Source organism: Alcaligenes sp. CHO6 (assembly GCF_037120595.1).
GTDB lineage: Bacteria > Pseudomonadota > Gammaproteobacteria > Burkholderiales > Burkholderiaceae_B > Alcaligenes > Alcaligenes ammonioxydans.
In genome coordinates this window covers 342335-400005 of record NZ_JBANCI010000002.1, presented here as the reverse complement: position 1 = coordinate 400005, position 57671 = coordinate 342335, and the positions used below count along the sequence as shown (strand labels likewise).

The 57671-nt window shown below is 58.1% G+C and carries 48 protein-coding genes, 1 tRNA gene and 1 other RNA gene (2 of these 50 running past the window's edge); 34 read left to right on the top strand and 16 right to left on the bottom strand.

Going from position 1 to position 57671, the window contains the following annotated elements:
• Positions 1–654, top strand: partial view of a class Ia ribonucleoside-diphosphate reductase subunit beta gene (gene nrdB, locus V6936_RS09790; protein WP_219235703.1) — the 3' portion only. It extends 483 nt beyond the left edge of the window; the window shows 654 of its 1137 coding nt (coding positions 484–1137); its start codon lies beyond the left edge, outside the window; the stop codon is at positions 652–654.
• Positions 651–959: a class I ribonucleotide reductase maintenance protein YfaE gene (gene yfaE, locus V6936_RS09785; protein ID WP_003803568.1), complete on the top strand. Its 309-nt coding sequence runs from the start codon at positions 651–653 to the stop codon at positions 957–959. The genes nrdB and yfaE overlap by 4 nt, the downstream gene beginning before the upstream one ends.
• Before the next feature lie 15 nt (positions 960–974).
• Here yfaE and V6936_RS09780 read toward each other — a convergent pair whose 3' ends face one another.
• Positions 975–2789 carry an ATP-binding cassette domain-containing protein gene (locus V6936_RS09780; protein ID WP_131071318.1) on the bottom strand — a complete coding sequence of 605 codons (1815 nt, stop codon included), beginning with the start codon at positions 2787–2789 and terminating at the stop codon, positions 975–977.
• A 65-nt stretch (positions 2790–2854) separates the two neighbouring features.
• Here V6936_RS09780 and rnpB point away from each other — a divergent pair.
• From rnpB to lpxC, 16 genes are all read left to right on the top strand, one after another.
• Positions 2855–3261: RNase P RNA component class A (gene rnpB / locus V6936_RS09775), an RNA gene on the top strand.
• Between the two features lie 288 nt (positions 3262–3549).
• Positions 3550–3978 (top strand): division/cell wall cluster transcriptional repressor MraZ, encoded by a 429-nt coding sequence (gene mraZ / locus V6936_RS09770; RefSeq protein WP_003803565.1) that lies wholly within the window; start codon positions 3550–3552, stop codon positions 3976–3978.
• A gap of 7 nt (positions 3979–3985) precedes the next feature.
• A complete protein-coding gene (gene rsmH, locus V6936_RS09765) occupies positions 3986–5056 on the top strand; it encodes a 16S rRNA (cytosine(1402)-N(4))-methyltransferase RsmH (protein WP_131071319.1) in 1071 nt (356 codons plus the stop codon).
• Positions 5053–5355 carry a cell division protein FtsL gene (gene ftsL, locus V6936_RS09760; protein ID WP_003803561.1) on the top strand — a complete coding sequence of 101 codons (303 nt, stop codon included), beginning with the start codon at positions 5053–5055 and terminating at the stop codon, positions 5353–5355. The genes rsmH and ftsL overlap by 4 nt, the downstream gene beginning before the upstream one ends.
• Positions 5352–7091 carry a peptidoglycan D,D-transpeptidase FtsI family protein gene (locus V6936_RS09755; protein WP_003803558.1) on the top strand — a complete coding sequence of 580 codons (1740 nt, stop codon included), beginning with the start codon at positions 5352–5354 and terminating at the stop codon, positions 7089–7091. The genes ftsL and V6936_RS09755 overlap by 4 nt, the downstream gene beginning before the upstream one ends.
• Positions 7088–9865, top strand: a complete 2778-nt coding sequence (gene murF, locus V6936_RS09750) for a bifunctional UDP-N-acetylmuramoyl-L-alanyl-D-glutamate--2,6-diaminopimelate ligase MurE/UDP-N-acetylmuramoyl-tripeptide--D-alanyl-D-alanine ligase MurF (RefSeq protein WP_003803557.1) — start codon at positions 7088–7090, stop codon at positions 9863–9865. Before V6936_RS09755 ends, murF begins: the two co-directional genes overlap by 4 nt.
• Positions 9855–11027: a phospho-N-acetylmuramoyl-pentapeptide-transferase gene (gene mraY, locus V6936_RS09745; RefSeq protein ID WP_003803555.1), complete on the top strand. Its 1173-nt coding sequence runs from the start codon at positions 9855–9857 to the stop codon at positions 11025–11027. The genes murF and mraY overlap by 11 nt, the downstream gene beginning before the upstream one ends.
• A complete protein-coding gene (murD, locus tag V6936_RS09740; RefSeq protein WP_059318688.1) occupies positions 11024–12553 on the top strand; it encodes a UDP-N-acetylmuramoyl-L-alanine--D-glutamate ligase in 1530 nt (509 codons plus the stop codon). The genes mraY and murD overlap by 4 nt, the downstream gene beginning before the upstream one ends.
• Complete coding sequence (ftsW, locus tag V6936_RS09735) at positions 12550–13743, top strand: putative lipid II flippase FtsW (RefSeq protein ID WP_003803551.1); 1194 nt, start codon at positions 12550–12552, stop codon at positions 13741–13743. Before murD ends, ftsW begins: the two co-directional genes overlap by 4 nt.
• Positions 13740–14813 carry an undecaprenyldiphospho-muramoylpentapeptide beta-N-acetylglucosaminyltransferase gene (gene murG / locus V6936_RS09730; protein WP_003803549.1) on the top strand — a complete coding sequence of 358 codons (1074 nt, stop codon included), beginning with the start codon at positions 13740–13742 and terminating at the stop codon, positions 14811–14813. Before ftsW ends, murG begins: the two co-directional genes overlap by 4 nt.
• Positions 14810–16216, top strand: a complete 1407-nt coding sequence (murC, locus tag V6936_RS09725) for a UDP-N-acetylmuramate--L-alanine ligase (RefSeq protein ID WP_003803547.1) — start codon at positions 14810–14812, stop codon at positions 16214–16216. Before murG ends, murC begins: the two co-directional genes overlap by 4 nt.
• Entirely contained in the window at positions 16213–17163 is a 951-nt protein-coding gene (locus tag V6936_RS09720) for a D-alanine--D-alanine ligase (RefSeq protein ID WP_003803545.1), read from the top strand. Before murC ends, V6936_RS09720 begins: the two co-directional genes overlap by 4 nt.
• 17 nt (positions 17164–17180) lie before the next feature.
• Positions 17181–17972: a cell division protein FtsQ/DivIB gene (locus V6936_RS09715; protein WP_003803543.1), complete on the top strand. Its 792-nt coding sequence runs from the start codon at positions 17181–17183 to the stop codon at positions 17970–17972.
• Positions 17973–17979: 7 nt separating this feature from the next.
• Positions 17980–19206: a cell division protein FtsA gene (gene ftsA, locus V6936_RS09710; RefSeq protein ID WP_003803541.1), complete on the top strand. Its 1227-nt coding sequence runs from the start codon at positions 17980–17982 to the stop codon at positions 19204–19206.
• Positions 19207–19376: 170 nt separating this feature from the next.
• A complete protein-coding gene (gene ftsZ / locus V6936_RS09705) occupies positions 19377–20543 on the top strand; it encodes a cell division protein FtsZ (protein WP_039943740.1) in 1167 nt (388 codons plus the stop codon).
• 210 nt (positions 20544–20753) lie between these two features.
• On the top strand, positions 20754–21677 hold the full coding sequence (gene lpxC, locus V6936_RS09700; protein WP_003803538.1) for a UDP-3-O-acyl-N-acetylglucosamine deacetylase: 924 nt from the start codon (positions 20754–20756) through the stop codon (positions 21675–21677).
• Between the two features lie 33 nt (positions 21678–21710).
• On the opposite strand, the gene V6936_RS09695 is transcribed toward lpxC, so the two are convergent.
• Positions 21711–22193: a DciA family protein gene (locus V6936_RS09695; protein ID WP_003803536.1), complete on the bottom strand. Its 483-nt coding sequence runs from the start codon at positions 22191–22193 to the stop codon at positions 21711–21713.
• Between the two features lie 18 nt (positions 22194–22211).
• Between V6936_RS09695 and V6936_RS09690 the strand changes: the two genes are divergently transcribed.
• The 3 genes from V6936_RS09690 to V6936_RS09680 all read left to right on the top strand — a co-directional run bounded on the left by V6936_RS09690 (position 22212) and on the right by V6936_RS09680 (position 27108).
• Positions 22212–23144 carry a M23 family metallopeptidase gene (locus V6936_RS09690; protein WP_003803534.1) on the top strand — a complete coding sequence of 311 codons (933 nt, stop codon included), beginning with the start codon at positions 22212–22214 and terminating at the stop codon, positions 23142–23144.
• Positions 23145–23263: 119 nt separating this feature from the next.
• Positions 23264–25990: a preprotein translocase subunit SecA gene (gene secA, locus V6936_RS09685; RefSeq protein ID WP_003803532.1), complete on the top strand. Its 2727-nt coding sequence runs from the start codon at positions 23264–23266 to the stop codon at positions 25988–25990.
• A 203-nt stretch (positions 25991–26193) separates the two neighbouring features.
• A complete protein-coding gene (locus V6936_RS09680) occupies positions 26194–27108 on the top strand; it encodes a DUF1932 domain-containing protein (RefSeq protein WP_336579794.1) in 915 nt (304 codons plus the stop codon).
• Between the two features lie 272 nt (positions 27109–27380).
• Here V6936_RS09680 and mgtE read toward each other — a convergent pair whose 3' ends face one another.
• The 3 genes from mgtE to V6936_RS09665 form a co-directional block, all read right to left on the bottom strand.
• A complete protein-coding gene (mgtE, locus tag V6936_RS09675; protein WP_003803528.1) occupies positions 27381–28862 on the bottom strand; it encodes a magnesium transporter in 1482 nt (493 codons plus the stop codon).
• A 21-nt stretch (positions 28863–28883) separates the two neighbouring features.
• Positions 28884–29228, bottom strand: a complete 345-nt coding sequence (locus tag V6936_RS09670) for an acyl-CoA thioesterase (protein ID WP_003803527.1) — start codon at positions 29226–29228, stop codon at positions 28884–28886.
• A gap of 184 nt (positions 29229–29412) precedes the next feature.
• Positions 29413–30612: a M20 aminoacylase family protein gene (locus tag V6936_RS09665; RefSeq protein ID WP_336579793.1), complete on the bottom strand. Its 1200-nt coding sequence runs from the start codon at positions 30610–30612 to the stop codon at positions 29413–29415.
• Positions 30613–30692: 80 nt separating this feature from the next.
• Between V6936_RS09665 and V6936_RS09660 the strand changes: the two genes are divergently transcribed.
• Positions 30693–32390, top strand: a complete 1698-nt coding sequence (locus tag V6936_RS09660; protein WP_131071326.1) for an AMP-binding protein — start codon at positions 30693–30695, stop codon at positions 32388–32390.
• A 143-nt stretch (positions 32391–32533) separates the two neighbouring features.
• Here V6936_RS09660 and V6936_RS09655 read toward each other — a convergent pair whose 3' ends face one another.
• Complete coding sequence (locus tag V6936_RS09655) at positions 32534–33397, bottom strand: inositol monophosphatase family protein (protein WP_059318692.1); 864 nt, start codon at positions 33395–33397, stop codon at positions 32534–32536.
• A 132-nt stretch (positions 33398–33529) separates the two neighbouring features.
• Here V6936_RS09655 and mnmD point away from each other — a divergent pair, with 132 nt between their 5' ends.
• The 9 genes from mnmD to glnQ all read left to right on the top strand — a co-directional run bounded on the left by mnmD (position 33530) and on the right by glnQ (position 43440).
• Positions 33530–35395, top strand: coding sequence for a tRNA (5-methylaminomethyl-2-thiouridine)(34)-methyltransferase MnmD (mnmD, locus tag V6936_RS09650; RefSeq protein WP_336579792.1), 1866 nt, complete (start codon positions 33530–33532; stop codon positions 35393–35395).
• Positions 35396–35546: 151 nt separating this feature from the next.
• Positions 35547–37715: a glycoside hydrolase family 31 protein gene (locus V6936_RS09645; protein WP_336579791.1), complete on the top strand. Its 2169-nt coding sequence runs from the start codon at positions 35547–35549 to the stop codon at positions 37713–37715.
• 257 nt (positions 37716–37972) lie between these two features.
• Positions 37973–38048: transfer RNA gene (locus V6936_RS09640), tRNA-Lys, on the top strand.
• A 248-nt stretch (positions 38049–38296) separates the two neighbouring features.
• Positions 38297–39307 carry a methionine ABC transporter ATP-binding protein gene (locus tag V6936_RS09635; RefSeq protein WP_003803516.1) on the top strand — a complete coding sequence of 337 codons (1011 nt, stop codon included), beginning with the start codon at positions 38297–38299 and terminating at the stop codon, positions 39305–39307.
• Positions 39304–39963 carry a methionine ABC transporter permease gene (locus tag V6936_RS09630; protein ID WP_003803514.1) on the top strand — a complete coding sequence of 220 codons (660 nt, stop codon included), beginning with the start codon at positions 39304–39306 and terminating at the stop codon, positions 39961–39963. The genes V6936_RS09635 and V6936_RS09630 overlap by 4 nt, the downstream gene beginning before the upstream one ends.
• A 50-nt stretch (positions 39964–40013) precedes the next feature.
• Positions 40014–40805: a MetQ/NlpA family ABC transporter substrate-binding protein gene (locus V6936_RS09625; protein ID WP_003803512.1), complete on the top strand. Its 792-nt coding sequence runs from the start codon at positions 40014–40016 to the stop codon at positions 40803–40805.
• Between the two features lie 226 nt (positions 40806–41031).
• On the top strand, positions 41032–41763 hold the full coding sequence (gene glnH, locus V6936_RS09620; protein ID WP_407927744.1) for a glutamine ABC transporter substrate-binding protein GlnH: 732 nt from the start codon (positions 41032–41034) through the stop codon (positions 41761–41763).
• A 172-nt stretch (positions 41764–41935) separates the two neighbouring features.
• Positions 41936–42715: an ABC transporter permease subunit gene (locus tag V6936_RS09615; RefSeq protein ID WP_003803509.1), complete on the top strand. Its 780-nt coding sequence runs from the start codon at positions 41936–41938 to the stop codon at positions 42713–42715.
• Positions 42712–43440, top strand: a complete 729-nt coding sequence (gene glnQ / locus V6936_RS09610) for a glutamine ABC transporter ATP-binding protein GlnQ (RefSeq protein ID WP_003803507.1) — start codon at positions 42712–42714, stop codon at positions 43438–43440. The genes V6936_RS09615 and glnQ overlap by 4 nt, the downstream gene beginning before the upstream one ends.
• A 114-nt stretch (positions 43441–43554) precedes the next feature.
• Here the strand turns inward: glnQ and V6936_RS09605 are convergent, their stop codons facing one another.
• The 3 genes from V6936_RS09605 to V6936_RS09595 all read right to left on the bottom strand — a co-directional run bounded on the left by V6936_RS09605 (position 43555) and on the right by V6936_RS09595 (position 46182).
• The gene (locus V6936_RS09605; RefSeq protein WP_003803505.1) at positions 43555–44262 is read right to left on the bottom strand and encodes a DUF6776 family protein; all 708 of its coding nucleotides are present in this window, start codon (positions 44260–44262) and stop codon (positions 43555–43557) included.
• 163 nt (positions 44263–44425) lie between these two features.
• Entirely contained in the window at positions 44426–45136 is a 711-nt protein-coding gene (murU, locus tag V6936_RS09600) for an N-acetylmuramate alpha-1-phosphate uridylyltransferase MurU (protein WP_301606834.1), read from the bottom strand.
• Complete coding sequence (locus V6936_RS09595) at positions 45136–46182, bottom strand: aminoglycoside phosphotransferase family protein (RefSeq protein ID WP_003803501.1); 1047 nt, start codon at positions 46180–46182, stop codon at positions 45136–45138. The genes murU and V6936_RS09595 overlap by 1 nt, the downstream gene beginning before the upstream one ends.
• 139 nt (positions 46183–46321) lie before the next feature.
• Between V6936_RS09595 and V6936_RS09590 the strand changes: the two genes are divergently transcribed.
• From V6936_RS09590 to rsmA, 3 genes are read left to right on the top strand one after another with little or no spacing between them, the layout of a single operon-like run.
• Positions 46322–48685, top strand: coding sequence for an LPS-assembly protein LptD (locus tag V6936_RS09590; RefSeq protein ID WP_301606835.1), 2364 nt, complete (start codon positions 46322–46324; stop codon positions 48683–48685).
• Complete coding sequence (locus tag V6936_RS09585) at positions 48678–50129, top strand: peptidylprolyl isomerase (protein ID WP_003803498.1); 1452 nt, start codon at positions 48678–48680, stop codon at positions 50127–50129. The genes V6936_RS09590 and V6936_RS09585 overlap by 8 nt, the downstream gene beginning before the upstream one ends.
• An 8-nt stretch (positions 50130–50137) precedes the next feature.
• On the top strand, positions 50138–50929 hold the full coding sequence (gene rsmA, locus V6936_RS09580) for a 16S rRNA (adenine(1518)-N(6)/adenine(1519)-N(6))-dimethyltransferase RsmA (protein ID WP_131071331.1): 792 nt from the start codon (positions 50138–50140) through the stop codon (positions 50927–50929).
• Positions 50930–50971: 42 nt separating this feature from the next.
• Here the strand turns inward: rsmA and V6936_RS09575 are convergent, their stop codons facing one another.
• The 7 genes from V6936_RS09575 to glyQ form a co-directional block, all read right to left on the bottom strand.
• Positions 50972–52201, bottom strand: a complete 1230-nt coding sequence (locus V6936_RS09575; protein ID WP_003803489.1) for a nucleoside recognition domain-containing protein — start codon at positions 52199–52201, stop codon at positions 50972–50974.
• Positions 52202–52683: 482 nt separating this feature from the next.
• Positions 52684–53079, bottom strand: a complete 396-nt coding sequence (gene gloA, locus V6936_RS09570) for a lactoylglutathione lyase (RefSeq protein ID WP_003803488.1) — start codon at positions 53077–53079, stop codon at positions 52684–52686.
• A gap of 29 nt (positions 53080–53108) precedes the next feature.
• A complete protein-coding gene (locus tag V6936_RS09565) occupies positions 53109–53990 on the bottom strand; it encodes a M48 family metallopeptidase (RefSeq protein ID WP_301606843.1) in 882 nt (293 codons plus the stop codon).
• Positions 53956–54705, bottom strand: a complete 750-nt coding sequence (locus tag V6936_RS09560; RefSeq protein ID WP_003803484.1) for a lysophospholipid acyltransferase family protein — start codon at positions 54703–54705, stop codon at positions 53956–53958. The genes V6936_RS09565 and V6936_RS09560 overlap by 35 nt, the downstream gene beginning before the upstream one ends.
• A gap of 1 nt (position 54706) precedes the next feature.
• On the bottom strand, positions 54707–55246 hold the full coding sequence (gene gmhB, locus V6936_RS09555) for a D-glycero-beta-D-manno-heptose 1,7-bisphosphate 7-phosphatase (RefSeq protein WP_003803481.1): 540 nt from the start codon (positions 55244–55246) through the stop codon (positions 54707–54709).
• On the bottom strand, positions 55246–57378 hold the full coding sequence (gene glyS, locus V6936_RS09550) for a glycine--tRNA ligase subunit beta (protein ID WP_336579789.1): 2133 nt from the start codon (positions 57376–57378) through the stop codon (positions 55246–55248). The genes gmhB and glyS overlap by 1 nt, the downstream gene beginning before the upstream one ends.
• Positions 57378–57671 carry the final stretch of a glycine--tRNA ligase subunit alpha gene (gene glyQ, locus V6936_RS09545; protein WP_003803477.1) on the bottom strand. Its footprint extends 612 nt past the window's final position, so only the last 294 of its 906 coding nucleotides appear in the window; its start codon lies beyond the right edge, outside the window — the gene reads right to left on this strand; its stop codon occupies positions 57378–57380. Before glyQ ends, glyS begins: the two co-directional genes overlap by 1 nt.

Sequence of the window (57671 nt, the reverse complement as noted above, 5' to 3'; positions counted from 1 at the left end):
TTGATCAGCGACACCATGCTGTACGCCCAGTTGGGTGAGGGTGAACACCAGATCAACAGTCAAACCCGCAAGCTGAGCGTTTACGAGCTGAAGAAGAAGCTGTATCTGTGCATGATGAGCGTCAATATTCTTGAGGCCATCCGTTTTTACGTCAGCTTTGCCTGCTCATTTGCTTTTGCCGAGCGCAAGCTGATGGAAGGCAATGCCAAGATCATTCGTCTGATTGCGCGTGATGAAGCGCTGCACCTGACAGGTACACAGCACATCATCAATATCATGCGTTCGGGCAGTGATGATCCTGAGTTTGCGCAGATCGCCCGTGAGCTGGAGCCAGTTTGCTTTGCCATGTTCAAGGATGCGGCCGAGCAAGAGAAGCAGTGGGCGGACTATCTGTTTCGCGACGGCTCCATGATTGGCCTGAACAAGGATATTTTGGGGCAGTACGTGGAGTACATCACCAATATCCGCATGGGTGCAGTGGGCCTGAAGCCTGCGTTTGAGTCCGTCAAGCACAACCCCATTCCATGGATCAACACCTGGCTGTCCTCGGACACCGTGCAGGTGGCACCTCAAGAGGTGGAATTGAGCTCGTACCTGGTCGGCCAGATCGATTCGGCCGTGTCGGCTGGCGATTTCGACGGTATCGAGTTATGAGTCAAGTCCGGACAACTGATCATGACTTTCAGTTGCGGGACGGCGAAACTTTGTTGGAAGGTTTGGAACGAACCGGCCATCAGGTTGAGTACCAATGCAGGAGCGGCTATTGCGGCTCCTGCCGTATTCCTCTTGTGTATGGAAAGGTTGCTTATAAAGAGCAGCCCTTGGCGTATGTCGGCCCAGGCGAGGTTCTGCCGTGTTGTTGCACGGTACTTGAACCGATCATGGTCGACTGTCAGCGCATTGCCCGGGTTGAGGAGGAACCAGAAGATCAGTTCGGTTTTACCGGGCTGAATCCCTGATTCCACTGTCTCCCTTTAGCTGGCCAAGCGCTTTTCTTCCAGCTTTTCCCAACGCTCAAATAACTGCTCCAGGTCAGTGTTGAGCTGATCCAGTTGCTGGTTGATCTCGTCGGCTCGGGCAGAGCCATCTTTATACAGATCCGGTGCGCTCAGTTGCTCCGCTAGTTCGGCTTGCTGGCTTTCTATAGCCGCAATCTTCTCGGGCAAAGCTTCCAGTTCCTTTTCTTCCCATGGGGCCAGACGGCCAGGCTTGTTAGCCTTGTTGTTGCGCTCAGCAGCAGGCTTTTCTGCAGCGGCGGGAGTTGACGCGCTGGCTGCGGGTGTTTCGGCTTTGGCTTGCGGACGTTGTGCCAGCCACTCGTCGTAACCACCCACATACTCGCCCCAATGGCCGTCGCCTTCGGCCGCAATCACCTGGGTGACCACGTTGTCCAGAAAGGTACGGTCGTGGCTGACCAGCAGCACGGTGCCCGTGTAATCCTGAATCAGGTCTTCCAGCAGCTCCAGGGTTTCGATGTCCAGATCGTTGGTCGGTTCGTCCAGTACTAATACATTAGTAGGCTGGGCAAACATGCGGGCCAAAGCCAGGCGGGCGCGCTCGCCACCGGACAGGCTGCGCACGGGGGAGTGCGCGCGGGCAGCCGGGAACAGGAAATCTTCCAGATAGCTCATGATGTGCTTGCGCTGATTGCCGATTTCCACCCATTCACTGCCTGGGCTGATGGTATCGGCTAGCGTGGCATTTTCGTCCAGGTTGCTGCGCATCTGATCGAAATAGCCGATATTGAGCTTGGTGCCGTGGCGCACGGTGCCCGAATTGGGCTCTTGCAGCCCCAGCATGATGCGTAGCAAGGTGGTTTTTCCCGCGCCATTGTGGCCGATCAGGCCTATGCGGTCACCGCGCATCAGTACGGTCGAGAAGTTCTTGATCAGGATGCGGTCATCGTAGCCGTGTGTGACGTCCTGCAACTCGGCAACCAGCTTGCCCGAGCGCTGGCCTTCAGATATGGCGAACTTGACGTCTCCCGAGCGCTCACGTCGCTCGGCCCGGTCGCGACGCAGTTGTTCCAGGCGTCGTACCCGGCCTTCGTCGCGGGTGCGGCGTGCTTGCACACCTTTGCGTATCCAGACTTCTTCCTGAGCCAGAAATTTGTCGAATTTGGCATTTTGTTGCTTTTCTGCTTCCAGGTACTCGGCCTTGCGTTCCTGCCATTGGCTGAAGTTACCGGGAAAGCTAAACAGCTTGCCACGATCCAGTTCGACAATACGTGTCGCCACCACGTCCAGAAAACGACGATCGTGGGTAATGATGACGGCGCTGCCGCGAAAGTCCAGCAGCAGTTGTTCCAGCCAAAGAATGCCGTCAAAGTCCAGATGGTTGGTGGGTTCGTCCAGCAAGAGCAGATCGGGTTCATTGACCAAAGCATTGGCCAGGGCCACGCGTTTGCGCTGCCCGCCCGACAGGCTGCCGGCGAGCGCATCCGGGTTCAAGCCCAGCTTGTCGATCAGGGCGTTGACACGCGCCGGGCGTTGCCAGTCCTCGGTTTCGGTGAAATCTCCGCACAGTAAATCGTAAATGCTGAGAGTGGGGTCCAGCTCGGGCTCTTGCTCGACTGTTGCCACTTTCAAACCGCCCAGGCGTTTGACTTGCCCATCATCGGGAGCCTGACGTTGGTCCAGAATTTTCAACAGCGATGATTTGCCAGCACCATTGCGTCCGATCAGGCCGATACGTTCGTTGCTTTGAATGACCAGATCGGCGTGGTCCAGCAAAGCATGGTGGCCGAATGCCAGCTGGGCATCGGTCAGGGAAATCAGATTGGTGGACATAAGACTCCAGATAAAACAGCGCGTCCTGCGAATTTCTCTATTGTCGCAGGTTACAATGCATCTGTGAGGCAGGCTGGGCAGTCGCGGTGCGCAAGCATCGAGGAAGGTCCGGACTCCATAGAGCAGGGTAGCGGCTAACAGCCGTCCGGCAAGTGTGGCGCCACGCCAGATGAGCCGAGGAACAGGGCCACAGAGACGAGACCACAGCAAGGGCTTGCGCAAGCAGGCACAGATACGGCGACTTCCGTGTTTTCTTGCACTCCGGTGCAAAGTGCTGTGGGGTGAAACGCGGTAACCTCTACCCGGAGCAATACCAAATAGGCATACGCAGGCTTTTAGCCCGAGAGGCGGCTCGTCTCAGTATGCGGGTAGGTAGCTAGAACCGGCCAGCAATGGTCGGTCCAGAGGAATGATTGCCGGCCAGTGGAATCCCGCTGGCATACAGAATCCGGCCTATAGGCCTGTCTCACACTTCTTACGGCCTGCGCTGCCAATTGCTCCGATTTCGCACATTTGAAAGCAATTGTTAAGGACGATGAATCCTTGGCAAGAGTCGCTCGTGCGCGTTTTTATAACAATTCACTTTTAATGCGCCCTGCAATTTCTTGATTTCACTCAGTATTTTTTTTTAGCCACTTCTTGGGTAGTGCGCTAAGTGCTTGTTGTGATTGAAAAAATTGCAACCACTGCCTTGACCGCAAAGGCTTTCCCCCGTAGAGTGGGGAAAAGTAGGAAATAGTGTAAAAAAGTGGGGGAAAAAGTGTTTCAAGGCAGCAGCGCACTCACACTGGATGCAAAGGGGCGGATGTCTATTCCGACCCGGCACCGTGACGCGCTTTTGCAGCAGGAACAAGGCCGCCTGACCCTCACTCGCCATCCCGACGGCTGTTTGCTGGTGTATCCGCGCAGTGTGTGGGAAGAAAAGCGCGAACAGATTGCCCGCTTTCCCATGAGTGCCCGTTTCTTGCAACGCCTGCTGCTGGGCAGTGCTCAGGACGTTGATCTGGACTCCGCTGGTCGGATATTGATCGCTCCCGAACTGCGCGCGGCAGTTGGTCTGGAGCGCGACGCCATGTTGCTGGGTATGGCCACCCATTTTGAGTTGTGGAATGCGCAGGAACTGGAACGCCGACAGGCCCAGGATCTGGCAGAGAACTCCACAGACGTATTCGACACTTTTTCTTTCTGAGTAAGTCATGACGCTGGTACATCGATCCGTGCTGCTGGAGCCTACGGTGGCGGCCCTCGTGGATCCGTCCTTTGAGGCTCGGCGCTGGGCGCAAAACCCCACACTGCACGGGCAGGTCGATGGTGTGTACGTAGATTGCACGTTTGGTCGGGGTGGGCACAGCCGCTTGTTGCTGTCGCACCTAAGTCCTCAGGGGCGCCTGATTGTGATCGACAAGGACCCGCAGGCCATTGCCGTGGCCCAGGAGCTGGCCGCACAAGATAGCCGCGTGACGGTGGTGCATAGTGGTTTTGGTGATCTGGCCCAGGCGCTGGATGAACTGGATGCAGGTCCATTGCAGGGCGTCATGATGGATCTGGGCATTTCATCGCCTCAGATCGATGACGCGCAACGAGGTTTTTCTTTCATGCGTGAAGGTCCTTTGGACATGCGCATGGATACCAGCGGCGGTTTGACCGCTGAACAGTGGCTGGCCGACGTCAGCGTGGAAGATTTAAAGGAGGTCATTGCAGAATATGGCGAAGAACGGTTTGCTTTCCAGATTGCAAAGGCGATTGTTGATCGCCGCCAATCCCGCCCGCTACATACAACGCGTGATCTCGCCGAGCTCGTCGCCGGTGTCGTCCGCACGCGCGAAAAGGGTCAACATCCGGCAACCAGGACCTTCCAGGCTATACGGATTTACCTCAATCGTGAGCTCGAAGAGCTCGCGCACGCGCTTCCGTCAATTCTGAGTCGATTGGCGACGGGTGGCAGGCTTGCGGTGATTGCATTTCATTCGCTGGAGGACCGTATGGTCAAACAGTTCATGAGCGCGGCTGCGCGCCCTGCGCAGGAACAGTCACGTCTACCCATTCTTGAAAAAGACTTGCCCCAACCGTTGGTGCAGTCGCTGGGCAGAATCCTGCCCACGGATGAGGAGTCCAGCGACAATCCCCGAGCCCGCTCGGCGGTACTACGCGTGGTGCAACGCACCGCTACCCCCATTCCCCAGGACTGGATGCGCAGCGCCAGTGATCGTCTGCTGCAACAGGCCGCCTACCGCCGTCAGCCTGCTGGCAAGCGAGGCCGCCGATGATGCGCCTGGTCATCACCCTTTCTTTGGTGTTGATGCTGTCGGCCATCTCCCTGGTGACGGCGCGCTATCAGGCGCGCGAGCTGTTCGTGCAAACCGATCGTTTGGTCACCAAGGCCCGTGAGCTCGATACGGATTGGCGTCGCTTGCAATTGGAGCGTGCCGAACTGGCGCGTAACGCCAGGGTGGATGACATCGGCCGCAACGAGCTGGGTCTGGTGCTTAGCTCCCCGGAGCGTACGCTTTACTTGCAAGGCGGTGAGTTGAGTTCGAATCAGGCGCAGCCCGGGGGGCGCCCATGAGACGATTCGGCTATCACGACAATCCCGTCCTGAGCGTGCAGATTCCGTTCTGGCGCTCACGTTTGGTGCTGGTTCTTTTATTTCTGGGCTTTGGGGCATTGATCGTCAAAGCCCTGTACTTACAGGGCCTGTCCACCGAATTTTTGCAGCAGCAGGGTGAGCGCCGTTATGAGCGCACCCAGGTGCTGCCGCCCATGCGTGGCAAGGTTTTTGACCGTAGCGGGTCTGTTGTGCTGGCCTCCAGTGTGCCGGTCAAGGCTATTTGGGCCATTCCCGATGATGCCCGCAATGCCAAGCCCGAGCAGATCGGTCAACTGGCCAAGCTGCTGGGTATGGGCCAGTCCGATATCGAGCGCCGTTTGTCTGTTGAGGACCGCAATTTCGTCTATATCAAGCGGCAAGTGGACGTGGACGTTGCCGCCCAGATTGCGGAACTGAAAATACCGGGCATCCACCAGCAGGAAGAAATGCGGCGCTTCTATCCCGAAGGGGATGTGATGGCGCACATTGTGGGCTTTACCAATATTGAGGACCAAGGCATTGAAGGTATTGAGCTGGCCTTCAACTCCGCCTTGTCGGGCACACCGGGTTCGCGCCGTGTGATTCGGGATCGTCTGGGTCGTGTCGTCGAAGACGTTCGCGCCATCATCCCGCCTACTCACGGCCAGGACCTGCATTTGTCGATTGATGCCGGCCTGCAGTTTGATGCCTACACCGCACTGAAAAAAGGGATGGAGGACGTCAAGGCCAATGCCGCGGCTGCCGTGGTCATGGACGTCAAAACCGGGGAAATTCTGGCCCTGGTGAATCTGCCTACCTACAACCCCAACGACAGGGATGACCGCAAGGGTCCGGCCCTGCGTAACCGTGCCCTGACTGACACCTTTGAGCCCGGCTCGATCATGAAGCCGTTCACCGTCGCCTTGGCGCTGGACATCAACCGCATCACGACCTCCACCCAGTTCAATACAGGCAATGGCCAGTATCGGTATCAGGGCAGCGTGATCAGCGACGTCAGCCGCAATAACGGCATGCTGGATGCGGCCGGCATTTTGCGTCGTTCCAGCAATATTGGCATGACCATGATTTCCGAGCGGCTGACCTCGCAGGAAATGTGGAACAAGTTTACCGAGCTGGGCTTTGGCCGTTCTCCTCAGGCCGATTTTCCGGGCATTGCCAGTGGGCGGCTGCGTCCCTGGGAGCGCTGGCGTCCGATTGAACGCGCCACCATGTCGTATGGCTATGGCCTGTCTGTTTCCCTGCTGCAGATTGCCCACGCCTACACGGCGTTTGCGCGTAATGGCGACATGGTCTCCATGACTTTGCTCAAGCGTGAAGGCAAACCGGCCAGTGTTCAGGTCTACACCCCCAAAGTCGCTGCGGAAGTGCGTGCCATGCTGGAGGCCGCGGCCGGCCCGGCAGGCGCCCGTCTGGCTCAGGTTCAGGGGTATCGCGTAGCCGGCAAGAGCGGTACAGCGCGCAAGATTGTGGACGGACGCTACAGCAAGTCCTTGTATCGCGGCTCTTTTGTCGGTTTTGCGCCTGTCTCCGATCCTCGTATTGTCGTGGCCGTCACCATTGACGAGCCCCATAGTTCCAACTACTACGGCGGGCGTATTGCCGCGCCTGTTTTTTCAGAAATTGTGGCCCGGAGCTTGCGACGCCTAGGTGTCCAGCCTGATGCGCCCATAGATTCGCTGGTGGCTGTTGGCCCCGGTACGGAGAATGTACGATGAACGCCGCAGCAATATTGGAGTGGCTGGCGCAGCATGTCGCGCCCACGGCCAATCTGTGTTTGGATTCCCGCCAGATCAAGGCGGGTGACGCGTTTTTTGCCTGCCGTGGCTACCATGGGGATGGTCGTGAATATGAAGTTCAGGCTGTGCAGCAGGGGGCCGTCGCCATTGTGCGCGAGCAGGGCGATCAGACTGTCGATCCTGGCGTGCCTGTGTTGCAGGTCCCCAACCTGAGCGCCTTGCTCGGTGAAGTGGCCCACCAATGGTGGGGACGTCCTTCCGAGGCCATGACTGTGGTGGCTGTGACCGGCACCAATGGCAAAACATCGACCGTGCAGTGGGTGGCTTCCGCCCTGAATCACTCTCAAGTGCCTTGCGGCACCATTGGTACGTTGGGCGTGACCTTGCCCGATGGCTCCAATCTGGGGGGTGTCCTGACTACTCCGGATGTATTGACCGTGCACCGTAGCCTGGCCGCTATTCGTGCCCAAGGCGGCAATGCCGTTGCGCTGGAAGCTTCGTCCATCGGTCTGGAGCAGGGTCGTCTGGATGGTGTCCGTATTGATATTGCCGGGTTTACCAACCTGACCCACGATCATCTGGACTATCACCACAGCATGGAAGCCTACAAGCAGGCCAAATTGCGTCTGTTCAGCTGGCCCGGTTTGCGCAGCGCTGTGGTAAATGCTGATGATGCAATGGGCCGTGAGTTGATGCAGGCCGGTCTGGCTGCGCGTGTGATTTCTTACTCCATGAGCCAGCCCGATGTGGATTTGCTGGCACAGGACGTGCATACCGGTGCTGATGGCCAGGTATTCAATCTGGTCACTGCTCATGGCACCGCCCAGATTCTCACCCATCTGCTCGGTGAGCATAACGTGGCCAACCTCTTGCTGGTGGCCGGTGTGCTGCAGGAAGTGGGCTGGCCTGTGTCCAAGATCGCTCGCATCATGGACAAGCTGGAGTCGGTTCCCGGCCGCTTGCAGATCGTGACACCCAAGAGCACGGCGGGTCGTTCGCCCTTGCCGCTGGTTGTGGTGGACTATGCCCACACGGCCGATGCCTTGGAGCGCGCCCTGCAAGCCCTGCGCGACGTCGCCCGTGTGCGCGGCGGCAAGCTGATTTGTGTCTTTGGTTGTGGCGGTAATCGCGACACCACTAAGCGTCCCATCATGGGCGAGGTGGCGGCCCGTCTGGCCGACAGCGTGCTGGTGACCACAGACAACCCCCGTTTTGAAGACCCCGCCGAGATCATTCGCCAGATTGTGGCCGGCATGCCAGAGGCGCCAGCGGTACAAATGGATCGCGCCCGTGCCATTCTGTCCTCCATCTGGGCGGCCAGCCCGGAAGATATCGTATTGCTGGCCGGCAAAGGCCATGAAACCTATCAGGAAGTACAAGGCGAGCGCTCGGTGTTTGATGACACTGACTGGGCGAAAGCCGCCTTGCTGTGGTTGCGTGGCGTACGCTTGAGCACGGATTCGCGCAGCCTGAGCAAAGGCGAGGTGTTTCTGGCCCTGAGTGGTGAGCAGTTTGATGGTCACCGCTATCTGGAAAAAGCCAAGGAGCAGGGTGCCGTTGCGGCGATTGTGGCGCAGCGTGATCCTGGTGTGGACCTGCCGCAAATTGTGCTGGGCGATACCCGTCGTGCCTTGATGAGTCTGGCCACCGAGTGGCGTTCGCGTTTTGACATTCCCATGATCGGCGTGACCGGCAGCAATGGCAAGACAACGACCAAGGAAATGATTGCTGCGATTTTGCGTGCCTGGCTGGGCGAGTCGGAAAGCCTGGCCACCCGCGGCAACCTGAATAATGATCTGGGCGTTCCCCTGTCCATCCTGCGCCTGAGTGCCGAGCATAAAGCCGCGGTGCTTGAAATGGGCATGAACCACCCCGGTGAGATCGCCGTGCTGGCCGCGATGGTACGGCCCACGATCGCTCTGATTAATAATGCCCAGCGCGAACACCAGGAGTTCATGCACAGCGTGGAAGCGGTGGCGCGTGAAAACGGCGCTGTCATTGATGCGCTGCCTCAGGATGGTGCCTTGGTCATTCCGGATGACGATGCGTTTAGCGCCATGTGGGCTGAACGGGCAGGGGCGCGCGCTGTATTGCGTTTTGGTCTCAGCGGCCAGGAAACCGTTTTTGCGGCGGACATGTTCGTCGAACCTGCTCAAACCCGCTTTGTGCTGCACGTGGCCGGCCAGTCTACGGCCCTGACCCTGCACAGCCCTGGTATTCATAATCTGCGTAATGCCTTGGCCGCAGCGGCATGTGCACATGCCGCCGGTGCTCCCTTGACTGCGATTGTGCAAGGCTTGGAGAGCTTCCGTCCTGTAACGGGCCGCATGCAGCCCAAGCAACTGTCCTCCGGTTATCAACTGATTGACGATACCTACAACGCCAACCCGGATTCGGTACGTGCCGCGATTGATGTGCTGGCCCAACTGAAAGGACGCAAGGTGCTGGTGCTGGGCAATATGGCCGAGATCGGTGACAACAGCTCCGAACTGCATGCCGAAGTGGGTGCCTATGCCAAAGAGCGGGGCATGGATGAGTTGCTGACCCTGGGAGGCGATGCGAGTCATGCCGCCCAAGCCTTTGGCGCGCGTGCGCATCAGTTCGAAACTCTGGAAGACATGGTGTCTTACCTGCTGGCCCTGGAGCCGTCCCATGTGCTGATCAAGGGGTCGCGCAGCGCCCGCATGGAGCGCGTGGTGGCTGCGCTGGAGAGCCACTTCTCCCGTAACGAGGGGGCTACCCATGCTTCTTGAACTGGCACGCTGGCTCTCGGACGATCATATTCGCGCCTTCGCGGTGTTTGAGTACATCACCCTGCGTGCTATTTTGGCCAGCGCAACCGCCCTGGCCATTGGCTTGTTGGCGGGTCCCTGGGTTATTCGCAAGCTGACTGAGCTGAAAATTGGTCAGGCTGTGCGTGCCTATGGCCCCGAGTCGCATTTGCAAAAGAACGGCACCCCCACCATGGGCGGTGTGCTCATTCTCATTTCCATCGGTATCAGTACCCTGTTGTGGGCAGACTGGACCAATCGTTTTGTATGGGTCGTTTTGCTGGTGACCTTTGGTTTTGGCTGGATTGGCTGGGCAGACGACTACAAGAAAGTGGTGAACCGTGACCCCGAGGGCATGTCCTCTCGGCAAAAGTTTTTCTGGCAAGCCTTGATCGGCATGATCGCGGCTGTGTACCTGAGCTTTGCCGTGTCCGTGCCCGCCAATACCGAATTGTGGCCTTTGTTCAAAGAATGGGTCTTGAGCGGTTTCACCATGTCCCTGCCAGCTCAGGCTGACCTGATCGTGCCCTTTTTCAAGTCTGTGAGTTACCCGCTGGGTGTGCTCGGTTTTGTGGTCTTGACCTGGGCGGTGATTGTGGGCTCGAGCAACGCTGTCAATCTGACCGATGGTCTGGATGGGCTGGCCATCATGCCCACCGTGCTGGTGGGTTCCGCCCTGGGTATTTTTGCCTACGTTGTCGGTCGGGTGGACTACTCCAAATATCTGTTGTTTCCCTATATACCCGGCGCGGGCGAACTGCTGGTGATCTGCGCGGCCATCGCTGGTGCAGGTCTGGCTTTTCTGTGGTTCAACGCCTATCCCGCGCAAGTGTTCATGGGTGACGTAGGGGCACTGGCCCTGGGCGGAGCGCTGGGCACGATTGCCGTGATCGTACGCCAGGAAATTGTGCTGTTCATTATGGGTGGCGTGTTTGTGGTCGAAACCTTGTCGGTCATGCTGCAGGTGACCTGGTTCAAATACACCAAGAAGCGCTACGGGCAGGGAAGGCGAATATTCCGGATGGCACCGCTGCATCATCACTTTGAAGTCAGCGGTTGGAAAGAAACCCAGGTGGTGGTCCGCTTCTGGATCATCACCATGATGCTGGTCATGATTGGTCTGTCTACATTGAAATTGCGATGAATGCCCTGAGTTTTCCTTCGATCCGCAAAGACGGTCTCATGCTTATCCTCGGGTTAGGCGAGACCGGCTTTGCTGCGGCTCGCTGGTGCTTGGCCCAGGGAGCCGGTATCCGTTTGGCGGATACGCGTGAAACGGTGCAGGGTCTGGACACGCTCCAGGCGCTGAGCCGCGAACCGCTGGATGTGCGTCTGGGCACGCAGGCCTTGCAAACCGAAAGCCTGAAGGATGTACACACGCTGGTGCTCAGTCCCGGTCTGTCGCCGCTGGAGCCCACCCTGGCCGCCTTTTTGGCTCAGGCTCGGGAGCGTGGCATCGAGATCATCGGCGAGATCGAGCTGTTTGCTCGGGCCTTGAAGGACCTGGCCGATCAAGGGCAGGAAAGCCGCGTGCTCGCCGTGACCGGCACCAACGGTAAAACCACCGTTACAGCCATGACACGCCACTTGCTGGAGCAAGCCGGTATCTCTGCGCGGGCCGTGGGCAATATCAGCCCTGCTGCCTTGACTGCCTTGTGCGATGCTCTGGAAAGTCAGGCTTTGCCCCAAGTGTGGGTGCTTGAGTTGTCCAGCTTCCAGCTCGATAGCACGTTCAGTCTGCGGGCCGATGCGGCGGTCGTGTTGAATATTTCCCAGGATCACCTGGATTGGCATGGCGGCATGGACGCCTACGTTCAGTCCAAACAGCGTTTGTATGGCATGTGCGATGTGGCTCTGGTCAACCGTGACGATCCTGTCGTCATGGCGATGATTCCCGATGCCAGTCAGGAATCCGTGCGCAGCTTTGGGCTGGACAAGCCCGTGTTGCTGGGTGATCTGGGCTTGCAGACCGATGGTGGCATGCAATGGCTGGTGGCCAACGAGCCTACCGATTTTGAGCTGCCCGCCACCGGCCTGAAAAAACGTCACGCAGCCGCGGCAGGAACTGTTCGTGGCAAAGGGGGCCTAAAGCGGCTGATGCCGGTTGAGGCCTTGCAGATCAAGGGTCGTCATAACGCCTTGAATGCACAAGCCGCCCTTTTGCTGGCCCGCTGCCTGGGGCTGGGTTGGGCCGAGCTGCTCAATGGCCTGCGCACCTATCAAGGCGAACCTCATCGCGTGGAGCTGGTACGTGTGCTCGATGGCGTTCAGTATCTGGACGACAGCAAAGGCACGAATGTGGGCGCTACTGTTGCTGCCCTGCGTGGCTTTGATCAGCGTGTCTGGCTGATTGCGGGAGGTTTGGGCAAGGGGCAGGACTTTGAACCTTTGGCGATGGCCGCCAAGCATAGCGTGGCAGAGGTGTTCTTGATCGGCCAGGATGCCAGATTGATCGCTGCTGTTTTGCAGGCCCACGATATTCCTCATCGTTTTTGCGAGGGCTTGGAAGCGGCCGTGCAGGCTGCCGCCGGGCAAGCGCGTTCGGGTGATGTGGTGTTGCTGTCGCCTGCCTGCGCCAGCATGGATATGTTCAAGAGCTATCACCATCGTGGTCTGTGCTTTGTGGCGGCAGTCACTGAAATGGCTCTGGATAGAGGAGAGCTGGCATGAGTCTGTTTGCTGAGCTGACCTCGGGTGTCAATGCCGTTCGCCCTGGACGTACGGCTTTACCCGTGTTTGATCGCCCCTTGTTGGCGGCCACGCTGATGCTGACCCTGTTCGGGCTGCTGATGGTGTACTCGGCCTCGATCGCTCTGGCAGACGGACCACGCTATGAAAGCTACGGCCGCTACTATTTTGTCATTCGCCACGCTCTGTTCATTGTGGTTGGGGTGGTGCTGGCCATGTTCACGGCCACCGTACCCATGCGGGTCTGGCAGAAGCTGGCCGTCCCCCTGTTTGCATTTTCCATTTTTCTTTTGCTGGTGGTTCTGATTCCCGGCATTGGTCGTGAGGTGAACGGGGCGCGCCGTTGGTTGCCCCTGGGCATCATCAACTTCCAGCCCTCGGAACTGATGAAGGTAGCCATGGTGCTGTACGCCGCCGATTACACGGTGCGCAAGCAGCAGCATTTGCAAACCTTTGTGCGGGGCTTTTTGCCTATGGCTGTGGCCTTGGGCCTGGTGGGGGTTCTGTTGCTGATGGAGCCCGATCTGGGCGCCTTCATGGTGATTGTGGCCATTGCCGTGGGCATTTTGTTTATCGGCGGAATCAATGGCAAGTTGTTCTCGGCGTTGCTGGGCATACTGGTCAGCAGTTTTCTTTTGCTGATCTGGCTCTCTCCCTGGCGTCGGGAGCGGCTTTTCGTTTATCTGGACCCCTGGAATCCTGATAACGCCTATGGCAGTGCTTATCAGCTGTCGCATTCGCTTATTGCGCTGGGTCGTGGCGAATGGTTTGGGGTGGGCCTGGGTTCTAGCGTGGAAAAGCTGCATTACCTGCCTGAAGCGCATACCGACTTTATCGTTGCCGTGATAGGCGAGGAACTGGGTTTTGTGGGTGTTTCCGCCCTGATCCTGACCTTTGGCTTTCTGGTCTGGCGCAGCTTCAATATCGGCCGCCAGGCCAGTGCAATGGATCGTCTTTTTAGCGGCATCGTTGCCCAAGGCGTGGCTTTGTGGTTTGGCGTGCAGGCTTTCATCAACATTGGCGTGGTGCTGGGTCTGTTGCCGACCAAAGGGCTGACCTTGCCTTTGGTCAGTTATGGCGGCTCGGGGATTGTAATGAATCTGATGGCCTTTGCCTTGTTGCTGCGGGTGGATTTTGAGAACCGGCAAATGATGCGAGGTAAGCGCACATGAGCACGCCAACCATTCTGATCATGGCAGGCGGCACGGGCGGGCATATCATGCCTGGTCTGGCCGTGGCACAGGCCATGCAGCAGCGCGGCTGGAACGTGCTGTGGCTGGGGCATCCAGAGCGTATGGAAGGTAGCCTGGTTCCTCAGCATGGGATTAAAATGCTGCCTCTGCGATTTTCCGGATTACGAGGCAAAGGCGTGAAAGCGTTGCTCTCCTTACCCTTTACCTTGCTCAGTGCCTGCTGGCAGGCGCACCGCTGTCTGCAGCAAGCCAAACCGGATGTCGTGCTGGGCATGGGCGGCTATGTCGCCTTTCCGGGGGGGCTGATGTCCTTTGTGTCGCGTCGCCCGCTGGTGGTGCATGAGCAAAATGCGGTGGCGGGAACGGCCAACCGCTATCTGGCCAAAATGGCGACCCGCGTGCTGACCGGTTTTCCCGGCGCCTTGCCCGGTGCGGTGACAGTCGGCAACCCGGTGCGGGACGCCTTCGTGGGTCAAGGCCCTGCCGCTGAACGCTATGCCAAACGTAGCGGTCCCTTGCGCCTGTTGGTGGTGGGTGGCAGCCTGGGGGCCGCCGCGCTGAACCAGGTGGTACCCGAGGCCTTGGCCTTGATCCCGCCCGAGCAGCGCCCGCAGATCACGCATCAGTCCGGCCAGCAGCATCTGGACAGCTTGCAACAACGCTATGCACAGCATCAGGTGCAGGCCGAGTGCACTGCCTTTATTGGTGACATGGCGCAGGCCATGAAAGAGGCTGATGTGCTGATTTGCCGAGCTGGCGCCATGACGGTGGCCGAAGTTGCCGCCATCGGGGTGGCCGCCCTGTTTGTGCCGCTACCTCATGCCATTGACGACCACCAGACAGCCAACGCCCGTTATCTGAGCGACTGTTCGGGCGCGTGGCTCAAGAAACAATCGGAGTTGACGGCCCAGTGGCTTGCACAGTGGTTGCAAGGGCTGGATCGTGAAGAGTTAAGTCGTGTGGCCAGCCACGCGCAAGAACATGCACAGTTGAATGCCACGCAGCAAATTGCCGAAGCATGTCAGCAGGCGGCAAGGAGGGTGAGATGAAACACCGCATTCAACGTATTCATTTTGTAGGGATTGGCGGTTCGGGCATGAGCGGCATTGCCGAGGTCATGCTGAACCTGGGCTTTGCCATCAGTGGGTCCGATATTCAAGAAACGGCGGTCACTCGTCGCCTGGAGCAGCTTGGCGCCCGTATTGTTATCGGCCACAAGGCGGAAAACGTCGCCGGCATGGGCGCGATCGTCACATCGACCGCGATTGCCGGCGATAACCCCGAAGTGCTGGCTGCTCGTGCTGCGCGCATTCCTGTCGTGCCTCGCGCCCTGATGCTGGCTGAACTGATGCGCCTGAAGCGCGGCATTGCGGTGGCCGGTACTCACGGCAAGACCACCACCACCAGTCTGGTGGCCAGTTTGCTGGGGGCCGCCGATCTGGACCCGACTTTTGTGATTGGCGGGCGCCTGAATTCAGCCGGTGCCAACGCCCGACTCGGGCAGGGCGATTACATCGTGGTGGAAGCCGACGAATCCGACGCTTCGTTCCTGAACCTGTTGCCGGTGATGGCCATCATCACCAATATCGACGTGGACCATATGGATACCTATGGTCATGATGTGGCCCGACTGAAAAGCGCCTTTATCGATTTCACACACCGTCTGCCGTTCTACGGTAGTGCCATCGTCTGTAACGACGATGCCAATGTACGCGAAATCATTCCTTTTGTATCGCGCCCTGTCACCACGTATGGCATTGATACGGAGGCTCAGGTACGTGCAGTCAACATTGAAAGCCGTGGTACCACCATGTGTTTTGATGTGCAGCGCAAGGGGGCGAGCGGCGACCTTCCCTTGTTGTCCGTGTGCCTGAACCTGCCCGGAAAACACAATGTACTCAATGCCTTGGCGGCTATCGCCGTGGCCACGGAACTGGGCGTGAGCGACGAGGTCATTGCCCGCGGTCTGAAAGAGTTTACCGGTGTGGGCCGTCGTTTCTCCCTGGTGGGCGACTTCCCGGTTCCCCAGTCGCAAGGCGGCGGCACGTTTACCGTTGTTGACGATTATGGTCACCATCCTGTCGAAATGGCTGCTACCTTGGCGGCCGCACGGGGTGCTTGGCCAGATCGCCGGATCGTGTTGGCGTTCCAGCCGCACCGCTATACGCGTACCCGTGATTGCTTTGAAGATTTCGTGCAGGTGCTCAGCCAGGCCGATGCGGTTCTTCTCGGAGAAGTGTATCCCGCTGGCGAGGCCCCCCTTGTGGCCGCCGATGGCCGAGCCTTGAGTCGCGCAGTGCGTGTGCTCGGCAAGGTCGAACCCATTTTCGTGGCCGAAATCAGCGATATGGCACAAGCCGTACTGGACTTTGTCCGTGACGGCGATGTGGTGTTGGTAATGGGTGCAGGGTCCATCAGCCGGATTCCTGCTCAACTGGGAGAAATGGCATGACTGCGGATTTTGGTCGGGTCGGCGTGTTGTACGGCGGCAAGTCCGCCGAACGGGAAGTGTCCTTGATGTCCGGTCAAGGTGTGCATGAAGCCCTGCGTAGCATGGGTGTGGACGCGCATTTGTTCGATATGGGCGAGAAAGGATTGACCGAACTGGCGCAGGCTGGCTTTGATCGTGTGTTTATCGCTTTGCATGGTCGTTACGGCGAAGATGGCACGTTGCAGGGAGCCTTGGAATGGTTGGGCATCCCTTACACCGGCAGCGGTGTGATGGCCTCCAGCCTGGCCATGGACAAGATCATGACCAAGCATGTGTGGCAGCACCTGGGTCTGCCAACCCCCGGCTTTGCGCAGCTGGATCATGTCAGCCAGGTTGCTGGGGCAGTGGAGCGTCTGGGCGTACCGCTGATCATGAAGCCGCCCCACGAAGGTTCTACGGTCGGTGTCGTGCGTGTGGACCGTGCCGATCAGGCGGTCGCCGCCTTTGAAACCGCCATGCATTACGACACGGTTGTGCTGGCTGAGCAATTCATTCGTGGTCGCGAGCTGACGGTGCCCATTATCGGCCAGGGTGAGCAGGCACGCGCCTTGCCCGTCATCGATATTGTGGCGCCCCAGGGTAACTACGACTTCGAGCACAAGTACTACTCGGACGAAACCCAATACTTCTGCCCGGCGGATTTGTCGCCTGAATTGACGGCCCACATCCAGGATTTGTCGGTCCGCGCCTTTAATGCGCTGGGCTGTGAAGGCTGGGGCCGTGCCGACTTTATGCTGGACGAGCAAAATCGTCCCTGGTTGCTGGAGATGAACACCTCTCCTGGCATGACCAGCCACTCGCTGGTGCCGATGGCAGCCAAAGCGGAGGGCATCAGCTATGCCCAGTTGTGCGTGAACATTTTGGCAACAGCCCGCTGCAAAGTGCAGGCTATTGCCCGCAGCCTATAGAACGGGGAGCCTGATTCATGTTTTCCGATGCACGTCTGACCAACCTGATCGCCAATACGCTGGCTCTGCTAGCAGTATCGGCATTGGTGATCGGTGTTGTGATTTGGGCTGTGCGTCGTCCGTACTTCAATATCGAGCGCATTCAGATCGAGTCCACGCAAGGCGAGCCGCTGGCCTACGTCACGGCAGAAGGGGTGAAAGCCACTATCGCCGGTCGCCTGCAAGGCAACTTCTTCACCGTCGATCTGGACCAATCCCGCGCCTTGATTGAAACGGCCCCCTGGGTACGACGCGCGCAGATCCGGCGCGTCTGGCCCAACAGCCTATCAGTACGGATTGAAGAGCAGCAGCCGCTGGCCTATTGGAACGAAGACGAAATGATCAACACCTGGGGTGAATCGTTTTCTGCCAACAAGGCGGTGGTGCCCGATGAAATGGATTTGCCCCAGTTAAGCGGCCCTCCGAACTCGGAGCGTCTGGTGGTGCAACGGTATGCCGAGCTGGCTCGCTGGTTCGGACCTCTGGACGTGCAGGTCAGTGAAGTGACCCTGAGCCCGCGCTATGCCTGGGATGTGGTGTTGTCCAACGGAATGCAGCTGAGCCTGGGCCGCGACCCGGCAGCGGATATTGCAGACCCCCACGGTCGTAAAGGGGCTTTGCCCTTTGCGGTTCGTGTTGAACGATTTGTGCAGGCATGGCCTGCCTTGATGCAGCGGCTTGGCGACCGTGCTTTGCAAAGTGCCGACTTACGTTACCCGAATGGCTTTGCGATAACGCTGGCTCCGGTTTCATCTACCCCTGTGAAGTAAAGAACATATGACTCGTGACATCAAAGACCTGATCGTTGCATTGGATATCGGCACCAGCAAAGTGGTTGCGGTGGTAGCCGAAGTGCTGCCGGAAGGCCGGTTTGAAGTGCTTGGTCTGGGCCAGCATGAATCCCAGGGCATGCGCAAAGGGGTAGTCGTCAATATCGAGACGACGGTCAATTCCATTCAGCGTGCGCTGGAAGAGGCCGAGCTGATGGCTGACTGCAAGATCCGCGAAGTCTATACCGGAATTGCGGGCAGCCACATCACCAGCTTCAACTCCAGTGGCATGGTGGCGGTAAAGGATAAGGAAGTGACCGCCACGGATGTGGCGCGTGTGATCGAAACGGCCAAGGCCGTGAATATCCCTACCGATCAGCAGGTGCTGCATGTGCTGACGCAGGAATTCATCGTGGACTCGCAAGAGGACATCCGCGAGCCTATCGGCATGAGCGGGCTGCGTCTGGAAGTGCGGGTACACATTGTGACTGGTGCCGTCAGTGCCGCCCAGAACATTGTCAAGTGCGTGCGCCGTTGCGGCCTGGAAGTGCAGGATCTGATCTTGCAGCCTTTGGCCTCCAGCCTGTCCTGCCTGACGGCCGATGAGAAAGAGCTGGGCGTAGTGCTGGTGGATATTGGCGGCGGTACGACCGATATTGCCATTTACACCGGCGGTGCCATCCGTCACACCGATGTGATCCCGATTGCCGGCGACCAGATCACCAGCGATATCGCTGCCATGCTGCGCACGCCGACGCCAGATGCGGAAGAAATCAAGTTGCGCTTTGGGGTTGCCAAGCAATCGCTGGCTCATCCCGAGGAAATGATCGAAGTGCCCGGTTTGGGCGATCGTCCCAACCGTCAGGTCAAGCGCCAGGCTTTAGGTGCCGTGATTGAGCCACGCGTCGAGGAGTTGTTCACGTTTGTGCAACAAAGCCTGCGCGAGTCGGGCTACGAAGATCTGCTGTCGTCGGGCGTGGTGCTGACTGGTGGCACGGCCATGTTGCCGGGCATTGTGGAACTGGCCGAGGACGTATTCCTGAAACCGGTGCGTATTGCGGTGCCCAGCTACGAAGGCAGCCTGGCGGATGTGATGCGCAACCCGCGCTTTTCGACGGTGATGGGCCTGTTGACTGAAGCCCGCCTGCAAAGTGCGCGTGGTCGCAAGGTGGCACAGCAAAAAGGCAGTGTCAAAGGTCTGGTGGCCCGCATGAAAGAATGGTTTATGAATTAAGGGCGTTGCAAGACGCTCAGGTCGGGCCGCCTGAAAGGGCGGTCCGGGAGGCAGTTCAAACCGGGTGCGAACCCCCTGGTTGGCAGATGTTTTGAGCTGATTCCAAATTTTGGTTGTATCGGGGAAGTACGTAGAAACTTGACTAATTAGTGTTTGAGTGGGAGTCAATCATGATGAACTTTGAAATGTTAGATACCAGCAGCAGCGGCACGGTCATCAAGGTCGTGGGCGTGGGCGGCGCAGGCGGCAACGCAGTGACGCATATGATCAAGTCGGGCGTGCAGGGCGTGGATTTCATTTGCGCCAATACCGACTCGCAAGCGCTGGCCAGCAGCGATGCTCCTATCCAGATCCGTCTGGGACGCAGTGGCCTGGGTGCTGGCGCCAAGCCCGATCAGGGCCGTGCGGCTGCTGAAACCGCTCGTGAAGAAATCCGTGCCGCCCTGAACGGTGCCAACATGGTGTTTATTACGGCCGGTATGGGTGGTGGTACCGGTACCGGTGCCAGCCCCGTTGTGGCTGAAGTGGCCAAGGAGCTGGGCATTTTGACCGTGGGCGTGGTCACCAAGCCTTTCTCTTTTGAAGGCAACCGCCGTCTGCGCATGGCCGAAGAAGGAATCGAGGAGCTGAGCAAGCACGTTCACTCCCTGATCGTGGTACTGAATGAAAACCTGTACGACTTGATGGACGAGGATGCGACTCAGGCCGATTGCTTCAAGGCGGCGGACGACGTGCTGCACAATGCCTGCGCCGGTATTGCCGAGATCATCAATGTTGAAGGGAATGTGAACGTTGACTTTGAAGACGTGAAAACCATCATGGGTGAGCAAGGTCAAGCCATGATGGGTACGGCGGTGGCCTCCGGCTCGAACCGTGCCCGCGAAGCGGCTGAACGTGCAATTGCCTGCCCATTGCTGGAAGGGGTGGACCTGCACGGTGCTCGCGGCATGCTGGTGAACATCACTTCCTCGTCCTCGCTGAAGATGCGCGAAACCCGCGAAATCATGGACACCATCCGTGGTTACGCCGCAGAAGATGCAACCGTCATCTTCGGTACGGCTTACGATGAGTCCATGGGTGACAGCCTGCGCGTGACGGTCGTGGCTACGGGTCTGGGTCGCAAGCAAGCACGTCCACAGTTGGTACAAAACAACGAGGAAGTGTTACGTACTGGTACGGACAATATGCCCGTGATTGGTGCTGATTACGCCAATGCGGATGTGCCTGCGGTTATCCGCAATCCACGCAGCCAGGCCTCGGCTCAGGTGCGTGCTCTGGAGACGGCCGGTATGGATCATTTCGATATTCCGGCGTTCTTGCGCAAGCAGGCTGATTAAAAATCAAGTTCGGCGATTACCCGAGTCGTCAATTTGATTTCTCCCACGACTCCCCCTGAGCGTTCGCGTTCAGGGGGCGTAAGTGTTTCGTAGTGTCGCTATGTTTGACGCTTGACAATTGCGTATGTTTTTAGAAAGCGTATAGTGGATAACCCGTATTACGGTTACAATAGTCTTTGCGAACAACACTTTACAAATACAAGAATAGCCATGCTCCGTCAGCGCACCATCAAAAATGTCATCAGTACCAAAGGGGTCGGCCTGCACTCCGGTCGTCGTGTCGAGCTGACATTACGCCCCGCCGCGCCTGACACCGGTATTGTGTTTCACCGTATTGATCTGCCGGAGATTGTGGATCTGCCTGCGCAGGCCGACAAGGTCGGTGGCACGCGCATGGCCTCGGTGCTCATCAAGGACAATGTTCGTGTCTCAACGGTTGAGCACCTGATGTCTGCCATTGCGGGTTTGGGTATTGATAATCTGCATGTGGACCTGACTGCTGAAGAAGTGCCCATCATGGATGGCAGCGCAGGCACGTTCGTGTATTTGTTGCGCTCGGCCGGCTTGCAAGAGCAGGAAGCGCCCAAGAAATTTTTGCGTGTCCTCAAGCCCGTTGAAGTCTCTGAAGGCGAGGGAAAGGACATTAAATGGGCCCGTCTGGAGCCCTATGAAGGCTTTGCCCTTCAGTTTTCGATTGATTTTCATCACCCGGCAATTGATGCAACGGCCAATTTTGCCGAGGTGGATTTTGCGCATGACTCGTATGTGAAGACGATCTCACGTGCGCGCACCTTTGGCTTTGCCAGCGAGGTCGAGGCGTTGCGTGCGGCCGGTCTGGCCCGTGGTGGCAGTCTGGACAATGCCATCGTCATGGACGAATACCGCGTCCTGAACAGCGACGGTCTGCGTTACGAGGATGAGTTCGTCAAGCACAAGATTCTGGATGCGATTGGCGACTTGTACCTGATTGGCCACCCCTTGATTGCCCGTTATGTAGCGTGCAAATCCGGCCACGGCCTGAACAACCAGTTGGCGCGTGCCCTGCTCGCCGCCCAGGACAGTTGGGAATTGGTCACGTTCGAGTCTGCGGCTAGCGCGCCTCATGCGTTTTCCAGCGAGTGGAAATTCGCTTGATACGGGTGTAAGGGCGCTATCTGCGCGCCCGGTTTAACTGCGATGATGACGCAACAGGCGTTCGATGGCTTGGGCCAGAGGACCTTGCGGTAATGAGTCATGCAGCTTTTCAAATGATTCCAGGGCCCGCTCGTCCAGGACTTGTACCTGGCGTGCGGGCTTTTCTGTCACAGCTGCAAACAAATGGGCTTGCACGTGAACCAGCGTCTCGCTAATGTTCCAGCCAGCGGCATTCATCTGTCGGGTGACGGTGGGCAAAAGCTGACGCAGCTTGGCCGCATGCGCTGCGCTGGGAACTGCCAGCGTCAATTGCTGTCTGTCTATACGTGCAACTTTACAGGCCTTGCCCAAAGCAGGGGGCAGGGCTTTGCTTACATGGGTCTGGGCTGCCATCAGCTGCCGGGCCATTTCCAGTACCTGGGAACCTTGCTGGTCCTTGGCCAGCCAACCCAAAGCGTGGCTTTGCCCGCTACTGCGTTTTGGCGCGGATGAGGAAAAAGGGGGCTTCCAGGTCATGTTCGAGGTTATACAAGAGTGGATCAACATAAAGACTATACGTCCTTAGATGTTAAAGCCAAAGGGGTGCGCCGCACGGTGATCGCCGTGGTGGCCTTGGTATCGCTGGGCGTTTCTGCTGCGGCGGGCGCTCTGGTGCAGTCGCACTGGAGTGAGCGCAACGGCGTTTCGCTGGATACGGAGATGGCCCAGAGCCAGGCCGCCGCGATGCAGGACAACGTCACCCGCCTGGCTGAAAAAGTGGGCGGTTTGCAGGCCAAGCTGATCGAAATGGACGGTGTCAGCAAGCGCGTTGCCAAGGCGGCGGGCATCGAGTACACCGATCCGGAGCTGGCCGGTTCCATGCCGGTTCAGGATCTGGCCGTGATGGACAGCATGGATGGCGCCGACCTGGTGTGGAACGCCGATCGTCTGGGCGAGCAACTGGACAATCTGGCCAAACAGATGTCCGAGCAGCAAGACTGGTTTCAGATGCTAGACAGCGTGCTGACCGAGCGCACCGGCAACGAGGCCCGCCTGCCCAATTATCGCCCGGTGGATTACGATGAGGTCGCGTCTTCCTTTGGCTGGCGGCGTCACCCGATTTCGGGTCGCCATGCTTTGCACGAAGGCCTGGATTTTCCTGCTCCCAAGGGTACGCCCATCTATGCCGCCTCCGGCGGCGTGGTGTCCGAGGCGCGTTACATGACAGGGTATGGCAAGCTGGTGGAAATCAACCATGGCAATGGCATGAGCACGCGATATGCCCATGCTTCCTCGATCGTTGTTAAATTAGGCGACGTAGTGGAAAAAGGGCAGTTGATTGCCCGAGTCGGCTCCACCGGGCAGTCCACAGGTTCGCACCTGCATTTTGAAGTGCGCATGGCCGGACACGCCCTGGACCCCAAGCTTTTTCTGCCGGCGCGTGAGTACGTAGAGCAGCAGATCGCGCAATTGGATTCGGACAAGTAGTTCCGTCTTGCAGCATGTGCGTTAAACTGATTGTTTGCTTGCGCATCCCTTTTAACCAGAGATAGGCTCGAGGCACAGATTCAAGCCCTTGCGGCCTCGCCTACATTGACGACACAAGAATGGTTTCATTGCTGAAAAAGCTTATTGGCAGTCGTAACGACCGACTGCTCAAACAGTACCGTAAGCAGGTCGCCCAGATTAATGCTCTTGAGCCTGCCATGCAGGGACTCAGTGACGAGGCCTTGGCAGCCAAGACGCAGGAGCTGCGCCAGCGTGTTCAGGATGGCGCCTCGCTTAACTCGCTCCTGCCCGAGGCCTTTGCCGTGGTGCGCGAAGCGGGTGTCCGTGTGTTTGGCATGCGTCACTTTGACGTGCAGATGCTCGGCGCCATTGCCTTGCACAATGGCAAGATTGCAGAAATGCGTACGGGCGAAGGCAAGACGCTGACCGCTACCTTGGCCGTGTATTTGAATGCGCTCTCGGGTAAGGGCGTGCATGTGGTGACGGTGAACGATTACCTGGCTCGACGGGATGCCGCCTGGATGGGCCGTCTGTACAACTTCCTGGGTATGAGCGTGGGTGTGGTGGTTCCTCAGCAAGACAACGCTGAGAAGATTGCCGCCTATCAGGCTGACATCACCTACGGTACCAATAACGAATTCGGTTTTGACTACCTGCGCGACAATATGGAATACCGCGCCGAGGATCGCCGCCAGCGCGGCCTGTCCTACGCGATTGTCGACGAAGTTGACTCCATCCTGATCGATGAAGCCCGTACACCGCTGATCATCTCCGGCCAGGCCGAAGACAATACCGAGCTGTACGTGCGCATGAACGTGGTTCCGCCCATGCTGACCCGCATGACGCAAGAGCCTCGTCCACACGAGCCCGAGCCTGAAGGCGACTTCTGGGTCGACGAGAAAGGTCAGCAGGTTCATATTTCCGAAGCCGGTCACGAACGTGCCGAGCAGATTCTGACGGAAATCGGTCTGTTGCCCGAAGGCGAGTCGTTGTACGAGCCACGCCATATTTCCCTGATGCACCACCTGATGGTCGCCTTGCGCGCCCACAACCTGTTCTTCCGCGATCAGCAATACGTGGTTCAGGATGGTGAAGTGGTGATTGTGGATGAATTTACCGGTCGTTTGATGGCGGGTCGCCGCTGGTCCGATGGCTTGCATCAGGCGGTGGAAGCAAAAGAAGGCGTACGCATTCAGAACGAGAATCAGACGCTGGCCTCGATTACTTTCCAGAACTACTTCCGCATGTACGACAAGCTGGCCGGCATGACCGGTACGGCCGATACGGAAGCCTACGAGTTCCAGGAAATCTACAGCCTTGAAACCGTCATCATCCCGCCTAACCGTCCTTTGGCGCGTAAAGATCAGAACGATCAGGTTTTCAAAACCGATGACGAGAAGTTCAATGCCATTCTGAAAGATATTCAGGACTGTCACGAACGCGGTCAGCCTGTACTGGTGGGAACCACCAGCATCGAGAACTCCGAGCTGATTTCCACGCGCCTGAACGCTGCCGGCGTCAAGCACGAGGTTCTGAACGCCAAGCAACATGCTCGCGAGGCCGATATCGTGGCTGAGGCTGGCAAGCCGGGTCACGTCACGATCGCCACCAATATGGCCGGTCGTGGTACCGACATTGTGCTGGGTGGCAGCATCGAGCGTGCCATTTCCGCCGTGCGTGAAGATCAGTCGCTGAGTGCCGAGCAGAAAGAGGCTCGCATTCAGGCTATCCGTGCCGAATGGGAGCCGCTGAACCAGCAGGTTAAACAGGCTGGCGGTTTGCGCATTATTGGCACCGAGCGCCACGAGTCCCGACGTATCGACAATCAGTTGCGTGGTCGTGCCGGTCGTCAGGGCGACCCAGGTTCGTCGCGTTTTTACCTGTCGCTGGAAGATTCCTTGATGCGTATCTTCGCTGGCGATCGCGTCCGCGCCATCATGGAGCGCCTGCGTCTGCCAGAAGGCGAGCCTATCGAAGCCCGCATGGTGACGCGCTCCATCGAGTCGGCCCAGCGCAAGGTCGAGGCGCGCAACTTCGATATTCGTAAACAGCTGCTGCAGTATGACGACGTGGCCAACGATCAGCGCAAGGTGATCTACGCCCAGCGTAATGAGGTGCTGGAGTCGGGCGATATTACGGAAACGATCAGCAGTTTGCGTGAAGCGGCCGTCAGCCGCCTGTTCCGTGAGTACGTGCCGCAAGACACGATGGAAGAGCAATGGGATATTCCGGGCCTGACCACCGCCTTGCAAAGCACTTTCCAGATTGATCTGCCTCTGGCCGAAATGCTGGAGAAAGAATCCAACCTGACAGACGACGATTTGCACGATCGTGTTATCGAGGAATCCCAACGTCTGTTGCAGGCCAAGATCGATCAGGTCGGTCAGCCCAACTGGGGTAATTTCGAGCGTGCGGTACTGTTGCAATCGATCGATACACAGTGGCGCGGGCACCTGCAGGCACTGGATCATCTGCGTCAGGGCATTCATCTGCGTGGCTATGCCCAAAAAGATCCTAAACAGGAATACAAGCGCGAAGCCTTTGAGCTGTTTTCCGATATGTTGGACCGGGTGCGTGACGAAGTGGTCAAGGTGCTGATGACGGTACGTATCCAGACGCCGGAGCAGGTTGAGGAAGCCGCTGCTGAAGTTCCCGCCAACTCCAATGTCCGTTTCCATCATTCTGACTACGATGCTGCCCTGAGCGGTGAAGATCCCGGTCTGGATGAAGTGGCCAAAGGCGAAGTGCCACGTGTGGGCCGTAACGATCCTTGCCCATGCGGCAGTGGCAAGAAATACAAGCAGTGTCATGGCCGATTGAACTGATCCCGGTTCAGATCGTCCTGCCCGCTGGCAGCAACCCCATGAATCTTCGGTTCATGGGGTTTTTTTTCCGGGTAAAGGCAGCGATCCGGGCGGCGACGTTGCGTTTGAATGTCTCTTGGCCCTCAGGGAAGTTTTACCGTTAAGCTACAGCCTGCAGCCGACTAAAGACGGCTGTCACTTCTCGTTTTCTCCGTGTGTTTTCTATGACAACAACTCCCTTATTGCATCGTGTCGCCCTGGTCGGGGCGGGTGAGGTGGCGCATTTTTATGGTGCAGCCCTGACGTCGGCTGGCGTACAGGTTCCGTTTATCTTGGTGCGCCGCGAAAGTGCAGTTGCCCGTGAGCTGGCCGAGCAATTGGGTGCGCAGCTGTGCCGGCAGGCAGATGCGCGCTGGCGGGATCTGGACGGGGTGTTGTCAGCCGTTACAGGGACGCAGGCTGGCGCCGTTGCCCGCGCGGTCATGCCCTGCTTGATGACCGGTGCCTTGTATATGGATTTGTGTACTGCTGAACCTCAGGACATGGAAGGCATGGCTGTCCTGGCGCAGCAGTACGGTGTTGAGTTGGCTGATCTGGCGATTATGGGCTCAGTGCCCGCTACAGGCGCTCAGACGGCGTTGCTGGCCGCCGGGCAGGGGGCTGGCAGGGCTGCGGCTTTCTGGCGGGCTCAGGGCGCTCCTGTGCGTGTTTTGCCAGGACAGGCCGGAGATGCGATGCGCCTTAAGTTACTGCGTAGTCTCATGACCAAGGGCTTGGAAGCTTTGGGGATTGAAAATCTGATGCTGGCCGAACGCATGGGTTTGCGAGCCGAGCTGTACGAAGTGCTGGAGGATTTGAACCAGCGTGGCTTGCAGGACTTTATGGAGTCTTGCTTGCGCAGCCACCTGGTGCATGGTGTGCGCCGTCGTGATGAGGTTCTGCAAGTACGTCGTCAATTGGAACTGGCTGGCATTGCGCCACGGGTGACCAATGGCGTATTGGATTTCTTTGAGCACACAGCGCAGACAGCGTCTTTGCAAAGAGATCAGGTCGTAGGGACGGAGGAGAGTCTGGAGGCGTTTCTGGAAGAGGCTCGTTGCTCGTCTCCCCGGTCTTCGTTGCTTGGAAAACCTGTTTAGCGCTCCTGTCGGATGTGTCGCCTCTGGGTTTGAGACACTTTGTGGGACTGGCCATCAAGCCTTGCACCGGAAGGGTAGAGAGCTTGTATCTAAGGAAATGAAGTAAACATACTGGAAGCTGACACGCCGACGCCCCGATAATCGGGCATTCCAGTGTTTGGATGTTCAGATTTCCCTGGACCAAACGATTAAAAGACGTGATTGATTTCCTTTGATGCCGATATAAAAAAACCGGCCAGAAGCCGGTTTCTTTAATCGTGCCTGCTGGCGATTTATAGCAAGAATACCGTTGCCAATCCCAGGAACAGCAGGAAACCCAGCGAGTCCGTTGCGAAGGTTAGCAGTACCGAGGAACCCACGGCGGGATCATTGCCGAAGCGATCACGCAGAATCGGGATCATCACGCCCAGTGCTGCGCCGATCAGCATATTGCCGATCATGGCGGCCATCATCACCGCGGCAATCGCAATCGAGCCCGAGATGAACCAGGCAAAAAAGGCCGTTACCGCACTGCCACAGACGCCGACCAGAAAGGTCACCAGCAACTCACGCTTGATCAGCGGCAGGACGTTGGAACCGGTGACACGGCCCGTCGCAATGGCACGAATAATCATCGTCATGGTCTGGTTGCCGGAGTTGCCGCCAATCCCGGCCACAATCGACATCAGGAAAGCCAGGATCACGATGTGGCTGACGGTGTCCTCAAAGCGCGACGCAATGAAAGAGGCAGTGGCCGCCGTACAGAGATTGATCAGCAGCCAGGGGGCCCGGTTGCGGATGGCGGTACGGATGGGCGAGAAAATGTCATCCTCTTGCAGACCTGCACGCGACAAGGCTTGCTCTTCGGAGTCTTCTTGCAGCACGTCCACCACTTCGTCAATGGTGACTCGGCCTATCAGTCGGCCCATATCGTCGACGACCGGGGCCGAGACCAGGTCATAGCGCTCGAAAGCCCCGGCCGCATCCGAGTCCGAGTCCAGGGGATTGAGAGTCAGATAATCGGTGGACATGACCGAGGACACCAGCGTTTCGGGTTCACTGACCAGCATGCGGGTCAGGGACAGGGTGCCCTGCAATTTATCGGCGCGGTCCACCACAAAAATCTGGTCAGTGTGGTCTGGCAGCTCTTGTAGACGGCGCAGGTAGCGCAGGACCACCTCCAGGGTGACATCCTCACGCACACGCACCATGTCAAAGTCCATGATGGCGCCCACCGTGTCCTCGGGGTAGCCCATGGCTTCAATCAGTTGCGCACGCTCTTCGTCCGTCAGGCCGCGTTGCACGGCAGCCACCACATCGGGCGGCAGGTCGGGCACCAGATCAGCAATCTCGTCGGCATCCATATTGCCGGCGGCAGCGATCAGGTCTGCGGTATCCATGGAGCGAATCAGCGATTCGCGTGCCCAATCCGCCACTTCCAGCAGCACGTCCGCATCGTGTTCGGCGTCCACCAACTGCCAGATGGCCTGTCGTTCCAGCTCGGGCAAGGACTCCAGGATAAAGGCGATGTCGGCCGGGTGCAGATCATTGAGGATGGCCTTGATCTCGCTTTCATGCTGGCGATGGATCAGACCCTCAAGCAGGTTGGAGCGGTCGTCGTCCTCGAACTGACGCTGGGCCAGTGATTCGACGACCTCCTGGCGCTTCAGGATGTTCTTTAGGCGATACAGCGCCTGTTGCGCATCCTCGGGCTCCAGGCGGCGCGGTTTGGGGGTGTCGCTGGGCGAAGTGGGGGGTACCAGGTTTTCCTGCATAGGCCTGCCTGTCACGAATACTTAGAGAGGGGGCAGCGGACGGCTGCGGCGCTCGTCATCGGTGGCCACGTAGGTCAGTGTGGCTTCCGTTACTTTGACCGTTTCCAGTTGCAGGCGTTTGCGCTCCGCGTACACTTCCACCGAAACCGTAATGGAAGTGCGGCCGGTTTTGATGATTTCCGTGTAAAAGCTGAGCAAATCACCCACAAACACGGGTTGCTTGAAGGTAAACGCATTCACCGAGATGGTGGCAACCCGGCCTTGAGCGCGTCGTGTTGCAGGAATCGCGCCGGCAATGTCCACTTGGGACATGATCCAGCCACCGAATACGTCACCGTGAATATTGGCGTCCGTAGGCATGGGCATGACGCGCAAGGTGGGGGCTCCGTCCGGAAGCGAAGAAAGGTTGCTTGATGTAGTCACAAAGACTCCCGTAGTGGAAGAAAGGGTGGGGCACTGATGCCCGTCGCGCGGGGTGGCTGCCCTCAGCAATAGAGCCTGCCATTGTAACGGCAAGCTTTAGGCCCGCTATGAAACATTTGTTAAAGCGTCAACGGTGTTGGGCCAGCCAGTCCAGAGCCAGTTTGACCCAGTAACTGGCGCCGACCGGAATCAGGGCATCGTTAAAGTCGTAGCTGCCGTTGTGCAGCATGCACGGGCCCATGCCGTGACCCGGGCTGCGGTGTTCGCCGTCGCCATTGCCCAGCCAGACATAGCAGCCTGGGACTTCCTGCAGCATGAAGGAGAAGTCTTCGGCCCCCATGGAGGGACGAATGTCCTGGCGCAGCTTGTCGGGGCCGACCAGTTCCCGGATGACTTGCGCGCAAAAGGCCGCTTGTTCGGGATCATTGATGGTGGGTGGGTAGCGGCGGTCAAAGTCAAACTCGGCCTTGCAACCCTGAGCGGCGCAGAGTTGTTCACACAGTTCGCGCATGCGGGTCTCGACCAGATCCAGCGCTTCGTTGGAAAAGGTGCGTACGGTGCCGCGCATGACAGCGTCGTTGGGGATGACGTTGTCGGCAGAGCCAGCATGAATCTGGGTAATGCTCAGCACCACGGGCTCGAGCGGGTCCACATTGCGGCTGACGATGGTTTGCAGGCTTTGCGCCAGTTGCACGGCCGCCATGATGGGGTCCACGCCCAGGTGGGGCATCCCACCGTGGGCCCCTTTGCCTTCAATACGAATTTCAAAGGTATTGCTCGAGGCCATCATGCCGCCTGGCAAAACCCCGAAGCTGCCTGCTGGCATGCCGGGCCAGTTATGCAGGCCAAAGACGGCCTGCATGGGGAACAGCTTGAACAAGCCGTCCTTGATCATTTCCCGTGCGCCGCCAAAGCCTTCCTCTGCCGGCTGGAAAATAAGGTAGATGGTGCCCGCGAAATCGCGGTGCTCAGCCAGATAACGAGCTGCGCCCAGCAGCATGGCGGTATGCCCATCGTGCCCACAGGCGTGCATCTTGCCATCGTGGCGGCTTTTGTGTTCAAACTCGTTCAGTTCCTGCATGGGCAAGGCGTCCATATCGGCACGCAGTCCCACGGACGGGCCCTGGCCGCCTGTGCCTTCCAGAATTCCCACTACGCCTGTGACGCCCAGGCCCCGATGCACCGGAATGCCCCATTTCTCCAGCCAGGATGCGACCTGATCGGCCGTCCGGGTTTCCTCGAAAGCCAGCTCGGGATGGGCGTGCAGATCACGCCGTATGGCTGCAATTTCATGGGACCAGGTGGAAATGGGTTCAAACAGCTTCATGATGCGGGCTTGTCCTTGGGCTTGAACAATAAAGTAGAGTAGAGTTAACCATAAATAAACACGTATTAGGTGACAAGCCCTTGGATACTCAGCAAAAACCTTGGCTCGAGCATTATCCTGCCTCCGTGCCCCACGACATTCAGCTGGGGGCCGGGCAGACCCTGATCGATTGTCTGGATGCTGCGATTAAAAAGCATAAGGACAGGACGGCGCTGACCTTTATGGGGCACGATATTTCCTACGACGAACTGGACCGCCGGGCCGATGCCTTTGCCGCCTGGTTGCAGGCACAAGGTCTGGAGCGCGGCAGCCGCATCATGTTGATGCTGCCCAATGGTTTGCCTTTTCTGATTTGTTTGCTGGGAACCCTGCGGGCAGGCATGGTGGGCGTGAACACCAACCCCCAATACACCGAACGCGAGCTGGAGTTCCAACTGGCCGACAGTCAGGCTCAGGTCATCGTGATCCTGGAAACCTTTGCGCATGTGCTCGAACAGGTTCCGGCCAAACTCAGACCGGCCCATGTTGTGCTCAGTACCGTGGGCGATCTGATGGGGTTCAAAGGTAGTGTGGTGAATTTTGCCGTGCGCTATCTGAAACGCATGGTACCCCCTTATTCCTTGCCGGGGGCGCAGCGCCTGCAGGCCGTGCTTGAGCAGGGCGGGCAAGCGAGCCTGTACCGGCAAGCAGCCAAGCCTGACGATCTGGCGCTGTTGCAATACACGGGGGGCACCACCGGGCGCCCCAAAGGCGCCATGCTCAGTCAACGCAATCTGATGGCTAACGTTTTACAGGTCGAGGCGGTCGGCTTTCCCGCGTTGGGCGATTTTAAAGGTCCTGCTTACACCATGATGGTGGCCCTGCCGCTCTATCATATTTTTGCGCTGACGGTATGCGGGCTGTTTGCCGTGTATGCGGGTATGCACATGGTGCTGGTGATGAATCCGCGTGATCTCAATTCCGTGTTCAAAGCCTGGAAGCGCAATCCACCTGAAGTTGTTCCCGCAGTGAACACCCTGTTTAACGCCCTGGCCAATCATGAGAAGTTTCGCAGCCTTCCTTTTGATCAGCTCAAGCTGTGCCTGGCCGGAGGGGCTGCGCTGCAAAAGACGGTGGCCGAGCGCTGGCTGGCGGTGACAGGCTGCCCTTTGATCGAAGGTTATGGTTTGTCGGAAACCTCGCCGGTGGTGGCGGTGAACTCCACGGATTCGCGTGACTTCAGCGGAACCATCGGTTTCCCGGTGCCTTCTACCGATGTATTGCTGCTCGATGAACAGGGCCAGCCTGTGGCGATGGGCGAGCAGGGGGAGGTGGCCGTCAAAGGGCCGCAAGTGATGTCCGCCTACTGGAATCAGCCCGAAGAAACAGCGAATGTCTTTACGCCCAATGGATTTCTGAAAACCGGAGATATTGGCGTGATGGACCAGCAAGGGCGCATTCGCCTGGTGGACCGCAAGAAAGACATGATTCTGGTGTCAGGTTTCAATGTCTACCCCAATGAGATTGAGGAAGTGGTCGCCGCTCATCCGGATGTGCTGGAAGTGGCCGCTGTGGGGGTGCCCAGTGAGCACAGTGGCGAGAGCATCAAGCTTTTCGTGGTAAAGCGCAATCCGTCCCTGACAGAAGCGGATATCAAACAGTGGTGCAAAGAACGGCTGACGGCCTACAAGCGTCCCCGGATTATCGAGTTCCGGAACGAATTGCCCAAGAGCAATGTGGGCAAGATCTTGCGACGGGTTCTGAGAGATGAAGAGATCAAGCCCAACACGCAAGCCTGACAGGGCAGGTTCGTGATGGGTGTCCGCCGTGCAGCGTGGGGACAGCCTACCCCTAGAGGAAAAACAGCGGTCCATTTCAAATGGGGCCGCTGTTTTTTAATGTGATCCGTCCCGCTCACGAGGGGGCACGGTGCCTGCGCAGCTTAAGGGGCAGGTTTGACGGGACGCTGCGTCAGCGAAGGGCTCACCATGGCCAGCAACTCATCAGCTATATGGGCGTTGCCCGCGTAGACGTGACCACTGACGGGCCAGGGCTCTTCCTGATACAAATCCTGGCATACGCCCTTGGCTTCGCGTACCAGCAGTGTGCCAGCGGCAACATCCCAGGGCGCCAGGCCCATCTCCCAGTAGCCGTCGTACCGGCCGCAGGCAACCCAGGCTAGATCCAGGGCGGCTGCCCCCATGCGGCGTACCCCGCGGCTGCCCGTGATGGCGGCGTTCAGGCCGGGCATGTATTGGTCGGAAAAAGAGAAGTCGCGAAAGGGGAAGCCGGTGGCCAGGACCGAGTCGGCCAGCTTTTGTGAGGATGACGTCTGAATGCGGCTGCCGTTCAGCCAGGCACCCACCCCGTACATGGCAGTAAACAGTTCTTCGCGGTTGGGGTCGTAGACCACGGCAATGACCGGAGTGTCCTGCGCCAGAATGCCGTTATCCATGGGCGTGCCGGCAGGTGCAATCAGGGCGACCGATACGGCGTAGTGGGGGATACCATGCAGAAAGTTGGTCGTGCCGTCGAGCGGGTCGATATACCAGGTGGGGCGTCCCGAATTCACCCCGCCGCTTTCCTCGGCCACGATATCAATGTCCGGGGTGCGCTCCATCAGTACACTGATGCAGGCCTGTTCCGCTTCGTGATCCGCTTGCGACACCAGGTCGTTGTGCATTTTGCTGCTGATCACCAAAGCGCTACGGTCCGACGCATAGGCTTGTAAAATGGCGGCGGCGGCATGGGCTGCGGTGACGGCAGCGTCCAGGCAGGCGCTGAGCGGTAAACGTGACAATGGCATGGCAATCCGGTTCTAAAAAAGAAAAGTCAGAAGCAAAGACTTTTTATTGTACGTGTTTGTTGGTGTCAGTTTGATTAAGGCCAGTTTAAGGGGTTCGAGCGTGTATGAGTGTTGTGAAGGGCGGGGAAATTAATGGCTGCCTCTGCGTTTGAGCCCTTGGTGCCCGCCGTCCTTGCGTTCAACGAGCAGGGCGTACCCGTCAGCGCGGTCTATCAGGACACGTATCATCCGGCCGATGGCCCGCTGGGGCAGGCGCGGCGGGTGTTTCTGCAAGGTAATGGCCTGCCTGAACGGTGGCGGGGGCGAGCCCAGTTTACGATTTGTGAAACCGGCTTTGGACTGGGGGCCAGCTTTCTGGCGACCTGGCAGGCGTGGCGGCAGGACCCGCAGCGCAGCCACAGGCTGCACTTTGTATCGGTAGAGGCGCATCCTTTTCACCGCTCTGATTTGGCTCTTTTATACGAGCGCTTGCCCCAGGAGCTGCAGGCGCTGGCTCAGGAGCTCTTGGCTTCCTGGCCCATTTTGGTGCCGGGGATACACCGTCTGGAGCTGGATCAGGGACAAGTCACCCTGACCTTGGCGTTCGGGCAGGCGCACACCATGATGCGTGAGCTGCAGTGCCATGCGGATGCGTTTTATCTGGATGGCTTCGCGCCTCGCGGCAATCCGTCCATGTGGTCACGTACGGTTCTCGGACAACTGGTCCGTCTGGCGGCGCCGGGAGCCACGGCGGCCTCCTGGTGCTGTGCCGGGCAGGTACGCCGGGACTTGGCCTCAGTTGGTTTCGAGGTGGAGAAGGTGCCGGGAGTGGGTGGGAAATGGTGCACGATACGCGCCCGTCTGCGTTCACATCTGGGGCGCCGCCGTCCCGTGCCAAGTGCGCAGGGGCGAGTGCTTGTGGTGGGGGCCGGTTTGGCGGGGGCCGCCTGCGCCTGGGAAATGGCCCGCAAAGGGGTGCCCGTTCTGGTGTGTGACCCCGTGTTGAGCAAGGGGCTGGATGCCAGTCACCATGGCCACCGTCTGGCCGCGATCTCGCCGGTCTTTGCGCTGGATGACGCGCCGTTGGCCCGGTTGAGCCGCAATGCCGTGCTGCGTGTCTGGCAGGGTTGGAAAACACTGCCGCAGGCTGCCCGGCCCCGTCGGGTCGGCACGCTGGTATTTGGGCAGGCGGGCAACGGCGATGCCGAGATTCAGCAAGCCTTGGCCCGTTTGGCTTTGGACCCGGACTGGGTGCATTGGCAGGATCGTGAGCAGGCTTCCGCACTGGCTGGCGTGCCCTTGCAGCGTGGCGGCCTGTATTTTCCGCAAGGTATGGTGCTTGACCCCGGGGCACTGGTCGCTCATTTGCTCGATCACCCCTTGATTGAGTGCTTGCCAGAGCGGGTCTTTTTGCGTGCCGGACACGAACCCGGTGTCTGGCAAGTATGCAATCAGCACGGGGACTGCCTGGAAAGCAGCAATCGGGTGGTGGTGGCGGCAGCGGCGCAAAGCCTGAGCGTGTTGCCAGCCGAACTGTTGACCGAGTGCCTCATGCCCAGGCTCATGGCCATGCAGCGTCTGGCCGGACAGGTCAGCTATCTGCCTCCTGGGCAGTCCTTGACCCGTGGGGAGGTGACTTTAAGCGGCCAGGGCTATATCCTGCCGGTTGATTCTTACGGCCAGGTTATCGGCAGCACGTACGAGCGTTCTGGTGACGCTGCTCAGATCAGTCGCCTGGGGCATGCGCAAAATATAGAAAAAGTGTCTGCCATGTTGGCCAATCCCGCGGTTGGGGGGGATTTGCCCGAGCAGGGTTGGGCTGGCTGGCGCTGTGCATTAAGTGATCATTTGCCTGTGATGGGTTTTGTGCCGGGGCAGCCCGGTTTGTTTATGGCTGCGGCTTACGGCTCGCGTGGTTTGAGCTGGAGCCTGCTGGCAGCCAGTTTGTTTGCCGCCTATTGTCTGGAGGAACCCGTTCCTTTGGAGCGGCGTTTGGAGCAAGCCCTCCTACCTCGCTAAGGTCAGTCTTTCGATTTATTTCGACGAATTTTGAAGCAACATTTTCCTTTGTAGCGCAAATACGTCAAAATAGTGACCTTGTTAAGTAATCTTGAGCGTGACCCTGCGATCAGCATCGTGCCGTTCGCTCCACTCTGACGACGTGACACAATTGTTTAATCATCTGAGTTTGTTGACGACGAAACCGGCCCTGGCCGATTTCGCTTTTGTCGAAACCGATTTTGCGCTGCGTATCGAAGCTCATGCGCCGGGTGTTTTTCGTTTCCGCTGTATGCCACTGGCCCGGCTGGATAACGAAAAGCTCAGTGCTCGTGCCAAAGCTTTGGGCGACATGCTGCTGGCCCGCCACGAGGCGGTCAGCGAGTTTCAACTGGAAGCTGCCGATTCGGGGTGGCGGATTGAGCAAGGCGAAGTGGCCTTGCATATTCAGTCCAACCCCTGGCGCTTTGAGGTCCGGCGGGGCGAGCAACTGCTGTTGAGCAGTGCGGCGCAACCGCTGACCTTTGTCCAAGAGCCCAGCCCATGCTGGCAACTGGATCTGGCCCTGGCCGAGGAAGACGCCCTGTATGGTCTGGGCGAAACCCTCGGTGAGCTGGACCGGCGCGAGGAAACGGTTGACTCCGATCGTCCGGAAGATCGCAGCCTGCCTTTGCTCTGGAGCACTCAGGGCTGGGGGCTGTACATCAATACGTTCGAGCGGGTTGAACACGATCTGGGGCAGCACGATCTGGATGCGTATCGTGCTCGTGTCCATGCCGCCGACCTGGATTTTTTCCTGTTTTTGGGCGATCCCAGCGAAATCATCAATCAGTATTCGGCCCTGACGGGACGAGCCGGCCAGCCGGGTGTCACGCCGATGGGGTTGTGGCTGGATGGCGCCCAGGCTCGGGACGTGACCTCCTTGCGTGAGCTGGCCAGTCAGTGTCGCGAACAGGGCATTGCCCTGGATGTGGCTGTCCTGCCGCCACCGGAGCCCTACGATTTTCAACAGGACAAGCCCACATTGGAATGGGACGCGGCACGCATGGCCGATCCCCGTGAGTCCTTCTCGGCCTTGCAAAACGACCAGTTGCAACTGGCTGCCTGGACGCGCCCTTGTGTGCTGGCCGGCACCAGCTTGTTTGAAGAGTGGGAAGACCGCGGCTGGTTGCTCATCAATGATGATGACGGTTGCGCCCATGTGTTCCCCGGTGACGAGCTGAGCGGTGGCCGTGACTACGGCTTGCTGGACCTGACTCACAAGGACGTGTTCCGCATGTGGGCCGAGCGTCAGCGTCAGATGGTCGATGATGGCCTGGGGGCGGTGTTGTGCAATGCCCGCTTTGAGATTCCTGATGCCATCACCAGCCGTGGTGGCGAGTCCGGCGCTTTGTTGCGTGCGATTTACCCTGTGCTGGCCCGTCAGGCTTTGTTTGACGCGGTTGCCGGTCACAAGACGCCGCAAGAAGGAGTCGTAGCCAGCCGCGACCTGAGTCCGTCCTCCCAACGCTTTGCCTGGCAGTTGGGGCCTCAGGTCGATAACACCTGGGCCGGGTTGACCCAGTCGTTGAAGTCGGCTCTGGCCACCGGTAATAGTGGCGTGCCCATCCAGATTCATGGCTGGGGCAATGCGGCAGCGCCCACCGATGCCATGACGCCTGAGCTTTACCTGCGGTGGTTGGCGATGTCGGTCTTTTCAGCCAATTTCAGCCTGCAAGGGGTCCCTTCGCTGCGTCCAGATGCATTTGACCAGGAAACGCAGGCGCTGGTTGCGCATTGGCTGGAGTGGCGTTTCCGTCTAGTGCCTTATGTGCTGGGCATTATTGAGGACGCCGTGCGTACCGGTCTGCCGGTGCAACGTTCCATGGCTCAAAGTTTCCCCGCCGATGCTCAGGCCCGCTTGTGGGATACCCAGTATTTGTTGGGGCCGGCCTTGCTGGTGGCGCCTGTTTTGCAGCCTGGTCAGGATATTGAGGTCTATTTGCCTGCAGGCGATGCCTGGTGGGATCTGAGCACGGGTTGGCGTTACGAAGGTGGCACGACCCTGAAAATGACGGTGGGTCTGGATCGCTTGCCGGTCTTTGGCCGCGAAGGCCATATGTTGTGTCTGGGGCCGGTGGTCAAGCACACCTCCGAGTTCAACTCGGCGCGTTTGCTCGACGAGGTCTGGATGTTTGGCATGCCCGAGCACAGCCCGGTTGTGATGCGCAACAAGATTCGCGTCATGCAGATGCAGGGGTCCAGCTATATCAAGGGGCTGGAAGGGTTGAAGATCCTGCCGTCTGAGGGCTTGGAAGTCAAACGCCGTGGCGCCGAGGTTCGTATTTCTCGCGCCCGTTAAGCGCTAGACGAATCTGAATCGTCTTGGAATGCCTCCCGGCATTGAGGTCTGACCTCAGTATCGGGAGGCATTTTTTATGGCTGAGTGGTAGCTCATGTTCAGATTTTGTTTCTGCGGCAGGCAAAAGTGGGGTGGGAAAGGGCCTCGCGGCCTTCATTTTCAGGTCGTTTTAAAAAAAATCACCTTTTTGCGCATTATTTTGCATTTAGTGCTTGACGAGAGTTCGGAATCAGGACATAATTTCATCTTTCAGTAGGGGGTCGTTAGCTCAGTCGGTAGAGCAGCGGACTTTTAATCCGTTGGTCGCGCGTTCGAGTCGCGCACGACCCACCACTACACTGAAACGTAGAAACAAGGCCGCGCTTAGCGGCCTTTTTCTTTGGGCGCTTGCCTTGCACAGCCAAGGTCACATCCGCGCGCATTGGCCGGTCGGAAATCTTGCTATACAGTGCAGCCCTCAGTATGGTTTCAATATTTCCATGGGTTATATCTATCTGGTCATCGCCAAATTTGCTTTATGGTAAATTTCGCTTACAGCTCAGGCTTTTATAACTCGACTGACTAACTAGGCTGAGTTCATTTTGATTCGTCTTGAACACATCTCAAAAACCTATTCCCTGGCAGGCAAGACCGTTCACGCCTTGAACGACGTTTCCTTGCAGATTCACCAAGGAGAGGTCTTCGGTATTATTGGTCGCTCGGGTGCCGGGAAAAGTACGCTGATCCGCATGTTGAATCTGCTTGAGCAACCCAGCTCGGGCCAGGTCTGGGTGCAGGACCAGGACATCACGCGTTTTTCGGGCGCACAGTTGCGCGCCTTCCGGCAAGGCGTGGGGATGGTATTTCAGCATTTCAATCTGCTTCATTCCCGTACCGTTCTCGATAATGTTTGTTTTCCCTTGCGTTTGGCCGGGGTGGGGCGTGCCCAACGCCAACAGCGCGCTCTGGAAGTCCTGGAGCTGGTGGGCTTGAAGGACCACGCCAACAAATACCCGCGTCAGTTATCGGGCGGGCAGCAGCAACGTGTCGGTATTGCGCGTGCCCTGGCCAATCGTCCACAGCTTTTGTTGTGTGACGAGGCCACCTCGGCACTGGACCCGGAAACTACCCAGTCCATCCTGCGTTTGCTGCGCCAGATCAACCAAGAGCTGGGACTGACGATCGTTCTTATTACTCATGGCATGGATGTGATTCGTTCGGTTTGCGACCGGGTGGCCGTGATTGATGCTGGCAAGATTGTGGAATGTGGCGAAGTGCTGGATGTGTTCCTGCACCCGCATCATCCCACCACCCAGTCCTTGCTCAGTGAAAGTGGAGTGAATATCGACGACTGGCTTGCCTTGGCAGAAGGTGTACCTGGCAGTGTCATGCGCCTGAGTGTGCGTGGGGTGGCCACTACCGAGCCATTAATCAGCCGTATTACCAGCCAGTTGGGCCTGAATGTCAGTATCTTGCAAGGCGCCATTGGCCGTATCAAAACCGAGCCTTATGGGCAGTTGGTCGTGGCGGTGCAAGGGGATGCTCAGGCCAAAGCAGGGCTGGATGCCTTGTTGGATGAATTGAATGTGCAGTTTGAGGTATTGCGACCATGAACTTTAGCAATTTGGATTGGGCGCTGATTGGTGAAGCCACCATCGATACCTTGTTGATGACGGGTATCTCGCTGGGCTTTACCGCCATTATTGGTTTGCCCCTTGGCGTGCTGTTGTTTCTGACCAGTCGCAAGCAGATGCTGGACAACGCCTGGGTGTACCAGACTTTGTCGTTGATTGTGAACATTTTGCGGTCGGTGCCGTTTCTGATTCTCTTGATCGTCATTATCCCTTTGACCCGCATTCTGGCCGGTACGTCTTTAGGGGTGCAGGGGGCGATCCCGCCGCTGGTCTTAAGTGCAGCGCCGTTTTTTGCCCGTCTGGTGGAAAACGTCCTGCGTGAGCTGGACCCCGGCGTCAATGAAGCCTGTCGCGCCATGGGAGCCAACTCCCGTCAGACGGTTTTGCTGGCCTTGCTGCCGGAGGCGACCACGGGGATTGTGGCGGCCTTGATCGTGACTGCCATTGCCCTGGTGGGCTATTCAGCCATGTCTGGTGTGATTGGGGGCGGCGGTCTGGGTGACCTGGCGCTGCGCTTTGGTTATCAACGTTATCAAACGGATGTCATGGTGGTTACCGTGGCTATCCTGGTGGTGCTGGTGCAACTCCTGCAAGTGTTTGGAGACGCCATGGTGGCTCGTTTGAGCCGAAAATAAGTCCCGGCAGTGGTGGTTATCGTCCTGCCTTTCTGAAACTGGAGTCGCTCATGTCTTTGAAGAAATTTGTTCCCGTTCTGGCCTTGTCCGTGTCGGCTCTGCTGGCCAGCGTGGCCCAAGCTGCCGAGACCCTGTCGGTCGCTGCTACCCCTGTACCGCACGCCGAACTGCTGGAGTTTGTAAAGCCTGCTTTGGCCAAAGAAGGCGTGAACCTGGATATCAAGGTGTTCACCGATTATGTGCAGCCCAACCAGCAAGTGGCTGACGGTCATATCGATGCCAACTTCTTCCAGCACAAACCTTACCTGGATACCTTCAATAAAGAGCACAAAACCGATCTGGTGTCGGTGGCCCTTGTTCACGTTGAACCCTTTGGTGCTTATTCCACCAAGATCAAGAGTCTGGACGAGTTGAAAGAAGGCGCGCTGGTGGCGATCCCCAATGATCCTTCCAATGGTGCGCGTGCCTTGCTGCTCTTGCAAAAGGCGGGTGTGCTGACGCTGAAAGATCCTAGCAATATCTTGGCGACCTCGCGTGATGTGGATCAGAACCCTAAAAAACTGAAGTTCAAGGAGCTGGAAGCCGCGACGCTGCCTCGCGTGCTGGCTGACGTGGATATTGCCCTGATCAATACCAATTACGCCCTGGAAGCCGGCCTCAATCCCACCAAGGATGCCCTGGTGATTGAAGGCGCTGATTCGCCGTACGCCAACCTGATCGCCGTGGCTGCCAAGTCCAAGGACGATCCACGGGTGGCCAAGCTGATCCAGGCATTGCACAGCGAGGACGTGAAAAAGTTCATCGCCGACAAATATAAAGGTTCGATTGTTCCTGCGTTCTAAGCCGGGTTTGGGCAGGACTGTCTGGACAAAAAACCTCGGGATTTCCCGAGGTTTTTCTTTTTTTAAAACACATAAAGCCAAAGAAGCAGTCCGCTTCGGGTAGCATAGATCAACGCTGGGGCAGGTCATGAGCCTGTGCCAGACTTGGGTAAACATCGAACTGGCTGATTGTGGGTCAGTCCCTACAGAGGAGTAACGGATGTTCAATAAAAAAATGAAAACCCTGATGGCCGGCTTGGCCTTGGCGTTGGCTTTGCCCGCGGGGCAGGCCCTGGCGCAACAAGGCAAAGAGCTGGTGGTCGCAACCGATACGGCGTTTGTGCCTTTTGAGTTCAAGCAAAACGGTAAGTACACCGGCTTTGACATCGACTTGTGGGATGCCATCGCGAAAAAAGCCAATCTGAATTACCGGTTTCAGCCCATGGACTTCAACGGCATTATCCCAGGTTTGCAAACCCGTAATCTGGATGCTGCGCTGGCAGGGATAACCATCCGGGACGATCGCAAGCAAGTCATTGATTTCTCCGATCCTTACTACGAGAGCGGTCTGGCCATTTTGGTGAACACGGATAACTCCGCCATCAAGTCCGCCTCCGATCTGGAAGGCAAGACGGTTGCGGTGAAGATTGGGACTGCCACCGTAGACTTCATGCAGCGTTCGGTGCCAACTGCCAAGCTCAAGCTGTTCCCCAATATCGATAATGCCTTCCTGGAACTGGCCACGGGTCGGGTGGATGCCGTGGTGCATGACACACCAAACGTGCAGTATTACGCTCAGACCGGCGGCAAGGATCGTGTGAAAGTTACCGGCGCGGTGAAAAGTGGCGACTTCTACGGTATTGCGTTTCCCAAAGACAGCGAACTGGTTCCTGTTGTAAACCAGGCATTGAAAGATATTCGGGCCGACGGCACTTACGACAAAATCTACCAGAAATGGTTTGGCAAGCAGCCTGATTAAACAGGCCTAGAGCCAAACGCATGCCAGGCGGTGATCGCGTGTCGTAACGGGATCACCGCTTTATTTTTTGACGCTCTGTTGTGGGCGTTTATTCAAAGACAAAGGTAGCACGGTGACTTTTGAATGGGACGCTATCTGGGGGGCCTTACCCAGCCTTCTGGAAGGAACAAAGATGACGCTGCTCATCACCCTGTCGGGTTTGGTGGGCGGCGCCATATTGGGTTTTTTGACCGGGGTGATTACCACCTATGTGCGGGTGCCGGTCACCTGGCGCCGGGCCGCCTGGTTTGTGCTGGGGCTGCTTGTGCTCGGCTTTTTGCTCAAGGGCCTGTCCTGGCTGATGGATAACGGGTTGAGTTTTGTGCCCGCCTGGGTCTGGACCTCGCTGCAAGTGGTACTTGCCGTGTCGCTATTGGGCTTTTTCAGGCGTTATCTGCTGTTGACGCTCTCTATCCTGTGTCAGCTGTATGTGCTGATTATTCGAGGCACCCCGATTGTCGTACAGGTGATGTTCATCTATTTTGCCCTGCCCATGCTGGCCAATATTCGTATTGATGGCCTGACGGCAGCGATCTTTACCCTGATGATCAATTCGGGAGCTTATATTGCCGAGATTGTGCGTGGGGCCTTGCAGTCCGTGCCCAAGGGGCTGAAAGAGGCCGGTGAGGCAATGGGGCTGCCGTTTCACAAAATTTTGCGCCATATCATTGGGCCGGTGGCATTTCGCCGCATGATTCCGGCCATGGGCAACCAATGCATTATCAGCTTGAAGGACTCCTCGCTGTTTATTGTGATTGGGGTGGCCGAGCTGACTCGTCAAGGCCAGGAGATTATTGCCAACAACTTTCGTTCGGTGGAAATTTGGGGAGCGGTTGCCGTGATCTATCTGATCCTGACTGGCTTGATTGCCCTGACCTTGAAGTTGATTGAACACCGCATGAGGATCGTATGAGTATTGTCGAGTTCAAGGAAGTAACCAAGCGCTTTGGAGACAATATCGTGCTCGACAATATCAGTCTGCAAATTGATAAAGGCGAGGTGGTTGTCGTGGTCGGCCCCTCCGGGTCGGGGAAGTCGACTTTTTTACGCTGCATCAACAAGCTGGAAGATATCCAGGCCGGTGATATTGTCGTCAATGGTTTGAGTGTCAACGGGACGGCGGCCCAGGTGCGCGAACTGCGCCGGGAAGCGGGCATGGTGTTTCAGCAGTTCAATCTGTTCCCGCAGATGAGCGCTCTGGAGAACGTCATGTTCGGCCCGGTTCATACGCGAGGAACGAGTCGAGCCCAGGCACGTCAGGAAGCCCTGGATCTGTTGGCCAAAGTGGGGCTGGCTGAGCGGGTCAATCATTATCCCAACGAGTTGTCCGGTGGCCAGCAGCAGCGGGTGGCCATCGCCCGCGCCCTGGCCATCAAGCCCAAACTCATGCTGTTTGATGAGCCGACGTCCGCGCTGGACCCGGAGTTGCGCCAGGAAGTGCTCAAAGTCATGCAATTGCTGGCTGAGGAAGGCATGACCATGGTGGTGGTGACTCATGAGATGGATTTTGCACGTCGTGTCGGCAGCCGCCTGATCTTTATTGATCAGGGACGGGTGGCCCATGACGGCCCCCCGGCCGAGCTGCTCAGCCATCCTCCCAGCCAGCGTTTGAAGGACTTCCTGCAACACGTGGCCTAAAGCCCCGCGCAGGATGGCCGCAAAAAAGCCCTTCGGCATATTGGCAGTTGAGCCAGATGCCCGAAGGGCTTTTTGGTGACGGTGCAGCCTGCACGCGTCAAGCTGAGCCTATGCTCAGCGAGAAGGCGTCACGTAGATCGTACGCGTGGCAACCACGCGGTTCGCACCGTCGGGTTTGATGCGGATGGTGACCTGGCGGGGCGTAAAGCCCGCGGGCAGCTCTGCAGTACCGTTGATGTAGGCATAGCGGCCCACGCTGACCGTCTGGCTGGGCAGGTCCACATTGCCGGAGCGGCCATTGCTGTACCGGCCGGCGGCGACAAACTCCATGGTGCCCTTGAATTCGGTCTCTTTGCCCTTGTCCTGCATCAGCAGTACAAAATGATTCAACTGGCCGTCCTGGACGGTGAACTCGGCAGCGCGAATGCCGGGTGAGGTGCCCCGTGGGTCGGGCGGCATGGCATCGGCAAACAAGGCAATGTCTTTTTCCAGCTTGGCGACCATAGCCTGCAGCTCGCTGGTCTGTTTATCCAGCCTGTCCTCTTTCTGGCTGACGTCCTCCAGTTCACGACTGGTCTGGTTCAACTGAGCTTGCAGACGCTGCTTTTCAGCATTGGCGCTGTTCAGATCATAGTGCAGCTGTTCCGACTGCTCCACGGTCAGACGTGTGGGGCCATAACTTTGTTGCAAGAACAGCAGGCCGCCGGCGCCCAGGGCGATACCGGTCAGCAGCAGGACAAACCAGCGTGGGATGCGGCGTTTTCGACGGCTGGAGCCGTAGGCGGTGGGCTTGAATACGGTGCGTTTGGAGGAACCAAGCATGAGAACAGACGTTCCTGTCAGACAAGGGACTCAAGACAGCTCAAGTCCTGATTACAAAACCCATTAGCATAGACGTCATTGGGGCGAGGAAGGCGCGGTTAGCTGGCTTTGTTGCCCTTTGTTGTGCTTGGAAACGTCTGCCAGCTAGCCGGGAAATCTCAGTTTACTGTGAGGGTGCCCGCGATTCCAAGTATTGGTTTAACTGTGCAAGGCGCTCGGGGGTGCCAATATCCATCCAGAAGCCTGCATGCAGAGTACCCAATACCTGTTTTCGTGCGATGGCCGCATGCAACAGCGGAGCTGCTTTGGCTGGCTGGCCTTTGGGCAACTGCGCAAAGAGCTCGGGCTTGTAGACCCCGATGCCGCTGAGTGTGGCACTCTGGGCGTTTGCGCAGGTTTTGGCGCATAGGTGCGCTTGACCATCCAGCATGCCAAAGTCCCCATCGGGATGGTGGGGCGGGTTCGGGGCCAGAACCAGCCAGGCCAGTTCCGGGCCTGTGTGCAGGCGCTCGGCCATGGCAAAAGCCTGCGCCGGGTTCCAGTCTGACCAGATATCCCCATTCATCAGCAAGAAAGGCTGACCCTGGAAAAAATCAAGCGCCTTGGCAATACCGCCGGCTGTCTCCAGAGCCGATGGCTCCGGGGAGTAGCTCAGGTGCAGTCCCCATTGGCTGCCATCGCCCAGGGTGGATTCAATCTGCTCACCCAGCCAGGCGTGGTTGATGATGACCTCACGAAAACCGGCTTTGGCCAGAGCCCGCAAATGCCAGACGATCAAGGGCTGGCCACCTGCCGGAATCAGGGGTTTGGGGCAGGTATCGGTCAAGGGCCGCATGCGCTCACCGCGACCGGCTGCCAGAATCATGGCACGCATTAGACGGTCATGCCCAAAACAGTCTGGCGTCCTTCCAGACGGTTGAGCAGGCGCAGCAGGCCGTTGAAGCTTTCGTAGCGGCTGGCAACCTGATGAACGTAGCCCAGCAGGCGTGGCATGTGGTCCAGATAGTGATGTTTCCCGTCACGCAGGGACAGGCGGGCGAATACGCCCAAAATACGTAGATTGCGTTGCAGGCTCATCCACTCGTATTGCTGGTGGAACACGGCAAAGTCAGCAGGGACGTCCAGGCCCGCTTCCATGGCCGCCTGCCAGTAGCGAATTGCCCAGTCCAACTGCTGTTCCTCGGTCCAGGTGACGCGTGCGTCCATGACCAACGAAGCGATGTCATAGGTGATGGGGCCAGCCAGCGCATCCTGGTAATCGATGACGCCCGGCTCAGTCTGGCCGGGTAGGGGCATCATCAGATTAGGGCTGTGAAAATCCCGGTGTACGAGTACAGTAGCGCTTTGTACATTGGCCTGAACCAGCTCTGCAAAGGTTTTGCGCAGCATGTTATGGTCTTTTTCGCTCAGTTCGAACTGGCGATGCTTTTGTACGTACCATTCGGGAAAGACTTGCAGCTCCTCGAGCAGGCGCTGTTCGTTGTAGGGCGGCAGGCCGGTGGTGTCGGCTTGTTGCAGTTTCACCAGGGTCAACAGCGTACTGCGGTACAGTTTGTCCAGCTCGCTTTGGGGCATGGGGGTTTTCAGCGCGGTCTGGAAGTTGTCCTGGCCCAGATCACTGAGCAACAAAAAGCCTTGTTCGGTATCGGCGGCCAGGATGTCAGGGACATGGATGCCCGTCGGGGCCAGCAATTGGGTGACCTGTACAAAGGGCTTGCAGTCTTCGGTTGCAGGGGGCGCGTCCATCAGAATCAGGCTGCGGTTCTGGGCTTGCAAACGAAAGTAGCGGCGAAAGCTGGCGTCGCTGGAGGCCGCTTGCAGGCTGTCCAGATCCAGCCCGAATTGGGTTTTCAGGGTGTTGAGCCAGGTGATCGCTTGCTGCAAACGAGGATCGGCAGCGGCAGAAATAGAAGCAGACATAAATAAAAGGAAGCAGAAGAACGTAACGGATTAGTGTTTAGCAGTGCCGCTAAACGGCAGGCTTAACTATAATACCGGGTCGCCAGGGTTTTTCACCTGGTACGAGCAAATGCAGGACACAACTGGAGGCGCGGTCTTAGTGCGAGTTGCGACGTTGTATACCGTCTTGATGATGACAGGCATGGGGCTTGCCCAGGCCGAGTCATCCGTGCGTCCGTCTTTAAAGACGTCCCCCAGTTTGCAGGTGCGCAATCTTCAGGAAGAAGACATGGCCGTCTATCTGATAGGCGACCAGATGAAAACCCTGGAGGACGGCACCTTGCGTCTGGAAGGCGGCGCGCAGGTGCGTCGTATTGATTCTGTCGTCAAAGGCGACCGCATCGACTACCAGGAAAAAACCGGCCAGGTGCAGGTGCGTGGCAATGGCCTGATCATGCGTGACGGTGCCCTGGTGCGCAGTCCTGAGTTTGATTACAACCTGGATGCAGACACCGGGCGCATGTCCTCTCCGGAGTTCTGGCTGGGGGCAAGCGGCGGCAGTGGAACGGCGACCCAGGCGGACATTCTCAACTCCAACCATATGCGTCTGGCCGATGTGAATTACTCCGGCTGCCCGTGTCCCGACCCTGCCTGGTACATCCGCTCCCCCAAGGTGGATCTGTATTCCAAAGAAAACGAAGGGGTGGCGCGCAATGGTGTGCTCTACTTTAAAGGCGTGCCGCTCCTGTATTCGCCCTACCTGACCTTTCCGCTGCGCAAGGAGCGTAAATCGGGTTTTCTGCTGCCCACTTATGGCATGACGACGCGGGGCGGTCTGGACCTGACGGTACCGTATTACCTGAATCTGGCCCCCAATTACGATGCCACCCTGGCCCCTCGTTTGATGAGCAAGCGTGGCGCCATGTTGGGCAGCGAGTTCCGGTATCTGGGTGACAGTTTCTCGGGGGAGCTGACCGGCAATTATTTGCCTGATGACAAGGAGCTGGGCTACAAGCGCTGGCTGTTCATGGGACAGTATCGCCAGAGTCTGCCTGCCAGTTTCTACCTGAATGCCGACATCCGCCGCGTCTCGGATGATGATTATTTCCGCGACTTCAGCAGCTTTGGCCTGAACGACTCCACGATCCAGGATCTGGCCAGCACGGTCACCCTGGGTTGGGCAGGTTCCAAATATTTTCGCGCTCACGTTAGTGGGACCCGCTATCAAACCCTGCAGGACGCCACCAGCAACTACCGTCAGCCGCAATACGACAAGTTGCCGGAATGGTATCTGGGCGCCTCTCGCTATAACTGGGGCGGCTTTGATGTGGTCAGCGATAACTACGCGACTCGTTTCCGCTTGCCGTTCTACAGTGGCAATCTGAGCGAATTTGACGATATGCGCAGTACCCGTCTGGCGCCAGATGGTACGCGTTTATCGTCCTATACGACGGTCGCTTACCCTATCATCCGCCCGGGTTGGTACATCACGCCCAAAGCTGGCTTGCACATGAGCCAATACCAGACCGACTGGTATGTGGGTGATCCTAGCCCTTACATGGCCAAGTACGCTGGGCGTTCCCGCACGCAGAGCCGTGTGCTGCCCATCTTGTCCCTGGACTCGGGCATGACCTTCGAGCGCAATACCACCTTGTTTGGCAACGACTCCATTCAGACCCTGGAGCCGCGTGTGTACTACCTGTACGTGCCCTATCGCGATCAGTCCACGCTGCCCGTGTACGACACCAGTCTGGCCAGCTTCAACTTTGCCCAGGCATTTAGCGAAAATATCTTCTCGGGTGGCTGGGACCGGATTTCCAATGCCAATCAGGTGACGGTCGGTTTGACCTCCCGCTGGCTGGATGCCGATACCGGGTATGAGCGTCTGGTCTTGCAAGCGGCACAGCGCCTGTATTTTGACAAGCAAACGGTCACCCTGAGTGACGAAAAGGCGCGTACCAGTACGCGTTCGGACTATCTGGTGGGGGCCAGCGCGGCCTTGACCAACACGTTTTCGGTCAACTTTGATGCCCAGTTCAATCCGGATGAGAGTCGTCGCAACCGCCTGACGTCCGGCATTCGCTGGCGGCCCAAGCGTCTTGCCACGCTGGGGGTGAACTACCGCTACGAACGTGATCCGCGTCAGGTTGTCGATCCGACCTTTACGCCGCTTGAAGAAGATCAGCGTGGCAAAGAATATGTTTCCATGACAGGCCAATGGCCCCTGAGCAACAGACTGTATGCAGTAGGACGTTACGACTATTCCATTCAGGAAAGTCGTGGTACACAAACTGTGTTGGGCCTGGAGTACAAAGGCGACTGCTGCTGGGCGGCGCGCGTGGTTCTGCAACGCTATGCGGTTTCGGCCAGGGAAACCAATAAAGCCATGTTCTTCCAGCTGGAGTTGTCCGGTCTGGGTGGCATTGGCAACGACCCCATCAAATTGCTGCGTGATCGCGTGATCGGCTATGAACCCATCTCGGACCCCGTACAGGAAAAAATGATTCATGAGAGGTATGAATAATATGCGTTTCAGCTTGAAAAACCGCACCCTGTCATTGGCCCTGATGGCCGTCATGGGTCTGGGTACGACCCAAATGGCACAGGCGCAGTCCAAGCCCGCCGCATCCAACAAGACGTCCACGGCCGCGCCCCAGTTTGTGGATGGCATCGCTGCCGTCGTCAATGACGAGGTGATTACCCTGCGTCAAGTGGACCAGGAGGCAGCGCAGGTGCTGGCGCAGTTAAAACAGCAGAAAATTCCTGCCCCGGATCAGGAGATATTGCGCAAACAGGTTCTCCAGCGTCTTATCAATGAACGCCTGGAGCAGCAGGAAGCGCGTGCCATGGGGATTTCTGTCGGCCCCCAGCAGGTGGAAGAGGGCGTGCGCATGATTGCCTCGCGCAACAATATGACGGAAGCCCAGTTGCGTGCCGAAATCGAAAAAAATGGTATTAGCTGGGAGCAGTACCGCGCCAATCTGAAACAGGAAATTTTGCTGGACCAATTGCGCATGCGCGCTGTCGACAGCAGCATCAATATTACGGATGCCGATATTGACATTTATCTGCGCTCTCAAGGCGGCGCCGGTTTAGGCAATCTGGGGCAGTCGGCGGCACAAAGTCAGGATGCGCCGGTGAGCCTGGCACAAATTCTGGTGCGGGTGCCTGAAAGTGCCAATTCCAGCGAAGAAGCCCGTTTGCGTACCAAGGCCGAGGGCTTGTTGGCTCAGGCCCGTTCAGGGGCGGATTTTGCCGGTCTGGCTGCTTCCAGTTCGGATGGGCAGGAGGCGCTGAGTGGCGGCGTCATGGGCACCCGTCCCTTGTCGGACTGGCCGGACCTGTTCGCGCAGGCGGTGCAGGATCTGGCCCCTGGGCAGGTGTCCAATCTGATTCGCAGTGGACAAGGCTTTCATATTCTGAAGGTGCTTGAACGTGGCGGCAGTGCTCCCGCCAATACCTCACCCGTACAGGGTGCGGCGGCGGTTCAATCTGGCCCCATGATGGTGACTCAGACTCATGCTCGTCATATTCTGGTCAAACTCTCCAAGGTCATGACCTCGGAGCAGGCTCGTCAGCGTATTGAGCAACTGCAAGAACGACTGCGTAATGGCGAATCTTTCCAGGATCTGGCCAAGCGCTACTCGGAAGACAGCAGCGCACCACAAGGTGGCGATCTGGGCTGGCTCTCGCCAGGGGAAACCGTGCCTCCGTTTGAGCAGGCCATGAACAAGCTGCAGCCCGGCAATGATACGGCAGTCGTGGAATCCCAGTTTGGCTGGCACCTGATCCAGGTTATTGAGCGTCGCACGCGCAATATGGAAGATGAGTACAAACGCATGCAAGCCCGTCAGGCACTGTTCCAGCAGCGTGCCGAGCCTGCGTTTGAGGATTGGCTGAACAGCCTGCGCGGCCGTGCCTATATTGATAACCGTCTGGACCCCGAGTCCAGCACCCGCCGTCGCTAAGGACAAGTATGGCCCAGCATCAGGCGCGCAAGCGCTTTGGACAGAATTTTCTGGAAGATGAGGCCGTCATCGACCAGATCATCCGTGCGATTGGCCCTCGGCCCGTCGATAATATGGTGGAAATCGGTCCGGGCCTCTCCGCCCTGACCCGGCCGCTGACGCAAGCGCTGGAGCGCCTGCGGGTGGTCGAGATTGACCGTGATCTGGCCGCGCGGCTCCGCAATCACTACTCGCCCAGCAAGCTGGAGATCATCGAGGCCGACGCGCTCAGTGTGGATTTTGGTGCATTAGGGCCGAATCTGCGCATTGTCGGCAATTTGCCCTATAACATTTCCAGCCCATTGCTGTTTCATTTGCTGGAATACGCGGATGCAGTGGTGGATCAGCATTTCATGCTGCAACGCGAAGTGATCGACCGCATGGTTGCCCAGCCCGGCTCGTCGGATTACAGCCGTCTGTCGGTAATGCTGCAGTCGCGCTACCGCATGGTCAAACTGTTTGAAGTGCCCCCCGAGGCCTTCAATCCACCGCCACGCGTGGTATCTGCCGTGGTGCGGATGGTGCCGTTGCCTGCGGATCGGCTTCAGGCGCGCGATGCGGGTGTATTCAGTCGGGTTGTGGCTAGGGCCTTTGCGCAAAAGCGCAAGATGTTGCGGGGTGGCCTGGGAGACTGGACGCCGCATATCGATTGGGATGGCCTGGGTATCGCACCCACCAGCCGCCCTGCTGATTTGTCTTTGGCGGACTATATAGCCTTGGCAGATCATCTGATGGATAAAGGCGTCGTGCAAGTTGCCTGATAATAAAAAAGCCCCGCGAGGGGCTTTTTTATTTGTCCCCGCCTAGCCGAAGAACCAATAACAAACGGCGATGGCGGCCAGCACGCCAGCCAGATCAGCCAGCAAGGCGCAGGAGACCGCATGGCGAGCGCGTTGGATGCCCACCGCTCCAAAATACACGGCCAATACATAAAAGGTTGTTTCCGTGCTGCCTTGTACCGTAGCCCCCAGGAGTGCGGGGAAGCTGTCTACCCCATGATGCTGCATGGTTTCGATCAGCAGGGCGCGGGCTGCCCCAGCCGAGAAAGGTTTGACCAGAGCCGTCGGCAAGGCATCGATGAAACGAGTGTCCAGACCGGTCAGGTTGACCAGCCAGCGGATCATGTCCAGGACGATATCCAGCGCGCCTGAGCTTCTGAGCACGCCGACGGCACACAGCATCGCAACCAGATAGGGCAGCAAGTCCCTGGCAACGGCAAAGCCTTCTTTGGCGCCCTCCACGAAGGTTTCATACAAGGGGATGTTGCGACGCCACCCTATCAGCAGGAACAGCCAGATAATGGACAGCAAGGTCAGGTTGCCCAGCAGGGAAGACAGCGACTGAATGGCGGCCGCGCTCAGGGTGGCCAGCAAGGCCATGAACGAACCCAGAATAAGCGCAAACACCCCGAACCACAGCATCAGCACCGGATCAAACAGACGCAGGCGCTGTACCAACGCGACGCTGAGCAGTCCTGCCAGCGAGGAGGCGGTGGTGGCCAACAGAATGGGCAGAAACACCATGGTCGGGTCAGGCGCGCCCTGTTGAGCCCGATACATGAAGATGCTGATGGGGATCAGTGTCAGCGACGAGGCATTGAGCACCAGAAAAAGGATCTGGGCATTGGTGGCCGTGTCAGGATGCGGGTTCAGTGTTTGCAGCGACTTCATGGCACGCAGACCGATGGGAGTCGCCGCATTGTCCAGACCCAGACCGTTGGCGGCGAAGTTCAGGGTGATCAGACCCAGGGCCGGGTGGCCGGCGGGCACGCCAGGCATGAGGCGGCTAAACAGCGGGCCCAGCCAGCGTGCCAGCGTATCGATCAGCCCGGCTTTCTCGGCGATCTTCAAAAACCCCAGCCACAGGGTCAGCGTGCCAAAAAGCAGCAGCATGAGTTGGACGGACAGGGCAGCCATATCGAACAGGCTGCGCACCATCTGCGCAAAAATTTCGCTATTTCCCCCTACCAGCCATTGGTAAAAACCGCTGACAGCGGCAATCAGGAAGAAAAACAGCCAAAGAGTATTGAGCATAGTGTTGGCAGTAAGCAGGGCAGGGAAAAGCCAGACTAGATTGTCGCAGAATCCAGCCCGGTTTTATCGGCTACGGTATGTAAGGGTATTGGCACAAGCAGTCGCAAAACACGCATGGGAGTCAGAGCGCTGCCTGTTGGATGAGGTTTGCCTAAGGCACACAGCCCAAGGGCGCTCTTGATTCACAGGGAAAGAAGCGGTAGGTAAAGGCTTATTGGTAAAACGGAGAGTGGACGACAGCAAGACGGCTCGGAAAGAGTGGCAAGCAGCAGGGGGGCGGGAACGTGGCGTGGAAGGCGGGACCGGCAAGGGGCGGTGTGAAAGAGACGTGGAAAGACAATGCGTCAGAAAGAGAGAGGAGGTACAAAGGATCGGGAGGAAAGGAAGGGGTGCAGCAGCCCGCGGGCAAGGCGTGTCATCACTGAGACGTTTTGACGGCCAGACAATCAAAAACCGGCCTCTCAAGGCCGGTTCCGTTGGCTTTAATCCACGCGCCCTTTGGCCTGGATCAGTTCAATTTTATAGCCGTCCGGATCTTCCACAAAAGCAATCACGGTCGTGCCGTGCTTCATGGGGCCGGCTTCGCGTACCACCTTGCCACCACGGGCCTTGATGTCCTCACAGGCTTTGTAGGCATCGGGCACTTCCAGTGCAATGTGGCCGTAGCCATTGCCCAGATCATAAGAAGGGGTGTCCCAGTTGTGGGTCAGTTCCAGCACAGCGGCTTCGGATTCGTCCTGATAGCCCACAAAAGCCAGTGTAAAGCGGCCGTCCGGGTAGTCGGACTGGCGCAGCAGCTTCATGCCCAAGACCTCGGTGTAAAAGGCCAGAGAACGGTCCAGATTGCCGACACGCAGCATGGTGTGCAGGATACGCATAAGGTAGAGCTCCTAGAGTTCAACCTGCCTTAAAGCAGGGGCAGGGTGCCTGGATCATACTGTCGTAGCTGATTGCGCGCATGGACAAAATCAGGATAGAGCGTTTCGACTAAAGCCCAGAAACGAGGACCGTGATTCATCTCTTGCAGATGCGCGACCTCGTGAGCGACGACGTAATCAATGATGGATGGGTGAAAGTGTATCAGGCGCCAGTTCAGCATAATCGTTCCGTCGCTATTGCAGGACCCCCAGCGTTTGGCGGGGGCGGCCAGACGTAATTTGCTGGCGCGCAGGCCTGACAGGTCCAGGTAGTGTTGCAGCCGCTGCTCAAACCACTGTTTGGCCTGTTTCTGCAGCCAGGCCTGAGTCAGCTCTTGAACGCGCAACGGCTCCGCATCGACTGGCAGGGGAAGCAATAGGCGCTGGCCCTGTCGGATCTGGCCCAGCATGCCCTCGAAATGAATCTGTTGAACCTGCGGGTCCAGGTCAAGACGGATCGGTGTTCCCATAAAAGGCAGGGTATCGCCATCGACCCACTGCAGGCTTTGCAACGCCAATTGTTCGCGACGCTGTTGGTACTCGCGCAGCTTGCGCAGTATCCAGGCGCTTTTGCTATGCAGAATTTGTTCGGCCTGGCTGAGTTTGACCCAGGAGGGCAGAGCGACGGTCAAGCCACTGTCATTGATAGTCAGGCCTAAAGTGCGGCGACGCGAGCGCTTGAGCTGATAACCGATAAGTTGACCCTCCAGCTGCACCTGCTGCCACTGTACGCCTTCGGGCAGGGTCTCGGGCCGAACCGTTAAATCAGCTTGGGGTGACACAGCAGAACCGGCAGGCGGCCGGGCGGGCCGCTGCGCCGGGTGGGGGAAGGCCGTGTCAGGAAACAGGGCCAGTTGTGGGGGGACCGTCATAGCGTTCCGGATTCAAGACGCGCATTTCGGTTTCAATCCAAGTTTGTACGCGTTGGTTGACTTCTTCAGGGGTCAAGCCCGTGGGATCAATGGGCGGCCCAAAGGAGATAGTAACCAAGCCCGGCGTCTTGATAAAGGCATTGCGACGCCAGCATTCGCCCGCGTTGTGCGCCACAGGGATGACCGGTGTGCCCGTACGGCTGGCCAGCAAGGCGCCGCCCATTTTGTAGCGGCCTGTCGTGCCTGGTGCGGTGCGGGTGCCTTCGGGAAACAGCAAGGGCCAGCGGCCTTCGTCAATGCGTTGTTGGCCAATCTTGATGACTTGTTCAAAGGCATCGCGGCCTTTGGCACGGTCAATCGGGATCATGCGCAGCAAAGCCAGCCCCCAGCCAAAGAAGGGCACTTTGTGCAGCTCGCGCTTGTAGACAAAGCACACCTGGCGCGGCATGTACGAGGGAAAGAACAGTGTTTCCCAGGCCGACTGGTGCTTGGACAGGATGATGGCCTTGCCATCAGGCAGGTTTTCCCAGCCTTTGGTCTGCCAGCGTATCCCCAGGATCGTGCGCGCACCCCAGATAGCCAGGCGTGGCCAGCCGGTCGTAAAGCGATAGCGTATATCTAGCGGCAAAGGGGCGATGAGCAGGCAGGCAAATGCGTAGGGAATGACGGTGATCAACAAGAACAGTTGATAAAGTGAAGCGCGGATAATGCCCATATCAGTTTCCGTGGAGCCATTTGTCGACAACAGCGGCCAGGTCGGCCTCGACGCGCGTGCCTTCGGGCAAGCCGCCTTTCTCTAAAGTACGCATGCCTTTGCCAGTCTGGACCAGCCAGGGCGCACAACCGGCCTGGCTGGCCGCTTGCAGATCGCGCAAGGAATCGCCTACCGAGGGTACGGTTTGCAGGTTTACTTCATAGCGCTGTGCAATGTCGCGAAACATGCCGGGGGCAGGCTTGCGGCAGGCGCAGCCATCATCGGGACCGTGCGGACAAATAAAGATGGCGTCGATCAAACCGCCCAGCAAGGCCAGCTCCCGACGCATCTTGGCGTGGATGGCGTTTAGCGTGGTCATGGAAAACAGACCACGCGCCAGACCGGACTGGTTGGTGGCAATCACCACCTTCCAGCCGTTTTCGGTCAGGCGGGCCAAGGCCTCCAGACTGCCTGGAATGGCCTCCCACTCTTGCGGGCTTTTGATAAAGGCATCGCTGTCATGGTTGATGACACCGTCCCGATCAATGATGGCAAGTTTCACTAGTTGGCCAGCCTGGAAAGATCCGCAACCTGGTTCATCAGTGCATGCAGCTTGGCAAGCAGGGCCAGACGGTTGGCGCGGATGGCTGGGTCTTCGGCCATGACCATGACGTCCTGGAAGAAGTTGTCCACGGCACCACGAGCCTGGGCCAGGGTGGCCAGGGAGGCGTCAAATTCACCCGCTTCAAACTGGGCCTGGGCCACAGGCTGCAATTCCTGAATCTTGGCAGCCAGCTCGCGCTCGGCTGGTTCGACCAGCAGCTTGTCGTCCAGCGTTGCCAGTTCGCCTTCGGCTTTCTTGAGCAGATTGCTGACGCGCTTGTTGGCAGCTGCCAGGCTCTCGGCTTCAGGGCGCTGGGCAAAGGAGGCGCAAGCCTGTATACGGGCGTGCACCTGCTCCAGCGGTGGACGCAGCGCCAGCACGGCATCCACCACGCTGCGCTCGTAATCGTTGCTGAGCTGGTTACGGTAGCGTTCATAAATGAAGGCTTGGACCGCATCGACCGTGTCAGTAGCCAGCACGCCATCCTTGAAGAAGGAGGCAGTGGTGTTCAGCAGGGTATCCAGATTCAGGCGGTTGGCCTTCAATTGGGCACCGGCCTGCAATTGCTCGTAGGCGCTGATCAGGCCCAGGGCCGCACGGCGCAGGGCGTAAGGATCGCGCTCGCCGGTTGGAGCCAGACCAATGCCCCAGATACCGACCAGAACTTCGGCACGCTCAGCCAGGAACAGAATGGCTTGAGTCAGGCTGGCTTCTGTGACGGGCTGGTCCAGACGGTGACGGTATTGCTCGCGAATCGCCAGCACGATGTCCTCGGGCTCGCCATCGCCTTGGGCGTAGTAAGCCCCCATCACGCCTTGCAGCTCGGGGAATTCGCCCACCATATTGGAGTTCAGGTCTGCCTTGGCCAGAAGGGCGGCACGACGGGCGTGCTCTTCATTGGCACCCAGTTGCTTGGCGATGTAGCCAGCCACGGATTGCAGACGCTCGATACGGTCCAGCTGCGAACCCAGTTTGTTGTGGTACACGCTGCCAGCCAGTGTAGGAACACGTTCGGCCAGCGTCTGTTTGCGATCGGTTTCAAAGAAGAACTGGGCGTCCGCCAGACGGGGGCGAACCACGCGCTCGTTACCTTCGATGATGTTGCTGGGATCGTCCACCTTCATATTGCTGACGATCAGAAAGCGATTGGTCAGTTTTTGTGTGGCAGGGTCAAACAGCGGGAAATACTTTTGATTCAGACGCATGGTCAGAATCAGACATTCGGACGGCACTTGCAGGAACTGCTCGTCAAACTGACCTACGTACACCGTAGGATATTCGACCAGAGCCGTCACTTCGTTCAACAGGGCTTCCACCTCGGGGTCATTGCCCAGTGTGGCGTTCAGGCGCTTGGCTTCGGCTTCCAGTTCTGTGCGAATTTGCTCGCGACGCGTTTCGAAGGAAGGAACCACCCAGCCTTGCTCCTGAACTTGGGCGACCCAGCTATCGGCATCACGGATGTCGAAGGGGGCGTCACACAGGAAGCGGTGGCCGTGTGTCTGGCGACCGGCTTGCAGGCCCAGCGCGCTGACGGGAACAATCTCTGAACCCCACAGGGCGACCAGACCGTGGGCAGGGCGCACAAAGCGGACGCTGCTGACACCATCGGCCAACTGGTAACGCATCACTTTAGGGATGGGCAGGTGGGTGATGGACCATTCCAGGGCTTCCTGCAGGCCATCCTTCAGAACGGCGCCGGTGGCAATGCCGCTGGCGTACAGGTAGTCCTGCTTGCCATCGGACTCGCGCAGCAGATCGCTGGCCTTCAGATGTTCCAGACCTTTGGCGGCCAGACGCTTGGCCAGGGCCGGGGCGATTTCCCCATTGGCATCCAGGCCGATATGGGCGGGCATCAGTTTTTCGGTATAAGGCTGGTCTTCAGCCTGCTGGTAGGCGGCGCTGAACCAGGCAGCCAGACGGCGTGGCGTAGCGTAAGCACGCACTTCGCAGTTTGGGGCCAGCAGGGCCTGTTCGCTCAATACTTTTTGCAGACCGTCACTAAAGGCCTGTCCCAGCTGTTGCAGCGCCTTGGGGGGCAGTTCTTCAGTAAAGAGTTCAATCAGCAAAGGCTGTGTCGTGGAGGCGTTCATTACTTGGCCTCCGGGGATGTGTTGCTCAGCATGGGGAAACCTAGGCGTTCGCGGGAGTCGTAGTAAGCCTGTGCGACAGCGCGGGACAGATTGCGGATACGGCCAATATAGGCAGCGCGCTCAGTCACACTGATGGCGCCGCGGGCATCCAGCATATTGAAGGTGTGGGCAGCTTTCAGCGTTTGTTCGTAGGCAGGCAGGGCCAGCGGCACATCGATGATGCGCTTGGCTTCGGCTTCGTAGTCGTTAAAGTGCGCAAACAGAACGTCGGTGCTGGCGTGCTCGAAGTTGTA

Coding starts and splice junctions, on each gene's coding strand:
- yfaE (WP_003803568.1), top strand. CDS start 651: ATGAGTCAAGTCCGGACAACTGATCATGACTTTCAGTTGCGGGACGGC.
- V6936_RS09780 (WP_131071318.1), bottom strand. CDS start 2,789: ATGTCCACCAATCTGATTTCCCTGACCGATGCCCAGCTGGCATTCGGC.
- rsmH (WP_131071319.1), top strand. CDS start 3,986: ATGACGCTGGTACATCGATCCGTGCTGCTGGAGCCTACGGTGGCGGCC.
- ftsL (WP_003803561.1), top strand. CDS start 5,053: ATGATGCGCCTGGTCATCACCCTTTCTTTGGTGTTGATGCTGTCGGCC.
- V6936_RS09755 (WP_003803558.1), top strand. CDS start 5,352: ATGAGACGATTCGGCTATCACGACAATCCCGTCCTGAGCGTGCAGATT.
- murF (WP_003803557.1), top strand. CDS start 7,088: ATGAACGCCGCAGCAATATTGGAGTGGCTGGCGCAGCATGTCGCGCCC.
- mraY (WP_003803555.1), top strand. CDS start 9,855: ATGCTTCTTGAACTGGCACGCTGGCTCTCGGACGATCATATTCGCGCC.
- murD (WP_059318688.1), top strand. CDS start 11,024: ATGAATGCCCTGAGTTTTCCTTCGATCCGCAAAGACGGTCTCATGCTT.
- ftsW (WP_003803551.1), top strand. CDS start 12,550: ATGAGTCTGTTTGCTGAGCTGACCTCGGGTGTCAATGCCGTTCGCCCT.
- murG (WP_003803549.1), top strand. CDS start 13,740: ATGAGCACGCCAACCATTCTGATCATGGCAGGCGGCACGGGCGGGCAT.
- murC (WP_003803547.1), top strand. CDS start 14,810: ATGAAACACCGCATTCAACGTATTCATTTTGTAGGGATTGGCGGTTCG.
- V6936_RS09720 (WP_003803545.1), top strand. CDS start 16,213: ATGACTGCGGATTTTGGTCGGGTCGGCGTGTTGTACGGCGGCAAGTCC.
- V6936_RS09715 (WP_003803543.1), top strand. CDS start 17,181: ATGTTTTCCGATGCACGTCTGACCAACCTGATCGCCAATACGCTGGCT.
- ftsA (WP_003803541.1), top strand. CDS start 17,980: ATGACTCGTGACATCAAAGACCTGATCGTTGCATTGGATATCGGCACC.
- ftsZ (WP_039943740.1), top strand. CDS start 19,377: ATGATGAACTTTGAAATGTTAGATACCAGCAGCAGCGGCACGGTCATC.
- lpxC (WP_003803538.1), top strand. CDS start 20,754: ATGCTCCGTCAGCGCACCATCAAAAATGTCATCAGTACCAAAGGGGTC.
- V6936_RS09695 (WP_003803536.1), bottom strand. CDS start 22,193: ATGACCTGGAAGCCCCCTTTTTCCTCATCCGCGCCAAAACGCAGTAGC.
- secA (WP_003803532.1), top strand. CDS start 23,264: ATGGTTTCATTGCTGAAAAAGCTTATTGGCAGTCGTAACGACCGACTG.
- V6936_RS09680 (WP_336579794.1), top strand. CDS start 26,194: ATGACAACAACTCCCTTATTGCATCGTGTCGCCCTGGTCGGGGCGGGT.
- mgtE (WP_003803528.1), bottom strand. CDS start 28,862: ATGCAGGAAAACCTGGTACCCCCCACTTCGCCCAGCGACACCCCCAAA.
- V6936_RS09670 (WP_003803527.1), bottom strand. CDS start 29,228: ATGCCCATGCCTACGGACGCCAATATTCACGGTGACGTATTCGGTGGC.
- V6936_RS09665 (WP_336579793.1), bottom strand. CDS start 30,612: ATGAAGCTGTTTGAACCCATTTCCACCTGGTCCCATGAAATTGCAGCC.
- V6936_RS09655 (WP_059318692.1), bottom strand. CDS start 33,397: ATGCCATTGTCACGTTTACCGCTCAGCGCCTGCCTGGACGCTGCCGTC.
- mnmD (WP_336579792.1), top strand. CDS start 33,530: ATGGCTGCCTCTGCGTTTGAGCCCTTGGTGCCCGCCGTCCTTGCGTTC.
- V6936_RS09630 (WP_003803514.1), top strand. CDS start 39,304: ATGAACTTTAGCAATTTGGATTGGGCGCTGATTGGTGAAGCCACCATC.
- V6936_RS09625 (WP_003803512.1), top strand. CDS start 40,014: ATGTCTTTGAAGAAATTTGTTCCCGTTCTGGCCTTGTCCGTGTCGGCT.
- glnH (WP_407927744.1), top strand. CDS start 41,032: ATGGCCGGCTTGGCCTTGGCGTTGGCTTTGCCCGCGGGGCAGGCCCTG.
- V6936_RS09615 (WP_003803509.1), top strand. CDS start 41,936: ATGACGCTGCTCATCACCCTGTCGGGTTTGGTGGGCGGCGCCATATTG.
- glnQ (WP_003803507.1), top strand. CDS start 42,712: ATGAGTATTGTCGAGTTCAAGGAAGTAACCAAGCGCTTTGGAGACAAT.
- V6936_RS09605 (WP_003803505.1), bottom strand. CDS start 44,262: ATGCTTGGTTCCTCCAAACGCACCGTATTCAAGCCCACCGCCTACGGC.
- murU (WP_301606834.1), bottom strand. CDS start 45,136: ATGCGTGCCATGATTCTGGCAGCCGGTCGCGGTGAGCGCATGCGGCCC.
- V6936_RS09595 (WP_003803501.1), bottom strand. CDS start 46,182: ATGTCTGCTTCTATTTCTGCCGCTGCCGATCCTCGTTTGCAGCAAGCG.
- V6936_RS09585 (WP_003803498.1), top strand. CDS start 48,678: ATGAATAATATGCGTTTCAGCTTGAAAAACCGCACCCTGTCATTGGCC.
- rsmA (WP_131071331.1), top strand. CDS start 50,138: ATGGCCCAGCATCAGGCGCGCAAGCGCTTTGGACAGAATTTTCTGGAA.
- V6936_RS09575 (WP_003803489.1), bottom strand. CDS start 52,201: ATGCTCAATACTCTTTGGCTGTTTTTCTTCCTGATTGCCGCTGTCAGC.
- gloA (WP_003803488.1), bottom strand. CDS start 53,079: ATGCGTATCCTGCACACCATGCTGCGTGTCGGCAATCTGGACCGTTCT.
- V6936_RS09565 (WP_301606843.1), bottom strand. CDS start 53,990: ATGACGGTCCCCCCACAACTGGCCCTGTTTCCTGACACGGCCTTCCCC.
- V6936_RS09560 (WP_003803484.1), bottom strand. CDS start 54,705: ATGGGCATTATCCGCGCTTCACTTTATCAACTGTTCTTGTTGATCACC.
- glyS (WP_336579789.1), bottom strand. CDS start 57,378: ATGAACGCCTCCACGACACAGCCTTTGCTGATTGAACTCTTTACTGAA.